Annotated in this window: 46 protein-coding genes and 2 pseudogenes (1 of these 48 cut by a window edge); 34 read left to right on the plus strand and 14 right to left on the minus strand. The window is 70.8% G+C overall.

What is annotated here, in order from left to right; all coding sequences use genetic code 11:
- The first annotated feature begins 287 nt into the window (after nucleotides 1-287).
- Nucleotides 288-2,132 carry a phosphoenolpyruvate carboxykinase (GTP) gene (locus tag OG352_RS27550; protein WP_329220560.1) on the plus strand — a complete coding sequence of 615 codons (1,845 nt, stop codon included), beginning with the start codon at nucleotides 288-290 and terminating at the stop codon, nucleotides 2,130-2,132.
- A 343-nt stretch (nucleotides 2,133-2,475) separates the two neighbouring features.
- Here the strand turns inward: OG352_RS27550 and OG352_RS27555 are convergent, their stop codons facing one another.
- From OG352_RS27555 to OG352_RS40070, 3 genes are all read right to left on the minus strand, one after another.
- Nucleotides 2,476-2,910 (minus strand): SCO4983 family protein, encoded by a 435-nt coding sequence (locus tag OG352_RS27555; RefSeq protein WP_329220562.1) that lies wholly within the window; start codon nucleotides 2,908-2,910, stop codon nucleotides 2,476-2,478.
- 89 nt (nucleotides 2,911-2,999) lie between these two features.
- Nucleotides 3,000-4,211: a pyridoxal phosphate-dependent aminotransferase gene (locus tag OG352_RS27560; RefSeq protein ID WP_329220564.1), complete on the minus strand. Its 1,212-nt coding sequence runs from the start codon at nucleotides 4,209-4,211 to the stop codon at nucleotides 3,000-3,002.
- Nucleotides 4,212-4,324: 113 nt separating this feature from the next.
- A complete protein-coding gene (locus OG352_RS40070; RefSeq protein ID WP_443072351.1) occupies nucleotides 4,325-4,789 on the minus strand; it encodes a DUF397 domain-containing protein in 465 nt (154 codons plus the stop codon).
- A 125-nt stretch (nucleotides 4,790-4,914) separates the two neighbouring features.
- Here OG352_RS40070 and OG352_RS27570 point away from each other — a divergent pair, with 125 nt between their 5' ends.
- Nucleotides 4,915-5,817 carry a S1 family peptidase gene (locus OG352_RS27570; RefSeq protein WP_329220565.1) on the plus strand — a complete coding sequence of 301 codons (903 nt, stop codon included), beginning with the start codon at nucleotides 4,915-4,917 and terminating at the stop codon, nucleotides 5,815-5,817.
- A 27-nt stretch (nucleotides 5,818-5,844) separates the two neighbouring features.
- Here the strand turns inward: OG352_RS27570 and OG352_RS27575 are convergent, their stop codons facing one another.
- Together OG352_RS27575 and OG352_RS27580 are read right to left on the minus strand one after the other, a co-directional pair.
- Nucleotides 5,845-7,470 carry an N-acyl-D-amino-acid deacylase family protein gene (locus OG352_RS27575; protein WP_329220567.1) on the minus strand — a complete coding sequence of 542 codons (1,626 nt, stop codon included), beginning with the start codon at nucleotides 7,468-7,470 and terminating at the stop codon, nucleotides 5,845-5,847.
- A 13-nt stretch (nucleotides 7,471-7,483) separates the two neighbouring features.
- Nucleotides 7,484-8,758: an amino acid deaminase gene (locus OG352_RS27580; RefSeq protein WP_329220568.1), complete on the minus strand. Its 1,275-nt coding sequence runs from the start codon at nucleotides 8,756-8,758 to the stop codon at nucleotides 7,484-7,486.
- A 133-nt stretch (nucleotides 8,759-8,891) separates the two neighbouring features.
- On the opposite strand from OG352_RS27580, the gene OG352_RS27585 reads away from it, so the two are divergent.
- From OG352_RS27585 to OG352_RS27605, 5 genes and pseudogenes are all read left to right on the plus strand, one after another.
- The gene (locus OG352_RS27585) at nucleotides 8,892-10,037 is read left to right on the plus strand and encodes a sugar kinase (protein ID WP_329220569.1); all 1,146 of its coding nucleotides are present in this window, start codon (nucleotides 8,892-8,894) and stop codon (nucleotides 10,035-10,037) included.
- Nucleotides 10,034-10,798: an IclR family transcriptional regulator gene (locus OG352_RS27590; RefSeq protein ID WP_329220570.1), complete on the plus strand. Its 765-nt coding sequence runs from the start codon at nucleotides 10,034-10,036 to the stop codon at nucleotides 10,796-10,798. Before OG352_RS27585 ends, OG352_RS27590 begins: the two co-directional genes overlap by 4 nt.
- Nucleotides 10,795-11,199 (plus strand): RidA family protein, encoded by a 405-nt coding sequence (locus OG352_RS27595; RefSeq protein WP_329220571.1) that lies wholly within the window; start codon nucleotides 10,795-10,797, stop codon nucleotides 11,197-11,199. The genes OG352_RS27590 and OG352_RS27595 overlap by 4 nt, the downstream gene beginning before the upstream one ends.
- A gap of 173 nt (nucleotides 11,200-11,372) precedes the next feature.
- Nucleotides 11,373-12,132, plus strand: a pseudogene (locus OG352_RS27600) (GntT/GntP/DsdX family permease).
- Between the two features lie 53 nt (nucleotides 12,133-12,185).
- On the plus strand, nucleotides 12,186-12,821 hold the full coding sequence (locus tag OG352_RS27605; protein ID WP_329220572.1) for a hypothetical protein: 636 nt from the start codon (nucleotides 12,186-12,188) through the stop codon (nucleotides 12,819-12,821).
- A gap of 12 nt (nucleotides 12,822-12,833) precedes the next feature.
- Here the strand turns inward: OG352_RS27605 and OG352_RS27610 are convergent, their stop codons facing one another.
- On the minus strand, nucleotides 12,834-14,204 hold the full coding sequence (locus OG352_RS27610) for a M14 family metallopeptidase (RefSeq protein ID WP_329220573.1): 1,371 nt from the start codon (nucleotides 14,202-14,204) through the stop codon (nucleotides 12,834-12,836).
- Between the two features lie 368 nt (nucleotides 14,205-14,572).
- Here OG352_RS27610 and OG352_RS27615 point away from each other — a divergent pair, with 368 nt between their 5' ends.
- The 3 genes from OG352_RS27615 (at nucleotide 14,573) to OG352_RS27625 (ending at nucleotide 17,785) form a co-directional block, all read left to right on the plus strand.
- Nucleotides 14,573-15,616, plus strand: coding sequence for an MEDS domain-containing protein (locus OG352_RS27615; RefSeq protein WP_329220574.1), 1,044 nt, complete (start codon nucleotides 14,573-14,575; stop codon nucleotides 15,614-15,616).
- 111 nt (nucleotides 15,617-15,727) lie between these two features.
- Complete coding sequence (locus OG352_RS27620) at nucleotides 15,728-17,077, plus strand: Nramp family divalent metal transporter (protein WP_329220575.1); 1,350 nt, start codon at nucleotides 15,728-15,730, stop codon at nucleotides 17,075-17,077.
- Between the two features lie 117 nt (nucleotides 17,078-17,194).
- Nucleotides 17,195-17,785, plus strand: a complete 591-nt coding sequence (locus OG352_RS27625; RefSeq protein WP_329220577.1) for an isochorismatase family protein — start codon at nucleotides 17,195-17,197, stop codon at nucleotides 17,783-17,785.
- A 449-nt stretch (nucleotides 17,786-18,234) separates the two neighbouring features.
- On the opposite strand, the gene fxsT is transcribed toward OG352_RS27625, so the two are convergent.
- From fxsT to OG352_RS27640, 3 genes and pseudogenes are all read right to left on the minus strand, one after another.
- Nucleotides 18,235-21,903 carry an FxSxx-COOH system tetratricopeptide repeat protein gene (fxsT, locus tag OG352_RS27630; protein WP_329220579.1) on the minus strand — a complete coding sequence of 1,223 codons (3,669 nt, stop codon included), beginning with the start codon at nucleotides 21,901-21,903 and terminating at the stop codon, nucleotides 18,235-18,237.
- Between the two features lie 83 nt (nucleotides 21,904-21,986).
- The gene (locus tag OG352_RS27635; RefSeq protein ID WP_329220580.1) at nucleotides 21,987-22,400 is read right to left on the minus strand and encodes a hypothetical protein; all 414 of its coding nucleotides are present in this window, start codon (nucleotides 22,398-22,400) and stop codon (nucleotides 21,987-21,989) included.
- 179 nt (nucleotides 22,401-22,579) lie between these two features.
- Nucleotides 22,580-23,091 (minus strand): annotated as a pseudogene (locus OG352_RS27640) (carbohydrate binding domain-containing protein); the annotation flags it as partial.
- A 257-nt stretch (nucleotides 23,092-23,348) separates the two neighbouring features.
- On the opposite strand from OG352_RS27640, the gene OG352_RS27645 reads away from it, so the two are divergent.
- From OG352_RS27645 to OG352_RS27710, 14 genes are all read left to right on the plus strand, one after another.
- Nucleotides 23,349-24,227 (plus strand): hypothetical protein, encoded by an 879-nt coding sequence (locus OG352_RS27645; RefSeq protein WP_329220582.1) that lies wholly within the window; start codon nucleotides 23,349-23,351, stop codon nucleotides 24,225-24,227.
- A gap of 74 nt (nucleotides 24,228-24,301) precedes the next feature.
- A complete protein-coding gene (gene cpaB, locus OG352_RS27650) occupies nucleotides 24,302-25,009 on the plus strand; it encodes a Flp pilus assembly protein CpaB (RefSeq protein WP_329220584.1) in 708 nt (235 codons plus the stop codon).
- A gap of 13 nt (nucleotides 25,010-25,022) precedes the next feature.
- Nucleotides 25,023-26,285, plus strand: a complete 1,263-nt coding sequence (locus OG352_RS27655) for an AAA family ATPase (RefSeq protein WP_329220587.1) — start codon at nucleotides 25,023-25,025, stop codon at nucleotides 26,283-26,285.
- Between the two features lie 75 nt (nucleotides 26,286-26,360).
- Nucleotides 26,361-26,690 carry a pilus assembly protein gene (locus tag OG352_RS27660; protein ID WP_329223990.1) on the plus strand — a complete coding sequence of 110 codons (330 nt, stop codon included), beginning with the start codon at nucleotides 26,361-26,363 and terminating at the stop codon, nucleotides 26,688-26,690.
- A 1-nt stretch (nucleotide 26,691) separates the two neighbouring features.
- Nucleotides 26,692-27,123, plus strand: coding sequence for a TadE/TadG family type IV pilus assembly protein (locus tag OG352_RS27665; RefSeq protein ID WP_329220589.1), 432 nt, complete (start codon nucleotides 26,692-26,694; stop codon nucleotides 27,121-27,123).
- Between the two features lie 67 nt (nucleotides 27,124-27,190).
- Nucleotides 27,191-28,528 carry a CpaF family protein gene (locus OG352_RS27670; protein ID WP_329220591.1) on the plus strand — a complete coding sequence of 446 codons (1,338 nt, stop codon included), beginning with the start codon at nucleotides 27,191-27,193 and terminating at the stop codon, nucleotides 28,526-28,528.
- Nucleotides 28,529-28,533: 5 nt separating this feature from the next.
- The gene (locus OG352_RS27675; protein WP_329220593.1) at nucleotides 28,534-29,478 is read left to right on the plus strand and encodes a type II secretion system F family protein; all 945 of its coding nucleotides are present in this window, start codon (nucleotides 28,534-28,536) and stop codon (nucleotides 29,476-29,478) included.
- A gap of 19 nt (nucleotides 29,479-29,497) precedes the next feature.
- The gene (locus tag OG352_RS27680) at nucleotides 29,498-30,385 is read left to right on the plus strand and encodes a DUF5936 domain-containing protein (RefSeq protein WP_329220595.1); all 888 of its coding nucleotides are present in this window, start codon (nucleotides 29,498-29,500) and stop codon (nucleotides 30,383-30,385) included.
- 17 nt (nucleotides 30,386-30,402) lie between these two features.
- The gene (locus OG352_RS27685; protein ID WP_329220597.1) at nucleotides 30,403-32,046 is read left to right on the plus strand and encodes a sensor histidine kinase; all 1,644 of its coding nucleotides are present in this window, start codon (nucleotides 30,403-30,405) and stop codon (nucleotides 32,044-32,046) included.
- A complete protein-coding gene (locus OG352_RS27690) occupies nucleotides 32,046-32,924 on the plus strand; it encodes a response regulator transcription factor (protein WP_329220598.1) in 879 nt (292 codons plus the stop codon). The genes OG352_RS27685 and OG352_RS27690 overlap by 1 nt, the downstream gene beginning before the upstream one ends.
- 108 nt (nucleotides 32,925-33,032) lie before the next feature.
- A complete protein-coding gene (locus OG352_RS27695) occupies nucleotides 33,033-33,269 on the plus strand; it encodes a Flp family type IVb pilin (RefSeq protein ID WP_329220600.1) in 237 nt (78 codons plus the stop codon).
- 62 nt (nucleotides 33,270-33,331) lie between these two features.
- Nucleotides 33,332-33,931: a pilus assembly protein TadG-related protein gene (locus tag OG352_RS27700; RefSeq protein ID WP_329220602.1), complete on the plus strand. Its 600-nt coding sequence runs from the start codon at nucleotides 33,332-33,334 to the stop codon at nucleotides 33,929-33,931.
- A gap of 34 nt (nucleotides 33,932-33,965) precedes the next feature.
- Nucleotides 33,966-34,550, plus strand: coding sequence for a hypothetical protein (locus OG352_RS27705; protein ID WP_329220604.1), 585 nt, complete (start codon nucleotides 33,966-33,968; stop codon nucleotides 34,548-34,550).
- Nucleotides 34,551-34,558: 8 nt separating this feature from the next.
- A complete protein-coding gene (locus tag OG352_RS27710; RefSeq protein WP_329220606.1) occupies nucleotides 34,559-35,173 on the plus strand; it encodes an OmpA family protein in 615 nt (204 codons plus the stop codon).
- On the opposite strand, the gene OG352_RS27715 is transcribed toward OG352_RS27710, so the two are convergent.
- Nucleotides 35,148-35,558 carry a DUF192 domain-containing protein gene (locus tag OG352_RS27715; protein ID WP_329220607.1) on the minus strand — a complete coding sequence of 137 codons (411 nt, stop codon included), beginning with the start codon at nucleotides 35,556-35,558 and terminating at the stop codon, nucleotides 35,148-35,150. The genes OG352_RS27710 and OG352_RS27715 overlap by 26 nt on opposite strands.
- A gap of 81 nt (nucleotides 35,559-35,639) precedes the next feature.
- Between OG352_RS27715 and OG352_RS27720 the strand changes: the two genes are divergently transcribed.
- The 7 genes from OG352_RS27720 (at nucleotide 35,640) to OG352_RS27750 (ending at nucleotide 43,813) form a co-directional block, all read left to right on the plus strand.
- Nucleotides 35,640-36,209, plus strand: a complete 570-nt coding sequence (locus OG352_RS27720) for a dihydrofolate reductase family protein (protein ID WP_329220608.1) — start codon at nucleotides 35,640-35,642, stop codon at nucleotides 36,207-36,209.
- The gene (locus OG352_RS27725) at nucleotides 36,202-36,987 is read left to right on the plus strand and encodes a methyltransferase domain-containing protein (RefSeq protein WP_329220609.1); all 786 of its coding nucleotides are present in this window, start codon (nucleotides 36,202-36,204) and stop codon (nucleotides 36,985-36,987) included. The genes OG352_RS27720 and OG352_RS27725 overlap by 8 nt, the downstream gene beginning before the upstream one ends.
- 885 nt (nucleotides 36,988-37,872) lie before the next feature.
- A complete protein-coding gene (locus tag OG352_RS27730) occupies nucleotides 37,873-38,646 on the plus strand; it encodes an isoprenyl transferase (RefSeq protein WP_329220610.1) in 774 nt (257 codons plus the stop codon).
- A 369-nt stretch (nucleotides 38,647-39,015) separates the two neighbouring features.
- Nucleotides 39,016-40,341, plus strand: coding sequence for a PhoH family protein (locus tag OG352_RS27735; RefSeq protein ID WP_329220612.1), 1,326 nt, complete (start codon nucleotides 39,016-39,018; stop codon nucleotides 40,339-40,341).
- Nucleotides 40,342-40,761: 420 nt separating this feature from the next.
- Nucleotides 40,762-41,436 (plus strand): transglycosylase SLT domain-containing protein, encoded by a 675-nt coding sequence (locus OG352_RS27740; protein ID WP_329220614.1) that lies wholly within the window; start codon nucleotides 40,762-40,764, stop codon nucleotides 41,434-41,436.
- Between the two features lie 72 nt (nucleotides 41,437-41,508).
- Nucleotides 41,509-42,231: a transglycosylase SLT domain-containing protein gene (locus OG352_RS27745; RefSeq protein ID WP_329220616.1), complete on the plus strand. Its 723-nt coding sequence runs from the start codon at nucleotides 41,509-41,511 to the stop codon at nucleotides 42,229-42,231.
- 169 nt (nucleotides 42,232-42,400) lie between these two features.
- Nucleotides 42,401-43,813, plus strand: a complete 1,413-nt coding sequence (locus OG352_RS27750) for an AI-2E family transporter (protein WP_329220618.1) — start codon at nucleotides 42,401-42,403, stop codon at nucleotides 43,811-43,813.
- Here OG352_RS27750 and OG352_RS27755 read toward each other — a convergent pair.
- From OG352_RS27755 to OG352_RS27770, 4 genes are all read right to left on the minus strand, one after another.
- Nucleotides 43,797-44,261 carry a hypothetical protein gene (locus tag OG352_RS27755; protein ID WP_329220620.1) on the minus strand — a complete coding sequence of 155 codons (465 nt, stop codon included), beginning with the start codon at nucleotides 44,259-44,261 and terminating at the stop codon, nucleotides 43,797-43,799. The two genes, OG352_RS27750 and OG352_RS27755, sit on opposite strands and share 17 nt — an antisense overlap.
- 101 nt (nucleotides 44,262-44,362) lie before the next feature.
- Entirely contained in the window at nucleotides 44,363-50,980 is a 6,618-nt protein-coding gene (locus OG352_RS27760) for an RHS repeat-associated core domain-containing protein (protein ID WP_329220622.1), read from the minus strand.
- 229 nt (nucleotides 50,981-51,209) lie between these two features.
- Nucleotides 51,210-54,983 carry a LamG-like jellyroll fold domain-containing protein gene (locus tag OG352_RS27765; RefSeq protein ID WP_329220624.1) on the minus strand — a complete coding sequence of 1,258 codons (3,774 nt, stop codon included), beginning with the start codon at nucleotides 54,981-54,983 and terminating at the stop codon, nucleotides 51,210-51,212.
- A gap of 162 nt (nucleotides 54,984-55,145) precedes the next feature.
- Nucleotides 55,146-55,682, minus strand: coding sequence for an alkyl hydroperoxide reductase (locus OG352_RS27770; RefSeq protein WP_329220627.1), 537 nt, complete (start codon nucleotides 55,680-55,682; stop codon nucleotides 55,146-55,148).
- Between the two features lie 267 nt (nucleotides 55,683-55,949).
- Between OG352_RS27770 and OG352_RS27775 the strand changes: the two genes are divergently transcribed.
- The 3 genes from OG352_RS27775 to OG352_RS27785 form a co-directional block, all read left to right on the plus strand.
- Nucleotides 55,950-56,912 carry a MarR family transcriptional regulator gene (locus OG352_RS27775; protein ID WP_329220628.1) on the plus strand — a complete coding sequence of 321 codons (963 nt, stop codon included), beginning with the start codon at nucleotides 55,950-55,952 and terminating at the stop codon, nucleotides 56,910-56,912.
- Between the two features lie 111 nt (nucleotides 56,913-57,023).
- Nucleotides 57,024-57,443 carry a roadblock/LC7 domain-containing protein gene (locus OG352_RS27780; protein WP_329220629.1) on the plus strand — a complete coding sequence of 140 codons (420 nt, stop codon included), beginning with the start codon at nucleotides 57,024-57,026 and terminating at the stop codon, nucleotides 57,441-57,443.
- A gap of 4 nt (nucleotides 57,444-57,447) precedes the next feature.
- On the plus strand, nucleotides 57,448-57,671 hold the 5' portion of the coding sequence (locus tag OG352_RS27785) for a hypothetical protein (protein ID WP_329220630.1). The gene runs 205 nt beyond the window's last position; only the first 224 of its 429 coding nucleotides appear in the window; its start codon is at nucleotides 57,448-57,450; the stop codon falls past the right edge of the window.

Here is a 57,671-nt window from a genome sequence, read left to right on the forward strand (position 1 = left end):
GGGATCCGGGGTTGGGTCAACGGGTGTCAGGAGTCGGGTCAAGGGGTGGCCGTCTGAACGTCATGTGCACGCAAAAGGTCGCGTTTACACGTACTTACCCGAGGTCATGGGCGTGGTCATCCTCACTCCGCTCACTTGTGAGGCCCTCTGGACATATGGGCGGTACAGTCGGATGATCAAATGAGTGCGGTCGACACCGGATGAGCGCCAAGGTCAGCACCGAGAAGCATCCGGGTCGCAGCCCCCACGGGGCCTCCAGCAAAAAACCCTCATTTTTAGGAGCAATCGTGGCGCGCGACATCGCGGCTCCCCCCGTCATCCCCACCGACCACCAGGAACTCGTCTCCTGGGTGAACGAGATCGCCGAACTGACGCAGCCGGACAACGTCGTCTGGTGTGACGGATCCGAGGCCGAGTACGAGCGCCTGTGCGGGGAGCTCGTCTCGAAGGGCACCTTCAGGAAACTCGACCCGATCAAGCGCCCGAACTCGTACTACGCGGCCTCCGACCCGACCGACGTCGCGCGTGTCGAGGACCGCACCTTCATCTGCTCCGAGAAGGAGGAGGACGCGGGCCCGACGAACCACTGGAAGGCCCCGGAGGACATGCGGGCCATCTTTACTGGAGAAGAAAACAGTTTCTCGGGTGAGAAGGGCCTGTTCCGGGGCTCGATGCGCGGCCGGACGATGTACGTCGTCCCGTTCTGCATGGGGCCGCTGGGTTCCGACCTCTCCGCGATCGGCGTCGAGATCACCGACTCCGCCTACGTCGCCGTGTCCATGCGCACCATGACCCGCATGGGACAGCCGGTCCTGGACGAACTGGGCTCCGACGGTTTCTTCGTGCGTGCCGTGCACACGCTCGGCGCGCCGCTGGCCGAGGGCGAGGCGGACGTCCCCTGGCCGTGCAACTCCACCAAGTACATCTCGCACTTCCCCGAGAGCCGCGAGATCTGGTCCTACGGCTCCGGCTACGGCGGCAACGCGCTGCTCGGCAAGAAGTGCTACGCCCTGCGCATCGCGTCGGTGATGGCGCGGGACGCGGGCTGGCTCGCCGAGCACATGCTCATCCTCAAGCTGACCCCGCCGCAGGGTTCGTCGAAGTACGTCGCCGCCGCCTTCCCGTCCGCCTGCGGCAAGACCAACCTCGCCATGCTGGAGCCCACCATCTCCGGCTGGACCGTCGAGACGATCGGCGACGACATCGCCTGGATGCGCTTCGGCGAGGACGGCCGCCTGTACGCCATCAACCCCGAGGCCGGTTTCTTCGGCGTCGCGCCCGGCACCGGTGAGCACACCAACGCCAACGCGATGAAGACGTTGTGGGGCAACTCGGTCTTCACCAACGTGGCGTTGACCGACGACAACGACATCTGGTGGGAGGGCATGACGGAGGAGACCCCGGCCCACCTGACGGACTGGAAGGGCAACGACTGGACACCGGAGTCCGGTTCGCCCGCCGCCCACCCCAACGCCCGCTTCACCGTCCCCGCCGCGCAGTGCCCGATCATCGCGCCCGAGTGGGAGGACCCCAAGGGCGTGCCGATCTCGGCGATCCTGTTCGGCGGCCGGCGCGCCTCCGCCGTCCCGCTGGTGACGGAGTCCTTCGACTGGAACCACGGCGTGTTCCTCGGGGCGAACGTGGCGAGCGAGAAGACCGCCGCCGCCGAGGGCAAGGTCGGCGAACTGCGCCGCGACCCCTTCGCCATGCTGCCGTTCTGCGGCTACAACATGGGCGACTACATGGGCCATTGGGTCGACGTCGCCAAGGGCAAGGACCAGGCGAAGCTCCCGAAGATCTACTACGTCAACTGGTTCCGCAAGAACGACGCGGGCAAGTTCGTGTGGCCCGGCTTCGGTGAGAACAGCCGCGTCCTGAAGTGGATCGTCGAGCGGCTGGAGGGCAAGGCCGAGGGCGTCGAGACCCCGATCGGCGTCCTGCCGGCCAAGGGCGCCCTCGACACGAACGGCCTCGAACTCGCCGCCGACGACCTCGACTTCCTCCTCACGGTCGACAAGGAGATCTGGCGCGAGGAGGCCGCCCTGGTCCCCGAGCACCTGAACACCTTCGGCGACCACACGCCCAAGGAGCTGTGGGACGAGTACCACGCGCTGGTACAGCGCCTGGGCTGACGTCCCCCGGAGGCCGCGTACAACGGCGTATGTGGCCCGGGCCCGCCGTCGTCCCCCCGTCCGCCCCGACGGGGGGACGACGGCGGACCTTCGCCTGCGGGTGCGTCGCGTGGGCGCGATCAGCCGCAACGGCCCCGCACCCGCAAGGCGGCGCGAACTCCTGCGGCGAAAGGCGTCGCGGCCCAAGGCAACGCGGTGTGTGGCGCCCGGTCCGCGCGTCGCTGCGGGTGCACGCGGACCGGGGCCGTTCACGGTCCCCCGTAGGGGAGTCCCCTGAAGGGAAGCCTTCCGGAGAGGGTCCCCCATAGGGGAGCCTTCCGGAGGGCGGTGTCCCGTAGGGGAGTCAGCCGGCGGTGCTCAGTTCCTTGGTTTCCGTCAGTGCGGCGGCGTGCGCGTCCATGCGCTGTGCCGCCAGGATCGCCGTCGCCGTGTCCGCGCGCGACGCGGCGACGAGGAGCGCGCGGCTCGCGCGGGCGTGCGCCCGCTTGTGCAGGGCGGCCACGAGGTGCGGCTCCGCCAGGGCGGAGGCGAGGGGCGGGCGGACCGGCGTCCGTCCTCCCCGCAACCGGGTCACCTGCTGCGCGAGCCGTGCGGCCGCGCTGTCCAGGTCGGCGGACGGTGCCTTCGCGAGCAGCTCGTCGGTGACGGCGAGCAGTGCCGCGAGATGACCTGCGAGCTGAATGTCCAGCTCTTCCTCGCGCGAACGGTGGGGGAAGTCCGAGGGCGTGCCGGCCATCGTGCTGCTGTGGACCGACTTGGTGCGGATCGGTTCGTACATGAGGATGGCCTCCTGGGATGTCAGGAAACCATCCTAGCTTAGATTCCGTCTAAGATTGTGCTGAGGCTGTGCAGCCGCTCCCTGGAGTGCTAAGGCTGGCCGTAGCCGTCCAGGAAGCGGCCGATACGGCCCACCGCGTCCCGCAGGTCCGTCGCCGTCGGCAGGGTGACGACCCGGAAGTGGTCCGGCTCCGGCCAGTTGAAACCGGTGCCCTGGACCACCATGATCTTCTCCTGGCGGAGCAGGTCGAGGACCATCCGCCGGTCGTCCTTGATCTTGAAGACGGTGGGATCCAGGCGCGGGAAGAGATACAGCGCGCCCTTCGGGCGGACGCACGTCACGCCGGGGATCTGGGTCAGCAGCTCGTACGCCGTGTCCATCTGTTCCTTGAGCCGCCCGCCAGGCAGCACCAGGTCCTTGATCGTCTGGCGTCCGCTGAGCGCCGCGACCACGCCGTGCTGGCCGGGCATGTTCGCGCACAGGCGCATGTTCGCCAGGATCGTCAGACCCTCGATGTAGGAGTCGGCGTGTGCGCGCGGCCCGGAGATCGCCATCCAGCCGACGCGGTAGCCGGCCACCCGGTACGCCTTCGACATGCCGTTGAAGGTGAGGGTGAGCAGGTCGGGGGCGACCTTGGCGGTCGGGGTGTGCGTGGCGCCGTCGTAGAGGATCTTGTCGTAGATCTCGTCCGAGCAGACCAGGAGGTTGTGCCGGCGCGCGATGTCGGTCAGGCCCCGGACCATCGCCTCGTCGTACACGGCCCCCGTCGGGTTGTTCGGGTTGATGATGACGATCGCCTTGGTGCGGTCGGTGACCTTGCGCTCGACGTCCGCGAGGTCCGGCATCCAGTCGGCCTGCTCGTCGCACCGGTAGTGCACGGCGGTGCCGCCGGACAGGGACACGGCGGCGGTCCACAGCGGGTAGTCCGGGGCGGGGACGAGGACCTCGTCCCCGTCGTCCAGCAGCCCCTGCATGGCCATGACGATGAGCTCGGAGACGCCGTTGCCGATGAAGACGTGCTCTACGTCCGTCTCTATGCCGAGGGTCTGGTTGTGCATCACGACGGCCCTGCGCGCGGCCAGCAGCCCCTTGGCGTCGCCGTACCCGTGCGCCGTCGAGACGTTGCGGAGGATGTCCTCCAGGATCTCCGGCGGCGCCTCGAACCCGAAGGCGGCCGGGTTCCCGGTGTTCAGCTTGAGGATGCGGTGACCAGCCGCTTCCAGCCGCATCGCCTCCTCGAGAACCGGTCCCCGGATCTCGTAACAGACGTTGGCGAGCTTGGTCGACTGGATCACCTGCATGCCTGGGAGCTTACGGCCGGGTAACACTTCCCGCGCCGTGTTTTCCACCACTTGAGACGGGCATGGGCGGATCGGTCTCGGCCACGCCGGGGGTTGGGTGCGCATGTCCACGCTCAGGATCGCGCCGTGCCGTTAGTGCACCTGGGTTGCGCCGGGGGTGCTTGTGCATCCGGGCTCCCGCAGCGGCCCGGGTCGGCCCCCGGACGCTGCCGGCGAACCCACGGGGGGCCGGGTACCGGTTCCACGAATGTGACACTCCCGGGGGGATGTGTCACAGTTCGCGGCCGACGGTATCCCCTGGGGCCGGGGCCGGGGCCCCAGCCGCCGAATTCCCCACCCACGACTCCAGCGCTGAAGACGTTCCACTCCGTGGGGGCGAAGAAGAGGACGGGGCCGTGAGGGTCCTTGCTGTCACGTATCGCCCGACCTCCGTCGGCGGTGTGCGCGACCTCCACGCACTCCTGCTGACCGCCCTGCGAGGCGCTGGCCTTTTTGAACGCGGTCACGATCTCCTGGTTCTTCATTCTTCTTCCTCGCCTTCCTCCGGCCGCGTCGCCGAAGGCCGCCGTGGACGACATCCCGCCAACTTCCGGCCGGAAACAACTCCTTGCTCATCAGCCCCTCTGAACTCAGAATGCACATGACAAGAACAGTGGTGGCCGGAAGATCTCCGGTCGCCTTGTCATAAGAGGGGACCCCCCACATGAGAAAGCCTCTCGTTGCCGCGATCTTCGCCCTGGCCATCGCCGGGGCGGGGGCGGCACCTGCGGTTGCGGCGCCCATGAGTGCGGCGCCTGCGGGCTCGGCTTCCGCGGCCTCGGCTTCCGCGACGGCGGTCACGGCCGACGCCAAGGCCGCCGCGCCGACGCTTCAGGCCGTCAGCCTCGCCGGGACCGTCGCGCTGAGCAACTGCTCCGGCTCGATCGTCCGCTTCCCGAACTCCCTGGACACCGACCCGGCGTTGGTGCTCTCCAACGGGCACTGCCTGACGACCGGCTTCCCGGAGCCGGGCGAGGTGCTCGTCAACCAGGCGTCCACCCGGACCTTCGGGCTGCTCAACTCCTCCGGCACCCGGGTCGCGACCCTGCGCGCGAGCAAGCTCGCCTACGGGACGATGACCGACACGGACGTCTCGATCTACCAGCTCACCAGCACGTACGCGTCGATCAAGAGCTCCTACGGGATCTCCGCGCTGACCGTGCAGGACACGCACCCGACCGTCGGTACCGCGATCACCGTGGCCTCCGGTTACTGGAAGCGGCTCTACAGCTGCAACATCGACGGGTTCGTGTACCGCATGAAGGAGGGGGACTGGACCTGGAAGGACTCGGTCCGTTACACCTCCGCCTGCCAGACCATCGGCGGCACCTCCGGTTCGCCGGTGATCGACCAGGCCACCGGCAACGTCGTCGCCGTCAACAACACCGGCAACGAGGACGGTCAGCGCTGCACGGAGAACAACCCGTGTGAGGTCGACGAGAGCGGCAACGTCACCGTCCGCCAGGGCATCAACTACGCCCAGGAGATCTACCAGATCCCGGCCTGCTTCACGACCGGCAACCAGCTCAACCTGAGCGCCGCCGGGTGCACCCTGCCCAAGCCGTAAGTAAGGCGAGGTGGAGGGGTCGGTCCGTCACATGGGACTGCGACGGACCGCCCGCCCCGCCAGTACGTCCGTCCGCCGGCCGTCCTCGATCACGAAACGGCCGTCGATCAGGACGTGCGGGATGCCCGTGGGGAGCGTGCGGGGGGCTTCGTACGTCGCACCCGCCGCCACCGTTCCCGCGTCGAACAGGACCAGATCCGCCCGGTAGCCCTCGCGGATCAGGCCCCGGTCCGGCAGGCGGAGGCGGGTCGCCGGGCGGCCGGTCAGGTGGGACACGCATTCCTCCAGGGAGAGGATCCCCAACTCCCTTACGTAGTGGCCGAGATAGCGCGGGAACGTGCCGTACGCGCGCGGGTGGGGTTTCGCGCCCCGCAGGACGCCGTCCGAGCCGCCCGTGTGGACGCGGTGGCGCATGATCGTGCGGACGTTCTCCTCGTGGCCCACGTGCTGGAGGATCGTGGAGGACAGCCGGTCCTCCAGGAGCAGGCGGCGGGCCGTCGTCCAAGGGGTCTCGCCGCGCAGTCGCGCCGACTGCTGGATCGTGCGGCCGACGTGGGCCGCCAGGCGTTCGTCGCCTACGCCCGAGATCTCGATCGTGGCCCAGTCGACCGGCACGCCGTGGCAGCCGTCCGCGCCGGTCACCTCCAGGTCGTGGCGGATGCGGGCGGCCGTGTCGTCGTCCGCGAGGCGGCGCAGGATCTCCTGCGGGCCGCCCTCGCTCGCCCAACTCGGCAGCAGCGCCGCGAGAGTTGTGCAGCCCGGGGTGTAGGGGTAGGTGTCGAGGGTGATGTCGGCGCCGGAGGCGAGTGCCTCGTCCAGGAGGGTCAGCAGCTCGGGCGCCCGGCCCTCGTTCACGCCGAAGTTCATGGTGGCGTGGGCGAGATGGAGCGGGCAGCCCGCCTTGCGCGTCAGCTCGACCATCTCCGCGTACGCCTCCAGCGCGCCCGCTCCGTAACTGCGGTGGTGGGGGCAGTAGTAGCCGCCGTAGCGCGCCACCACCAGGCAGAGTTCGGTGAGTTCGGAGTCCTGCGCGTACATGCCGGGCGTGTAGGTCAGGCCGGACGACAGGCCCACCGCGCCCTGTTGCAGCCCCTCCGCCACCAACTGCCGCATCCGGTCCAGCTCTTGGGGTGTGGCCGGGCGGTCCTCCCAGCCGACGGCCAGGGCGCGGACCGTGCCCTGAGGGATCAGATACGCCGCGTTGACGGCGATGCCCCCGCCGTCGAAACCTTGGTCCAGGCGGTCCAGGTACTCGCCCACCGAACGCCAGTCGAAGTCGAGTTCGTCGCCGTACCCGTTCCAGCCGGCGATGGCCCGGCGGACCTCCTCCAGGGTGCGGTCGTCGGCCGGGGCGTACGACAGCCCGTCCTGGCCGAGGACTTCGAGGGTCACCCCCTGCGCGGCCTTCGCGCTGTGGTCGGGGTCGCGCAGGAGAGCGAGGTCGCTGTGGGCGTGCATGTCGATGAAGCCGGGGGAGAGGGTCAGGCCCTCCGCGTCCAACTCCCGCACGGCCTTCGGGCGTTGGCAGCCCGCCGCGGCCGCCTCCTTGACGATCGCGACGATCCTGCCGTCGTCGATCAGCACGTCCGCGCGGTAGGAGTCCGCGCCGGTGCCGTCGACGACGTCCGCGTCCCGGATGACCAGGTCTTCCACGGTCCCGACTCCCCTAGAAGAAGGTACGGATGTAGTCGACGACCGTGCCGTCCGCCTCGGCCAGCGGGATCAGCGGCCACTTGTCGAAGGACGTGCACGGATGGGACAGGCCCAGGCCGACCCAGTCGCCGACCTGGAGGTCCGCCTCGTCCGTCGTGCGCAGCCAGGCGTGCTGGTCGGAGAGCGCGGTCACCGAGACGCCGGTGGCGGGGCGTTCCGTGCCGCCCCGGCGGACCGCCTGGGCGAAGGGCAGGTCGAGGTCGTAGGCCGCGTCCCGCTTGCCCGCGTTGACGAACGCCTGGTCGGGGGAGGGACGGGAGACGACCTGCGTCCAGAGGCGGAACGCCGGCTCCAACGCGCCTTCCTCGGGGACCCGGTTGAACGGCGTCAGCTTGCGGTAGTGGCCGTCGTCGTGCGAGACGTACGCGCCCGAGCGCAGCAACTTCAGTACGGGGAGGGAGAGTTCGGGGATCTCGGCGAAGACGTCGGCAACCGCGTCGAACCAGGCGCTGCCGCCCGCGCTGACCACGACCTCGTGCGCACCGGCGAACCGCCCGGCCTTGTCGAAGTCGACGGCGAGGTCGACCAGCCGGCGCAGCCAGGCCCGCACCCGCTCCGGGTCGGCCCGCGGGACCTCGCCCTCGTAGCCCGCGACCCCGACCAGTCGCAGGGTCGGCGCGGCGGCCACCGCGTCCGCGACCGCCGCGCACTCCGCCTCCGTACGGACGCCGGTGCGGGCGCCTTCGCCGGCGGCCAGTTCGACGACGACGTCCAGGGGGCGGCGCGCGCCGTGCAGGGCGGCTTCCATGAGTTCGACGCCGTGTACCGAGTCGACGTAGCAGGTGAGGCGGAATTCGTCGTCGGAGTCGAGTTCGGCGGAGAGCCAGCGCAGGGCCGCCGGGTCCACGACCTCGTTGGCGAGGAACACCCGCTGGACGCCGTACGCCCGCGCCACCCGCACCTGGTGCGGGACGGCGAGGGTGATGCCCACGGCGCCGCGGTCGATCTGGCGCTGGAAGAGCTGCGGGGCCATGGAGGTCTTGCCGTGCGGGGCGAAGGCGAGGCCGTGGCGGGTCGCGTAGGTCTCCATGAGCGCGAGGTTGTGCTCCAGGCGCTCGGCGGAGAGGGCCAGGACGGGGGTGGTGAAGCCGCCGGTGAAGAGGTTGCGGCGCTGCGCGGCCAGCTCGCCGACGGTGAGGCCGTCGGCGTCCGGGGGGAGGCCCTTGAAGCGGTGGTCGACGCGTTCCGCGGCCAGTCGGGCGAGCGCCCCGCGTGCCTCGGTCCTCATGGAACCTCCCTGATCAGGAGCGTTGCGATATGTGCAACGTCCATTGCGTATGTCGCTGACTGCTGTCTAACATCTCGGCCACGCGGGGTCAACGGAGCCGCCGACCCGCACCAGCACGGGAGTTACGAGGATCGTGACCGTCACCGGACCCTGCAACGCCTCCGACGCCCCGGACGTCGTGAACGTTGTGGACGTCGTCGCGCTCGGCGAGTCCATGGTGACCTTCCTGCCCTCCCGGCCCGGCCGCCTCGCCGACGTGCCGTCCTTCGACCGGGGCATCGGCGGCGCGGAGTCCAACGTGGCCTGCGCGCTGGCGGCGGCCGGACACACGGTGCGCTGGGTCAGCCGGGTCGGGGCGGACGGCTTCGGCGACCACCTCGTCGAGACCATCGGCTCGTACGGCGTGGACGTGGCCTCCGTACGCCGGGACCCCGCCCGCCCGACCGGCGTCTACTTCCGCACCGCCGCCGACCGGGCCACCGACGCGCACGAGGTCGCCTACTACCGCGCCGGATCGGCCGCCTCCGTCATGGCGGTGGGCAATGTGGACCTGGCGGCGGTGCGGGCGGGGCGGGTGCTGCACCTGACCGGCATCACGGCGGCCCTCTCCGGGGACTGCCTGGGCCTCCTGCGGGAGCTGACGGCCCCCCGGCCGGGACGCCCGCTGATCTCCTTCGACGTCAACCACCGGCCGGGGCTGTGGCGCGAGACCGACGGTCCGCACGTGCTTCTGGAGCTGGCACGCGCTGCGGACGTCGTGTTCGTGGGGGAGGACGAGGCGGCGGAGGCGTGGGGGGTCACGGGCGGGCCGACGGCGATCAGGGAGGTACTGCCGGAGCCGGGCATGCTGGTGGTGAAGCAGGGGGCACGGGGGGCGACGGCGTTCGACGGCGAGCGCGACGGGGGCCGCGCGCACCGGCTTCGGCCCGCGGCGCCGGTTCCGGGTCCCGCACAGCCGACGGCCACCACGGCCACCACGGCCACCTTCGTATCCGCCCCGACGGTCCAGGTCAGCGCAGCTGTCGGCGCCGGGGACGCCTTCGCCGCCGGGTTCCTGTCCGCCACCCTGCGCGGACTGCCCGTGCGCGACCGGCTGCGCCACGGTCACCTGATGGCGGCCGCCGCCCTGACCGCCCCCGGCGACCTCGCCGTGCCCCCGACCCGCGCGCACGCCGACCGGCTGGCCGCTCTCGACGACCGGGCGTGGGGGACACTTCGACTCGGCCCTGGCTGGATCCAGGCACTTGAGGGGGCCGACGAGGAGGTACGCACGCCATGAGCCAGACCGTCGACCGCGCCCTGAGCATCCTGCCGCTGCTCGCGGAGGGACCCGCCGACCTCGGACAGGTCGCCGACCGCCTCGGCGTGCACAAGTCGACGGCCCTGCGGCTGCTGCGCACCCTCCACGGACACGGCATGGTCTACCGCCAGTCCGACCAGCGCTACCGGCTCGGCGCCCGCCTCTTCGCCCTCGCCCAGGAGGCGATGGAGAACCTCGACATCCGCGAGATCGCCCACCCCCACCTCGTCCGCCTGAACGAGACCTGCGGACACACCGTCCACCTCGCCGTCCACGAGGAGGGCGAGGTCCTCTACATCGACAAGGTGGAGAGCCGCTACCCGGTGCGCATGTACTCGCGGATCGGGAAGCCGGTGGCCATCACCGTCGCCGCCGTGGCGAAACTCCTCCTCGCCGATCTCCCGGAGGGCGAGCGCCGGGTGCTCGCCGACAAGCTCGACTACCCCCTCTACACGGCCCGTTCCACCCCCAACGCCCCCGCTTTCCTGCGGGAGTTGGAGAAGGTGCGCGAACAGGGCTGGGCCACCGACCTCGGTGGTCACGAGGAGTCCATCAACTGCGCCGCCGCGCCGATCCGGGGCGCCGACGGCCGGGTGGTCGCCGCGATGTCGGTCTCCGCGCCGAACGTCGTCGTCACCGCCGACGAACTCCTCACCCTGCTCCCGCTGGTGCGCCGCACGGCCGACGCCATCAGCGGCGAGTACTCCGGCCGGACACCGATCAAGGAAGCCACCTCATGACCGAGAAGACCGCGCTCACCCCGAAGACCCACACCACCCCGCCCGCGAAGTTCTCGCACGGTGTCCGCAAGGGCAACATCCTCCAGGTCGCGGGCCAGGTCGGCTTCCTGCCCGCCGAGGAGGGCAGGCCCCCGACGCCCGCCGGCCCCACCCTGCGCGAGCAGACCCTCCAGACCCTCGCCAACGTCAAGGCGATCCTGGAGGAGGGCGGCGCGTCCTGGGAGGACGTGATGATGATCCGCGTCTATCTGACGGACACCGGGCACTTCGCCGAGTTCAACGAGATCTACAACCAGTACTTCGAGCACCTCACCGAGGTGCCCGCCGCCCGTACGACCGTCTACGTCGGCCTGCCCGCCGGGCTGCTCATCGAGATCGACGCGCTGGCCGTCCTGGGCTGATCCGTCGCTGACGGTTCAGCAACGCCGCAATTCCCGTAATTCCGGTAATCCCCTCAATTTACGCAATTCCCTCAACTCCCGCACACCGTACGACGGTAGGGCGCCCTCTGTGGTGCCGTGCCGCGCTCACCCCTGCCCGAGAGCACCAGTGAACCCACACCGAGGACCCCCACATGCCCACGCCACCCCACACCGGCGGACTGCTCCTGCTCGTCGACGGCACGGCCGGCCTCCTGACGGTCGCCGCGCTCGGCACAGCCCTGCTCCTCTTCCTGATCATCACGGTCAGGATCCAGCCCTTCGTGGCCCTCCTCGCGGTCTCCATGGCCGTCGGCCTGCTGGCCGGCCTGTCGGTGACCGAACTCTTCGGCACCGTCCAGCGTTCGGACGCCGTCTCCACCATCGAGTCCGGCATGGGCGGCATCCTCGGCCATGTCGCGATCATCATCGGCCTGGGCACGATGCTCGGCGCGGTCCTCGAAGTCAGCGGCGGGGCAGAGGTGCCGGCCTCCCGGCTGCTGGGACTCTTCGGCACCAGCGGGGTGCCGATGATGCCGACGACCGTGCCGAGCGGCACCGGGTCCTCGCGCGGGGCCTGGCCTACCTGATCTCGGTGGTGCTGCGGGTCGCCCAGGGCTCGGCTACGGTGGCGATCGTGACGACGGCGGGCATCGTGGCGCCGCTGCTCGCCGGGGGCGACCACTCGCAGGCCTTCGTGGCGCTCGTCATCATGGCCGTCTCGGCGGGCTCGATCTTCGCCTCGCACGTCAACGACGGCGCCCGCGCGCGGAGCGCGCTGATGGATGCGGCTGGATGGTGGCCAAGTACTTCGGCATCACCGAGCGCGACACCCTCAGGACGTGGACCGTGCTGGAGACGGTGCTGTCGGTGGCGGGCTTCGTGATGGCGGCCGTATTGAGCTTCTTCGTATAACGAAGTCGGTTCCGGCTGTGCCCGGCACAGGATCTTCGACCATACTTCGCGCTGTGGAGCAGCGTATAGGTTCGAGCAGCCAGCCCCTGGAGGGCGAGCCCCTGAAGGGCGCCGGATTCGACCCGGCCTTCATCCCCGGGCTCACGACGCCCCCGAACGCGGAACCGGAGGACGCCAAGCCGGCCAAGAAGGCCGGGGAGGCGGACGACGTGGACGAGGCCGAGGCGTCCGACGTTTCCGATGACCGGGTCGTCGAGAAGGCGGAGGACGCGTCTTCGGAGGAGTCCGCCGGGGACGAGACCGCCGAGGACGAGTCCGAGCCCGTCGACGGTCCCGTCTTCGAGGCCTCCGACCGCCGGGCGCGGATCGCCGCCGACGCCAAGGGCGTCCGGCTCCGCCTCGACGAGGAGGCGTGCGAGTTCCGCTGGGACGAGATCGGCGCGATCGAGACGGAGACGCCGCGCTTCGGCAAGCGGTACACCATCACGGTGCACACGCCTGACCGCCGCTGGTACCCGATCGAGATCGAGGCGACGGCCAGGGCGCGCTTCAAGGAGTGGGACGAGCAGTTGGACGCGGTCCTCGACGCCTACTTCGACGACGAGGCCGAAGCCGAAGCCGAAGAAGCGGGTGCCGAGGTCAAGGAAGCCGAGGTCAAGGGCGCCGAGGCGGCCAAGGACGACGACTAGCCGCAGTACCGGCTAGCTGCAGTACTGGGTGGCCTTCCCGATCGCCCGGTACATACAGTCCGCGTTCTCGAGAAGCTGAAGCACCGCGTCCCGGTTACGGGAAGTCTCCCGCTCGATGACCTCGTCGGGCGGGTAGAACCCACCCCCGGAGCTGGACGACGGATACATCTCGAACGTGAAGTCGAAGATCTTGTGCGTGCCCCAGAGGTAGTCGTCGATCGACCCGTCCGTGATGTACAGGTCGCTGGACTGCTCCGCGGTGTACCCGTTGCTCGCGGCCAGCTTCCGCCCGACGGCCTTGAACGCGGCGTTGTCGTCCGCGGTCATGTCGGACGCCGTGTCCGCGTAGGTGTACCCGAGCGGCCACAGCACCAGCTCGCTGTACGTGTGGAAGTCGATCCCGGCGGTGATCTGCTGCTTCCCGCCCACGACCCGGCTGCGTACGAAGTCGGCGACGACCTTCACCTCGGGCGCCGACTCGGCGGACGCGCCCCGGTAGGTCTCCGACGAGGTCGACCCCGAAGAGCCGCCGCAGCAGCCCCACTTGTAGCCCCAGTTCCGGTTGAGGTCCGTACCGACGGACGAGGAACCGGAGTTGGGCTGCCGGTTCTTGCGCCACGAGCGGTAGGAGCCGGTGGCGATGTCGTACTCGCCGCCGTCCGGGTTGAGGTCCGGGACGATCCAGATCTCGCGCCCGTCGACCATGCTGGTGACGCGGGAGTCGGAGCCGTAGCCTGCGCCCAACTCGCGGATCAGGTACAGCGCCATCTCCACCGTCATGTGCTCACGGGCGTGCTGGTGATGCGTGAACAGCACCTCCGGCTCGGCCTCGTCGGTGCCGACGTTGTCGCTGATCTTCACGGCCACGATGTCCCGGCCGCCGTACGACTTGCCGATGACCCGCTTGCTCATGATGCCCGGGTAGGCGGCGATGCGCTGGTCGATCTCCGCCGTCATCTCGGCGTAGTTGTGGTACTTCGAGTCGGCGGACGGGAAGTCGTAGAGCCGTACCTCGTCCTCGGCGACGCGGTCGGGCGCGGAGCCCAGCGGGGAGACCTCGTACCCCTGCGAGCGCAGCTTCTTGATCTGCTCCGCGCGTCCGGAGACCACCACGGTCTCCTCGTCGGCCTCGTCGACGCTCACTCCCGACGCGGCGATCGCGGTGCGCACGGCGGAGGTGCTGTGGGCGACGTGGATCTCGTACTGGCGGATGTCGTCGGCGGAGGACGCCGCCTTCGGGGCGCTGCCCGCCGCCGCGTCGGTGACCGTCGCGGAGAGGGGGGCCGCGAGGGCGAGGGCCAGCAGGGTGGCGAGAGCGGCGGTTCGTCTGCCGCCACGGGCGCCACCGGCACCGGAGCCTGAGCCGCGAATGCGAAGTCGCATGAACTCTCCTTGTGGGGAGTGGGGAGTGGGGAGTGGGGAGTGGGGAGTGGGGGGCTGCGCGCTTGCTGAGTGCGGTGCGGCGGTGCGGGTGCCGCTCATCGTCGACTTGTGGCATGAGCAGGTCAAGAGACGATAAAGGGACGGATGGCCGGAATCATGCGCAACGGTGAGCGGTGAGCGGTCGGCCGCGCAGTGTAGTCACGGTCGCATCTCCGGAAGCGATCCCCGGCGAAGTACACCCACGCGTGTGAGGCAGGGGCGCATATGTGCAGCCCTGGGGGAAGGCTGAGGGTTCGCGCAGGACCTGGCTGATCATGGGCGGACCTGCCGGCCCACCCGACCGACCGCCGATGGGGGACCCCGGACCCATGACCGCCCAACCCGCCCGATCCATCGAGCCCGTCCCGCCCATCGAGCCCGTCCAGTCCGTCCAGTCCGTTCAGTCCGTTCAGTCCGTTCAGTCCGTCCAGCCCATCCCGTGCGCCGCCACCACCCCAGGGGCGTTCGACCACCGCATGTCCGTCGCCGCCACGGACGAGGCGTTCCTCGCCGCCGCCCTCCCCTTCCTGGCCGAGGGTCTGGCCGCCCCCGACGAGCCCGCGCCCGTCGCCATCGCCGCCCCCGGCAAACTGGACCTCCTGCGCGACGTACTCGGCGCGGACGCGAAGGACGTCGGCCTCGTCCCGCACGCCGACTGGTACACCGGCTCCGCCGCCAACGCCGTCGCCCGCCTGGCCGGCCACCTCGCCGCGCACGCCGGTCCCGGTGGTCCGGGGAGCGGCCGGCTCCGCCTCCTCATGGAGCCGGTGTGGAACGGCAGGGCGGGCCGCTCCCCGCGCGAGAGCGCCGAGTGGATCCGCTACGAGGCCCTCGCCAACCTCGTCTTCGCCCCGACGGCGACCACGGCGATGTGCGTCTACGACACCCGCACCGCCGGTTCCGCCCTCATCGAGGCGGCCCGCCGCGCCCACCCGGGCACCGGCGTGTACGCGGCCCCCGCACTCCTCGCCGCCGAACTGGACGCCGTTCCGCTGCCCCCGACCCCCGCCGACGCCGTGCGCCTCGCCGACCCCGCCCCGGACGCCGTCCGCGCCTGGGCGACCGGCCGTGGACTGGGCGACGCCGACGCGGAGTTGTTCGCCACGGCCGTCGCGGAGGCGGCCTCCCTCGCACCGGTCACCGGCGCGCTGCTGTGGGGCGAGGCCCCCGGCTGCGTCTGCGAACTGCTCCTGGCCCACCGCCTCGACGACCCCCTCACCGGCTTCGTCCCGCCCCCGACCACCGAGTTGGCCCCCGGCCAGGGGCTGTGGTTCGCCCGCCAGGTATGCGCGTACGTGGACGTCCGCAGGGCAGGCACGGGCCTCGACGGCGACACCGGCGCCGGGACGACCGTACGACTGCAGTACGCGTGAGTCCGAACGCGGCGGCCGGGCGGCGTACGTGACGGCGGCAGGTGAGCACATCGGGTGGAGATCGTGTACGCCCTCTTGCCGGACCGGCCGCTTTAGGCTTTCTTGACCTTCATGGCGGACACCACGGGAAACCCCACGGACACCGGCACCGGGGCAGCGCCCGGTATCGACAACGCAGCTCCACGCAAGTCCAGTTGGAAGTACATCGGCCCCGGCATCGTGGTCGCGGCGACCGGCGTCGGCGCCGGGGACCTGGTGGCCACCCTCATCGCCGGGAGCAACTTCGGCTACACCCTGCTCTGGGCGGCGGTCGTCGGCTGCCTGGTGAAGATCTCCCTCGCGGAGGCGGCCGGCCGCTGGCACCTCTCCACCGGCCGCACGCTCTTCGACGGCTGGGCGAGCCTGGGGCGTTGGACGACGTGGTTCTTCGTCGTCTACGTGGTCGTCTGGGGCTTCGTCTACGGCGCGGCGGCGATGTCGTCGAGCGCGCTGCCGCTCCAGGCGCTGTTCCCGGACGTGATGGACCTCAAGCTGTGGGCCGTCGCCTGCGGGCTGGTGGGCCTGGTGTTCGTCTGGTTCAACAAGTACGCCGTCTTCGAGAAGGTCATGACGGTCCTGGTGGGCGTCATGTTCGTGGTGACGGTGTACCTGGCGATCCGGGTCACCCCCAACCTCGGCGACGCCTTCGCCGGCCTCCTCCCGGTCCTGCCGGACGAGAAGGACTCCGTCCTCAACACCCTCGGCCTGATCGGCGGCGTCGGCGGCACGATCACGCTGGCCGCGTACGGCTACTGGGTCAACGCCAAGGGCTGGACGAACACCGGCTGGATGAAGGTCATGCGGCTCGACAACCGGGTCGCGTACATCACCACCGGCATCTTCGTCGTCGCGATGCTCTTCGTCGGCGCGGAACTGCTGCACTCCGCGAACGTGGCGATCGCGAGCGGCGACAAGGGGCTCATCCAGTTGAGCGACATCCTGGAGGCGGAGTACGGCGCGGCGACGGCCAAGTTCTTCCTGATCGGCTTCTTCGCCACCTCCTTCACCTCCCTGATCGGCGTCTGGCACGGCGTGAGCCTGATGTTCGCCGACTTCGTGTCCCGCTACCGCGACCGCGACCGGGACGGGCCGGCGGGCGAGGGGAGCGGCGCCGAGGTCGCCTCCGGCGAGCGGGAACGCTCCTGGCCCTTCCGGGCGTACCTGCTGTGGCTGACCTTCCCGCCGATCGTGCTGCTCTTCCAGGGCCAGCCGTTCCGCCTGATCATCCTGTACGGCGTGCTCGGCGCGGCCTTCCTGCCGTTCCTGGCGGGAACGCTGCTGTGGCTGCTCAACTCCTCCCGCACACCCAGGGAGTGGCGCAACGGACCGCTGAGCAACGCGATGCTGGTGCTGGCGGGGCTGCTGTTCCTGGTGCTGTGCGTGAAGCAGGTCTGGGACCAGCCGTGGGCGGAGTTCTTCTGACCGCGGCTGATCCCGGCACGTTCTTCCGGCCACTCCGGGCCGGGCGAGTCGCGCAATGGTTCGAGTTTCGCAAGTGCCTCTCCTAGGCTGCTGATCCCCTAGGAGAGGTACCCGGCCGTGGCTGTGACCGTGCTGGACGACAAGACCGCGCTCGTGCTGATCGACCTCCAGACCAGCACGCTCGCCGCCGCCGCGAGGCCGTACCCGACGGTGGACGTGGTGGCCCGTGCCGCCGAACTCGCCGACGCCTTCCGCGCCGCCGGCGCCCCCGTGGTGCTGGTGCGCACGGCCACCTCGCCCGACGGCGCCGACGCCGTGCCCGGCCGCAGCGAGGCCGTACGACTGGCCGGCGGCCGCGCCCGCCCCTACGACCTGGGCCCCGTCGTCGAACCCCTCGCCGGCCACGACGGGGACGTCCTGGTGACCAAACGGAACTGGGGCGCCTTCCACGGCACCGACCTCGACGTACAACTGCGCCGCCGGGGCGTCACGCAGATCGTGCTCGGCGGCATCGCGACCAGCCTCGGCGTCGAGTCCACCGCCCGCGCCGCCCACGAGCACGGCTACCACCTCACGTTCGCGGTCGACGCGATGACCGACATCGACGAGGACGCGCACCGGCACAGCGTGTCGTACCTGTTCCCGCTGATCGGCGAGCCGGGCACGACGAAGGAGATCCTGGCCCTGCTGGCCGCCGCCCGAGCCTGAGCCCGAGGGCCAGTCCATCCGCGGTCCCCGGCCGTCAGTCCTCGGTGGCCCCCACCGGGGGCTGAGTGCGATGGCCCGCAGCTGCTCGATCGTGAGGGCGGGCTTCGCACGGGTCGCGGTGTTGTCCTGCTCGGCGGCGCTGAAGGCGCTGACGACGACCCGAAGCGGGACACGGATGTGGGCGCGGCTGCCGAGGGCGAGCACGGGGGCGTACTGGGCGACAGCGTCGTAGACTCGCATGCCGTCGCGGCTGCGACCCGGCTTCTGACACGGCGTTGTGAGACCAGCTTTTGGCACAGGCCGACCTGCGGGGACGTGATCACCGTCCGGTCACCGATGGCCGGTGTCACATCCGCACATGGGAGGAGTCGAACACCGCGCGCGACCAGACCAGTTTCTTCGCCACCCGCAGCTTCTTCAGCAGCACCAGGCGTTCGTCCCCAGTCACCTCAAGACCGTCGCCAGCGCGCCGCCAACGCGTTCCATACGGCGGCGCGATTTCTACGGGCTGCCCCCTTCATCGGGCGGTCGGTGCCGAGCGTCTGCTCGGTGTCGGTGACATTCCGTCCGTACGCGGCGACGACTCGGCCCGGATCCTCCGCCGCCTGATGGGCGGCGGCGAGGTTGTTGCGGGCGGTCAGGGTGTCGGGGTGGTCGGCGCCGAGTACCCGCTCCCGGTCGGTGATGATCTGTTCCAGCAGGGGGATGGCCCGGCCCGGATCCCCCGCCGACAGGTACGCGTAGGCGAGGTTGTTGCGGGAGCCCAGCGTCATGGGGTCGTCGGTGCCGACCAGCCGCACCAGGTCGGTGATGGCCCGCTCCAGCAGGGGGATGGCCCGGGCCGGATGTCCCGTGGCCTGGTAGGCGGTGGCGAGGTTGTTGCGGGAGCCCAGCGTCAAGGGGTGGCCTTCACCCAGCACCCGGCACTGGTCGGTGAGGTTCTGCTCCAGCAGGGGGATGGCCCGGCCCGCATCCCCCGTCGACTGGAAGGCGTAGGCGAGGCTGCTGCGGCAGGTCAGGGTCTCGGGGTGTTCCTCACCAAGCAACCGCACCAGGTCGGTGAGGGTCTGTTCCAGCAGGGGGATGTCCGGGTCCACCTCCTCCGCCGACACGTAGACGGCGGCGAGCCTGTTGCGGAAGGCCAGGGTGTCTCGGGAGGCCAGTTCAGTGATGGCCTCCTCCAGCTCAGGGAGGGCCCGGCCCGGATCCCCCGCCAACCGGTGGGCGGTGGCGAGGTTGGTGAGGCAGTTCAGGGTCTCGGGGTGGTCCTCACCCAGCACCCGGCACTGGTCGGTGACGATCTGTTCGTACAGGGGGATGGCCTGGCCGACATCCCCGGCCAACAGGTGGGTGTAGGCCAGCATGCTGCGGACGGCCAGGGTGTCGGGGTGGTCGGCGCTGGCTACCCGCACCTGGGCGGCGAGCATCTGCTCCAGCAGGGGGACCGCCCCACCAGGATCCCCCGCCGACACGTAGGTGCCGGTGAGGTTGTTGCGGACGGCGAGGGTGTCGGGGTGGTCGGCGCCGAGTACTCGCACGCGGTCGGCGAGGGTCTGCTCCAGCAGGGGGACCGCCCGACCAGGAATCCCTGCGGCCCGGTAGGCGGTGGCGAGGTTGTTGCGGGAGTTCAGGGTGTCGGGGTGGTCGTCACCAAGCAGCCGCGCCCGGTCGGCGAGGTTCTGTTCCAGCAGGGGGACCGCCCGACCCACGTCCCCCGCGGCCTGGTAGGCGGTGGCGAGGTTGTTGCGGGAGTTCAGGGTGTCGGGGTGGTCGTCACCAAGCAGCCGCGCCCGGTCGGCGAGGTTCTGTTCCAGCAGGGGGACCGCCCGACCCACGTCCCCCGCGGCCTGGTAGGCGGTGGCGAGGTCGTTGCGGCAGGCCGGGGTGTCGGGGTGGTCGTCACCAAGCAACCGCACCCGGTGGGCGAGGGTCTGCTCCAGCAGGGGGACGGCCCGAGCGGGATTCCCCGCCGACACGTAGGCGCCGGCCAGGGCGTTGCGGGAGTTCAGGGTGTCGGGGTGGTCCTCACCCAGCACCCGCACCCGGTCGGCGAGGGTCTGCTCCAGCAGGGGGACGGCCCGAGCGGGATTCCCCGCCGACACGTAGGCGCCGGCCAGGGCGTTGAGGGAGTTCAGGGTGTTGGGGTGGTCCTCACCCAGCAACCGCGCCCGGTCGGCGAGGTTCTGCTTGAACAGGGGGAGGGCCCGGGCCGAATCCCCCGCCCGCTCGTAGGCTCTGGCGAGGTTGCCGCGGGAGGTCAGGGTGTCGGGGTGGTCGGTGCCGAGTACCCGCTCCCGGTCGGCGAGGTTCTGCTCCAGCAGGGGGATGGCCCGGCCCGGATACCCCGCCGAGTTGTAGGTGGTCGCGAGGTTGCCGCGGGAGGCCAGGGTGTCGGGGTGGGCCTCACCCAGCACCCGGCACTGGTCGGCGAGGGTCTGCTCCAGCAGGGGGATGGCCCGGCCCAGATCCCGCGCCGACACGTAGGCGGTGGCGAGGTTGTTGCGGGAGGCCAGGGTGTCGGGGTGGTCCTCACCCAGTAACCGCACCCGGTCGGCGAGGATCTGCTTGAACAGGGGGAGGGCCCGGCCCAGATCTCCCGCCGAGTCGTAAACGCCGGCGAGCCTGCTGCGGCAGGCCAGGGTGGCGGGGTGGTCCGCGCCCAGTTCCTGATGGCAACCGTCGTGTGCGCGGTGCAGGAGGGTGGTCGCGCGGGCCAGGCTTCCCTGGTTGTGGAGGAAGCTGCCCGATTGGGCCAGAACGAGAAGCGTGTCGATGGTGTCGGTGTCGGGGGTGGCATGGTCGGCCAGGGCGTCGATGTGCGGGGTCAGGCGTCGCCACGCGGTCCAGGTCCCCGGGTCCTCCGGGTCCTCGGGGTGGGCGGTTCTCAGCAGCGCGGCGGCCTGGTCGCGGGCCTGGGCGATCGCGGTGGGGAGGCGGTGCGGGTCGTCGGGGTCGGGGTTGCGGGTGACGGCTTGTACCAGGCGGTGGACTGCCAGACGGTCGAAGGTCTGTGGGTCGGTGCGGTCGGCCGGGGTGTAGGTGAGCATGTTGTAGGCGGCCAGCTTCCCGATCGCCTCGCCCAGGTCCGGCTGGGGGGCCAGGGGGTCGAGCAGACTGGTGGGGATCGCGTCGGGGGCGTACCACGCCAGTACCCGCAGGATTTCCCCGGCGAGCGGGGTGTTCTCGGTCAGCCGGTCCAGGGTGATGTGCCAGATCCGGGCGATCGTGCGCTCGGAGTCGGTGTCCTCGTCTCCGCGCGCGTACAGGGGGGCCGGGTGGTCGGCCAGCTGAGACAGATAGTCGCGGGCACCGGGTGGGTTCTGGGGCTGGTTCTGTGCGATGTATGCCCCGGCCTGGGCGATGGCCAGCGGCAGGTGCCCCAGTTCCTCGCAGAGCTCGGCGCCCCCGTCCAGGGTGTCGGGCGTGGTGCCGATGGTGGCGGCCAGCAGGGCGAGGGCCTCGTCCGGCTTGAGCACGCCCAAGCGTACGACCGTAGCGCCGATGAGGTTCCAGTTGATCGCCCTGCGGCTCGTGATCAGAAACCGGCCCGTCCCGGTGTCCAGATCGTTCAGCAGTGCGCTGATGTCGCCCCGGGCGTTGACGTTGTCCAATACCAGCAGCCATCCGTCGTGGGTGGCCAGCCACTCCTTCGCACGCTCGACCAGCACCTCGGAGGGCAGGACGGCGGACTTGGGTTGGGGGTCGAGTTTGTCAGCGAAGCCCTGCAGGCCCGCCTCGAGCTTGGTCGTGGTCTCGGCGCTGATCCACACCACCTGTGTGTACTTTCGCGCGTGCAGCCGCACATACTCGGCTGCCAGTGCGCTCTTGCCGATGCCCCCCAGGCCGTGCACCGCCTGCACCACCACCCCAGGCCCGCTGCTTGCCAGCGCACGCTCCAGACCGGCCAGCTCCTCGCCGCGTCCCACGAACCCCCAGACGCGGGCGGGGAGTCCCACGGGCCTGGCGGTCGCCGACAGTTCGGCGGCCGGTGTCAGTGGCCTCGGGGTCACGGTGGTGTGATGGACCGGCGAATTGTCCCCCGTGGTGATCGGCGCGTTGTTGTCACCGCCGATGGTGACCGACCGCTCACCCGGACACGCGCCCGGTTCCTGGGACACGGGGGCTTCTGGGTCGGAGCCCGGGTCGGAGGAAGGGGCAGAGGACGGGCCGAAATCCGGGTCTGAGGGCGGCCCGGCCGCGCTCATCGCGCGTTCCAGATCGGGGAATTGTCACCGGTGGAGATCGGCGCGTTGTTGTTCCCGGCGATGGCGACCGCCCTGGTACCGGTCGCGCCGGCCTGCGCGGCGGGCGGCAGTATCCCGGCCAGCTCGGTGACAAGCTCCGGGTTCCGCTCCAGGATCTTGCGGACCTGCAGGCGCAAGGCCGCCACCGCGTCCGGGTCGTCCCCGCCTGCGGCGGCGAGGTCGGTCACGGCCGATTCCAGCGGTTCGGACTGCGGGGCGCTGCGCAGGATCGCCCAGAACCGTCGGCCCAGGGTTGCCGTGGCGTCCGCCGCCGCCTCCTGCGCCCGGGTGAGCACCGCAGCCCCGTACGCGACCACCGCCGCGCTGATCACCGGCACAACCTGGCCGACGACCACCTCTACCTCGGACATGACAACCCCCGTCGTAGCGTAGCTAACACGTTGTCAGGAACCCCACAAAGCTTATCCACCACCCATCGCTTCTACGAGACCCGGAACCGACCGGGGTCGGCCACCCTCGGTGCCGGCAACCCGGCATCCGCGCGGGTCCTTCTCGCACGCCTCCCACATGTCTCCAGGTCGATGTCGAAGCCGTCGAAGCCGTACGTCTGCATCAGGGTGTACACCGAGTTCGCGAAGTTCGTCGCCTGGCCGTACCAGCCGTGGGTGTACTCACCGAGGTGGTCGACGCGCCCGTGGTGAAGGTGGTCGACAGCTGCTTCCATGTCGACGAGTCCGGCGTCCAGGTCCGAGACGTCCGTTGTGCCCGTGCCGGTCACACCCAGGTACGTGTACCGCCCTGGACCCAGGCGTTCAGCGTGTACGTCGAGTTGGGCTTCACGGCCACGGTCTGGGCGCACCGGGCGTTGTCCTGTCCGGCCGGTGTCGCCCTCAGCGCGGCGGCGTCGGTGTGCGCCCGGGACGAGACGGTCGTGCCGCTGCCCGCCGAACAGGTCCAGTTGGCGAGTCCGGACTCGAAGCCGGTGTTCTTGGCGTTGTTCAGGTCCGCGGCGGACGCCTGAGCCGCGCTTGTCATGGACAGGGCGAGGATGGCGGCCATGGCGCCCGCGGCTCCTGCCCAGAGCCGTGCCGTTCGTTTCATGGGGGCATGACAGTACGTTGGTCCAGGCCAATTCTGTTGCCAAGAGGCCCGGTTGTGGAGGGGCGGTGGAGGCGGGCGCGCCTAACCTGCCCCGAGTTGCCATGATTTGCGCTAAGAACGGTTGCTTGCCAGTCACCGAAAGCTGTTCTCCGTCCACAGGGGCGTGGATACAGTTCTGAGGTAGTCACGCAATGAAGTCACCCCGGCGCACCGGAGTAACGCCGGTGGGCCGGACCGCGGGAATCGGGGAGCTGCGCGTGCCAACTGCCATTGCCGTGACCGGAGCGGATCTGGCGCTGCCGCCCCAGGACGAGCGCACCCTGCCCGCCGCCGTCCTCGCCGACCTCGACCGGCAGCCGCTGGAGGAGGCCCTCGCCGCCGTGCAGGCCCTCGTCGAGCAGTACGGGCATGTGATCGTGGTGTACTCGCGGGCCGTGCCCGCCGCCGTGGAGCAGCGGCTGCACACCATCCGCTCCCTCCTGGAGAGCGACCGCATCGCGCTGCTGCGGCCCGAACTGCCCCCGCTCGCCGTCGCCGTCCTCGCCCGGCAGTTGCGTCAGCTCGCCTCCTGCGACCTCGGCCCCGGCGTCCTCGCCTCCGCGGGCCGGCTGCTCACCCACTATCTGCACGCGGGCGCGCTCCTCGGGTCCGTCGCCCGTCTCGACCGTGTTCCGGTCGTCGGGCTGAAGGCGCATGCCAGGTCGTGGGTTCCGGGTAGTCAGTTCGGTGTGCTGGCCCATCCGCAGGCGGACATGGTGAAGGCGGGTCCCGAAGTCGTGCTGCCGGGGCCCGAGTTCGGTACGTGGATGCTCGTCGCCCGGGGGCAGTTGCAGTCCGACTGGGTCACCGACACCCTCGCCCCGGCCTGGAAGGTGCAGGGGCTGCGGGAGACGACGCTGCCCGCCGAGTCCGCCGACTGGTGGGGCACCGGCCGGGCGATCGAGTTCTGCGGCTATCTGCCCGACCTGTCGGTCCTCTACCAACTGGTCACCTCCGTCCGGCAGAGCCTCTGCCACTGGTGCGGCATCGACGTCATCGGCGACCGCTGCGTCTTCTGCTCCGCGACCCCGCCGCCCGCCTCCGAACTCACCGCCCGACCCGCCCCACCGGCCCGCGCGCTCACCGAGGGCGGCTGAACCAGCGTGCCCCGCCTGCCCGTTCCCGTCCGTTCGAGACCCGACCCCCGACCCCCGACGAGGTTGCACGGCTCATGAACTCCCGTCAGCGCCGCGGCGTGATTCTCCTGCTTCTGTCGGTGTTGTGCGCCCTCGGCGCCTTCGCCGGCGTCCTCTCCGTCATCGACGACGTGAAGTCCAAGGTCGGCCCCGAGGTCACCGCGTACGAGCTGCGCTCCGACGTGGCGCCCTACACCACCCTGAACGCGGGCCAGTTCAAGAAGATAGAGATGCCGGAGCGCTGGCTGTCGGAGAACGCCGTCACCGACCTCGCCGCCATCCGCGGCAAGATCGCCGTGACGACGCTCAAGCAGGGCTCCCTGCTGCAGAGCGACATGATCGTCGACCAGCCCGCCCTGCAGCCGGGTCAGCAGGAGGTCGCCATCATGATCGACGCGGCCACGGGCGTGGCCGGCAAGATCACCCCGGGCTCGTCCGTCAACGTGTACGCCACCTTCGAGGGCGCCCGCGCGAGCGACCCCGACCAGTCGAAGATCATCGTCACCAACGCGCGGGTCCTCGACGTCGGCGAACTGACGCCGCTCGAACCCGACTCGAGCGACCGGACCCGGTCCGCCACCGAGGCCGTCCCCATCACCTTCGCGCTGTCCACCCTCGACGCCCAGCGCATCACCTACGCCGAGTCGTTCGCCAAGCGCGTCCGCCTCGCGCTCGTCGCACCCGGCGGCGACACCACGGTCCCCGACAAGGACCGTACGTACGAACTCACCACGGACAAGTGAGAGGCCGCCGCCCATGCCCACGAGGATCCTCCCGGCCGTCGGCGACGCGGACGCGGTCCGTTCCCTCACCACCCTGCTCAGCCAGCTCCCGGACGCCGAACCGCTCGCCCCGGTCACCGACTCCACCCAGCTCGTCGACACCCTCGCGCGGCAGGCCGCCGAGTCGGTCGACGAACTGCCCGAGGTCGTCGTCGTCCACGAACGCATCGGCCCCGTACCGGCGTTGGAGCTGGTCCGCGAGGTCGCCCTGCGCTTCCCGGCGGTCGGCGTCATCCTCGTCACCACCGACATCGGCCCCGGCCTCTTCGCCGCCGCCATGGACTCCGGCGCCCGCGGCCTGGTCACCCTGCCGCTGAGCTACGAGGATCTCGCCAACCGTGTCCAGGCCGTCGCCCAGTGGTCGGTCGGCGTACGACGCCATCTCGGGCACGGCGCCGACGTGTTCACCGGCGTCGGCGGCACCGTCGTCACCGTCAGCGGCGCGAAGGGAGGCGTCGGCGCGACCCTCACGGCCGTCCAACTCGCCCTCGCCGCCCAGGCGTCGGGCCACCCCACCGCGCTCGTCGACCTCGACCTCCAGGCCGGCGACGTCGCCTCCTACCTGGACGTCCAGTTCCGCCGCTCGGTCGTCGACCTCGCCGCCATCGCCGACATCTCGCCCCGCATCCTCGCCGAGGCCGTCTTCCGCCACGACACCGGCGTGGCCCTGCTGCTCGCCCCCGGCGAGGGCGAACGCGGCGAGGAGGTCACCGACCGCGCCGCCCGCCAGATCCTCAGCGCCCTGCGCTCCCGCTACGAGGTCGTCGTCGTCGACTGCGGCGCCCAGCTCAGCGGGGCCGGCGCGGCCGCCGTGGAGATGGCCGACCGCGCGCTGCTCGTCACCACCCCCGACGTCGTCGCCGTCCGCGGCGCCAAACGCACCGTCCGCATGTGGGACCGGCTGCAGATCCGCAAGGCCGAGGAGACGACCGTCGTCGTCAACCGGCACAGCCGAGCCACGGAGATCCAGCCCCCGCTGATCCAGAAGATCACCGGCACGGCCATCGCCGCGACCACGGTCCCCGCGAACTTCAAGGAACTCCAGGCCGCCGTGGACGCCGGCCGCGTCCACGCCCTCGACGGCAAGGGCACCGTCCGCCAGGCCCTGTGGGCGCTCGCCGGCGAACTGGGCCTGGTCAAGGCACCCGAGGGCGCGTTGGTACGCCGGGGCGGGGGACGGGCCCGGCCCCGGACCGGGGACCGGGGCGCGGTCGGGTTCCGGCGGCGGAAGGAGTAGGGGGTGAGATGCGTGAGGGACGTGAAGCGGAGTCTCACGAAGGACCGGGGCCAGGTCACCATCGAGTTCCTCGGCATGACACCGCTGATCATCGTGACGCTGGTGGTGGTGTGGCAGTTCGTCCTCGTGGGGTACACGTTCACGCTCGCGGGGAATGCTGCCGACGAGGCGGTGCGGGCGGGGACGGCGGTGCCTCCGGGGCAGCGGCCCGGGGTCTGCCAGCAGGCGGCCCTGGACAAACTGGGGGACGCGTGGAAGGGGAACGCCGAGGTGGAGTGCGGCGGCAGCGGCTATGTGACGGCCGACGTCACCCTCCACGTCCCTGTCCTCTTCCCGGGCCTCATCGACTTCCCGTTCCCGGTGCACGGCCACGCGGGCGCCGTAGAGGAAGAGGACGGCGGCTGAGATGGTGCACGGAGCGCACGGAGCGCACGGAGCGCATGGAGCGCATGGGGCAGACGGGGCGCACGGACACCGTCGACGGAACCGGGACCGGAACCGCGACCGCGACCGGGGCCAAGTCGCCCTGGAGTACCTGGGGTTCCTGCCGCTCCTCCTCCTCGTCGCCCTGGCCGCCGTACAGCTCGGCCTGATCGCGTACGCGGCGCAGCAGGCGGGGACGGCGGCCCGGACGGGGGCGCGTAGCGCGGCGCTGCGCGAGGACTACCAGGGAGACTGCCAACGGGCGGCGAGCAGTTGGCTGAACGCGAGTTGCGAACCCGCGTACGTCGGCGACGACGTCCGGGTCACCTCCACCGTCACCATCCCGTCCGTCATCCCCGGCATCGGCACCTTCGGCACGGCCCACAAGACGGCCACCATGCCGCTCGACCACTGAAGTCCACGCAGTCCATGCAGTCCATGCAGTCCACGCAGTCCATGAAGTCCATGAGGAGGAACCGGAGATGAGCCTGCGGGCACGCATCACCTCCCCCGAGGAGAACGGCGGCCGGGGCGAGGACGGCCACATGGTCTCCTCCTACCGGACCAAACTGCTGGAGGAGATCGACCTCGCCGAGATGAGTTCGCTCGCGGCGGCCGAGCGCCGGGCGCGGCTGGAACGGGTGCTGGGGCACATCATCAGCCGCGAGGGCCCCGTGCTGTCGACGGTGGAGCGCTCGCAGTTGATCCGCCGCGTCGTCGACGAGGCGCTGGGCCTCGGCATCCTGGAACCGCTGCTCGAAGACGCGTCGATCACCGAGATCATGGTGAACGGCCCCGACACGATCTTCGTCGAGCGGGGCGGCAGGGTGGAGCAACTCCCGCTGCGCTTCGCGTCGAACGACCAGTTGATGCAGACCATCGAACGCATCGTCTCGACGGTCAACCGCCGCGTCGACGAGACGAACCCGATGGTCGACGCCCGGCTTCCGTCGGGTGAGCGCGTCAACGTGATCATCCCGCCCCTGTCGCTCACCGGCCCCATCCTCACCATCCGCCGCTTCCCGCGCTCCTTCACCCTGCACGAGCTGATGGGCTTCGGCTCGCTGGACGAGCAGATGCTGTACCTGCTGGCGGGCCTGGTGCAGGCGAAGTTCAACGTGATCGTCTCGGGCGCGACCGGCACCGGCAAGACGACGCTCCTCAACGCCCTCTCCGGCCTGATCCCGGAAGGCGAACGCATCATCACCATCGAGGACTCGGCGGAACTCCAGCTCCAGCAGTCCCACGTGATCCGCCTGGAGTCCCGGCCCCCGAACGTGGAGGGCAACGGCCGCATCACCATCCGGGACCTGGTCCGCAACTCCCTGCGGATGCGCCCCGACCGGATCGTGGTCGGCGAGGTCCGCGGCGGCGAGTCGCTCGACATGCTCCAGGCCATGTCGACCGGCCACGACGGCTCCCTCGCCACGGTCCACGCCAACAGCGCCGAGGACGCCCTGATGCGCCTGCAGACCCTCGCCTCGATGTCGGACGTCGAGATCCCCTTCGTCGCCCTGCACGACCAGATCAACAGCGCCGTGGACGTCGTCGTCCAGCTCACCCGCTTCGCCGACGGCGCCCGCCGCATCACCGAGATCGCCCTGCTCGACAGCCACGGCGGCGAGCCGTACCGGCTGGCGACGATCGCCCGCTTCAACGCCCGGCCGATGACCGCCGACGGCCGTATCCACGGCGTCTTCGAGTACTTCCCCCTGCCGCGCCGCACCGCCGACCGGCTCTACATGGCGAGCCAGCCGATACCGCAGGCGTTCGGGGTGGCGCGCGACGCACTCGAACTGACGACAAGGGAAGCCCGGTAGCAGTCATGGACCTCGACGAGCTCATCACCCTCACCACCGGCGTGGCCCTGCTGACCTGCACCCTGGCCGTCGCCGGCCTGCACTCCTACGCCAGGGGCCGGGCCCAGCGCGCGGAACTGGTGGAACGGCTCTCCTACACCGGCCAGCTCCCCGGCACCGGCCGCCGGCGCCACTTCCGCGCCCTGGACCGCCGGCTGCGCCGTACGACGACCGGCCGCAGGCTGGAACTGAAACTGGCGGCGACCGGACTGGACGTGACGCCGGGCGAGTTCCTCGTCTCCATGCTGGCGGCGGTGGCCGGCCTGTGGATGGTCGGCGAGGCCACCCTGGCCCCCTTCTTCGGCCCGATCGCCGGCCTGCTGGGCGTCTGGGCGGCCTGGCAGTTCCTCAACTGGCAACGCCAGAAACGCATCGAGAGGTTCATCAACCAACTCCCCGAACTGGCCCGCATCCTGGCCAACGCCACCCACGCGGGCCTGGCGCTGCGCACCGCGGTCGGCATGGCGGCGGAGGAGCTGGAGGCCCCGGCGGGCGAGGAACTGGCCAAGGTCGCCAACCAGTTGGCGGTCGGCCACTCCATGGACGACGCCCTGGGCGAACTCGCCGACCGCCTCCCCTCCCGCGAACTCGTCGTCCTCGTCACCACGTTGGTCCTGTCCAACCGGGCCGGCGGCCAAGTCGTCGGCGCCCTGCGGAACTTGACGGAGACTTTGGAGGAACGCAAGGAGACGCGACGCGAGGTGCGGACACAGTTGTCCCAGGTGAACATGACCTCGTACGCCGTACCGGCGCTGGGGGTCGGGGCGTTGTTCCTCATGAACAGCGTCGAGGGCGGCACGCTGGACCGGATGACGGGCTCGACCGTCGGCCAGGCCTGCGTGATCATCGCGTTCGGCCTCTACGCGGTCGGTTTCGTCCTCATCCGCCGCATGTCCCGTATCGACGTCTGAGCAGGAGGTGACGCAGGGGATGGAACTGCTGCTCGCACTCGCCGTGGGGCTCAGCGTCTGGGGCATGTTCGCCGGCCTCCGCATGTACCGGGCCGACGTGAAACTGCCCAGCGACCTCGCGCTCGCCCTGGAGGTCGGGGCGACCCGCACCAGCGCCGTGGGCTCGGTCATCGACCGCCTCGGCATGCGGTACGCCCCCGCCGTCCTGCGGCTGATGGGCCCCAAGCAGGTCACCCGCTACCGCCGCAGGATCGACCTCGCGGGCAACCCGGGCGGCCTGACCATCGACCGGTACGCGGCCCGGCGCGCGGTCTACGGCGGGACCGGCGCCCTCGGCGCGTTCGCCGCGCTGCTCCAGGGCAGCTTCTTCATCGCGCTCCTCATGCTCGCGTTCGGCGCGTTCTGGTCCGAGGTCGGCATCTGGTCCGCGATCCGGGTCCGCAAGGACGCCATCGAACGGACCCTGCCGGACTTCCTCGACGTCCTCGCCGTCGTCGTGAGCGCGGGCCTCGGCTTCCGCCAGGCCCTCGACCGGGTCGCGTCCCGGTACGAGGGCCCGTGGGCGGACGAGATCCGGATCACCCTGCGTCAGATGGACCTCGGCGTGAGCCGCCGCGAGGCCTTCCAGGAACTGCGCCGCCGCAACGACTCCGAGCAGGTCGCCATGTTCGTCACCGCGCTCCAGCAGGGCGAGGAGCTGGGCGCGCCGATCGTCGACACGCTCGTCGCCATCGCCAAGGACATGCGCCGCACGGACGCGCAGAACGCCCGCCGCAAGGCGGCCCGCGCGGTCCCCAAGGCCACGCTGATGATCACGACGTTCATGGTCCCGGCCACGATGCTCCTCCTCGGCGCAGGCATGCTCCTCGGCTCCGGCACCGACTTCAGCTCGATCACGGGCGACTAGGGCCAGGACGGACGGTCATGACGATCACCACGGAAACCCGCCCGGGCCGCCGGCGCCGCCGCTACCGCCGCGGCGACGGCAGCGAGACCGACGGTCAGGCGGTCGACGACCGGGTGACCGACCGCCGGGTGACTCGCGGCGGGGCGGCCGAGGGCCCGGTGACCGAGGGCCGGGCAGCCGACGGCCAGGCAGACGAGGGCTGGGCGACGGACGGCCGGGTGACCGATGGTCGGGCGGCCTACGCTCCGGCAGCCGGCGGCTGGGCGACTGACGGCAGGCCCGCCGCGGGCCGGGCCGCCGGCGGCCAGGCAGACGAGGGCTGGGCGACCGACAGCCCGGCAACCGTGGGCGGAGCCCCCCTCTCCCTCCAGGTCAACGCCCTCCAGGCGATGTGCCGGCAGGTCTTCGGTTTCCGGCTGGCCATGATCGCCGTCGCCGCGCCCGCCGCCCTCCTCAACGCCGCCCCGGGCATGAGCGTCCGCCTGGTGGGCGCGGCCGTGGTCGTCACCTTCATGGGCTCGTACGTCCTCTTCCGCGACTGGGAACGGTTCGGCCCCCTCCTCCTGCGCCACCCCTCCCTCCTGGCCGCGGACACCCTGTTCGGCACCCTGCTGCTGATCTCGGCCGGCCCGGACACCACGCTCGCCTACGTCAGCGTCTGCACCCCGCTCCTCGCCGGCATCGTCTACGGCTGGCGGGGCGCCGCCTGCTTCGCCTCCCTCCAGTCGCTGATCCTGCTGCTGGTGCACGCGACCCTCGTGCACGAGTCGGGGGCGGGGCCGGCCGAACGGCTGCTGCTGCCGGGTTTCTGCGTGATCACCGGCGCGGTCGGCTCGGCCCTGCGTCAGCTCATGCTCCGCTTCGGCACGGCCACCCAGGCCCTGACCACCGTCAAGGCCCGGCTGGCCGTCACCGAGGCGGTCGCCGCCGAACGCGCCAGGCTGGCCCGCGAGATGCACGACTCGGTGGCCAAGACCCTGCACGGCGTGGCCCTCGCGGCGGACGCCCTGGCCCAGTCGGCGGGCGCACCCGGCATGGACCCGGCCCGGGTACGGCAACACGCCGAACTGGTCGCCCGCGCCGCGCGCCGCGCCGCCGCCGAGTCCCGCGAACTCCTCACCGACCTGCGCCGCGATCCGGACCCGGCCCCCGGCACCGACTTCCTGCCCGAACTCGCCTCCACCGCCCACGACTTCACGCAACGCACCGGCCTGCCGGTCACCACCTACGACCGCCCCCTCGGCGAGGGGGCACCGTTCTCCGTCCCGCCCGCCGTGGCCCGCCAGCTCCTCACCATCACCTCGGAGGCCCTGGAGAACGCCCACCGCCACGCGGCCCCGACCCACGTCGAGTTACGCGCTGCCATGACCGGCGGACTCCTCACCCTCAGCGTCCGCGACGACGGCCGCGGCCTCCCGCCCGGCACCACCCTCGAACAACTCCGCCGCACCGGCCACTTCGGCCTGGTCGGCATGGTGGAGCGAGCCGCCTCCATCGGCGCCCGCATCCACATCGGCCCCAGTCCCGGCCCCGGCCCCGACGCCCAGGGCACCGAGGTGCGAGTGGAACTCCCGCTGGCCGCGCTCACCACCTCAACCCTGCCGACCCCGCCCACGACCACGACTCCGTACCCCGCCCCGCCCCGAGAGGAGGCCGCCTGATGCCGGACCGACCGCTCCACCCTCACGCCGATCCCCACCCCCACCCCCACCCCCACCCCCACCCCCACCCCCACCCCCACCCCCACCCCCACCCCCACCCCCACCCCCACCCCGACGCCGTGCAGCCGCTGTTCCCCCCGCCGCCCCGGCCCGCCCCCGTGCGCGTGATCGTGGCCGACGACAACCCGGTCGTCCGCGCGGGCCTGACCGCCCTCCTCTCCGGCCGCGAGGACACGACGGTCGTCGCGGAGGCGGCGGACGGCCGCGAGGCCTACGAGTCCGCCCTCCGCCACCGCCCCGACGTCGTCCTCCTGGACGTCCGCATGCCCGGCGTGGACGGCCTCGCCGCCCTTCCCCACCTCGCGCGGATCGCCCGCGTCGTGATGCTGACGTACAGCCACGAGGCCGAGATCGTCCAGGCGGCGCTGCGCGGCGGGGCGGGGGGCTATCTGGTGCACGGGGAGTTCACCGTGGAGGAACTGGTGTCGGCGGTGCGGGACGTCACACGGGGCCGCGCCCACTTCACCCCCACGGCGGCGACGGCAGTACTGGCACACCTCCAATCCGATGCGACTGCACACGTCAAAGCGGACTCAACTCGCCTATTTTCCCCGACTTCCACGGAACGGCTTTCGCAGTTGCAATCAACTGTGGGACAGTCGACGTCGGTAGGCAGGGCGAAGTTCCCACTCAGCGCGAGGGAGGCGGAGATCATGGACCTCATCGCGTCGGGCATGAACAACCAGCAGATCGCCGCCACCTGCTTCATCAGCGAGAAGACGGTCAAGAACCACATCAACCGCATCTTCGCCAAGCTGCACAGCACCACCCGCTCCGAGGCCACGGCCAAGTGGCTGGGAACGGCGGTGACTTCATGAGACCCCGCCGTACCTCCGACTGGGCCCGCCATTGGGCCCGGGGACCCTTCTCCGAGACGGCCGTCCGGCCATACGGTGCCGGTGACGCCACCGATGGAGAGGAACGCCATGAGCGACCTGCTGCTGAAGACCGCCGTCGCGGCCAAGGTCCGGGTGAGCGGCTGGACGAACACGACGGCACGCGCCGTACGCCGCCGCGCCGCAGGCGACAAGGGGCAGACCGCGGTCGAGTACCTGGGCATCATCGCGGTCGTGGTGGCGATCGTCGTCCTCATCGCGAACACGAACCTGGGACAGACGATCGTCGACAAGCTCAGGGCCCAGATCACCAAGGTGGCTCCCTGACACGACTCCGTCTTCGCGCGCACGGCGACTCAGGGCAGGTCTTCCCCATCTACATCACGGTGGTGGCGGGCCTGCTCTTCCTCGCGTTCGCGTACTTCGCGGTCGGCCAGGCAGCGGTGAACCGCAACGGCGCCCAGACGGCGGCCGACGCGGCGGCACTGGCGGCGGCGCAGGAGACCCGGGACCAACTGGCGGACCTGTGGGTGCTGGACGTCAGCGACCCGACGAAGTGGCAGGGCATCTTCCACGGCGAGGGGGCGGACAACGCGTGTGGGCGGGCCTACCAGTTGGCGTCGATGAACGACGCGAAGGCTGCCTGCGACCCGGACGGCCCTCTCGGCTACACCGTCAGGGCTCAGACGAACAAGACCGTCGGGGAGTCGGTCGTGCCCGGTACGGCGGGCATACGGGCACACGCCGATGCCACCGCCGTGATCGATCCGCTGTGCACTTTCGTCCTCCCGAGCGAGCCCGCCGAGCCCGCCGAGCCCGCCGAGCCCTCCGAGCCCTCCGAGCCCCCCCAGGCCCCCGAGCCCCCCGAGGCCGGCGCACTTCCGAAGCTCACCTGCGAGGACGGGGTGGAGTGGGACCCGGATCCGGCAGACCCTGCCGGTCTGCCGGGGCCCGAGGACCTCTTCGACGTCCACCTGACCAACGACTGACGCGCGAACGACAAGCGGTGAAGGAAGCGGAGTGATGAGCATGCGGTTCACGGCGAAAGCCCGCAGGGGGATGGTCGCGCTGGCCGTCGTGTCCGGGCTGGCCCTCGGCGCGGCTGCCTGCGGTGGTGGCGGGGGCGACGACGACAAGAAACCGCGGAGTTCGTCGTCCGCCTCCAAGACCGGTGGATCGCAGCCGAACACCCAGGAAGGGCAGTCCGAGGCACCGCTCGCCGAACTGAAGGGCCCGAGCGGGCTGCTGCTCCAGATCACGTCAGCCGTGCGCGACTCGGGCGGCTTCGTCACCGTCAACGGCGCCCTGAAGAACGACAGCGGGACGGAAGCGGTGATCCCGTCCGCTCTGAGCGGCAACGAGACCGAGATCATCAACAACGGACTGTCCCTCGGCGGAGCCACCCTCGTCGACTCCAAGAGCAAGAAGCGCTACTACGTCCTCCGCGACACCGACGGCCGCCCCCTGACGACCACGGGCTTCTCGACCCTCAAGGCCGGGGACTCCATCGACGTCTTCCTCCAGTTCCCCGCGCCGCCCGCGAGCTCGACCGACGTCACCTTCCAACTCCCGCTGTTCCCCAGCGGGGTCATCAAGATCTCCGGGTGAGGACGGCCATGACCCCACGGCTCACTCTGGCGGTGGCCACGGCCACCCTCGTGATCATCGGCATGGCCCCCGCCGCCCACGCCGACACCACCCCCAGCGTCCCGCCCGGCACCGAACCCACCGCCTCCGCCCCCGTGGAGGTCGACGCCAACGACCCCGACCTCAAGCTCCCGGAGGGCGGCACCCTCGCCGAGCCCAAGGTGCTGGACATCAAGCAGGTCGTCGAGGACGAGACGGGGGACGAACGGCGGGAGGACACCAACGCGGACGTGACGTTCGCCCTCCAGGCCGAGGTCCTCTTCGGCAAGGACAGCGCGAAACTCGGTGCGCAGGCGCAGGCCCGTATCGGCACGATCGCCGCCGAGATCAAGAAGCAGCACACCAGCGTGGTCCGCGTCTTCGGCTTCACGGACGACCTGGGCTCCTCCGCCCACGGCGACGTCCTGTCGAAGCAGCGCGCGGACGCCGTCCAGGCCGAACTGGCGGGGGAGTTGAACGACCCGGACATCACCTTCGAGGTCCGCGGCTACGGCGAGCAGTACCCCATCTCCGACAACTCCACGGAAGAGGGCCGCAAGAAGAACCGCCGCGTCGAGGTCACGTTCCCGCGGACGGCGAGCTGACCCGCACCTCCACCCGCACCCCGGCCCGCACCCCCCACCCCTCCAGCGCCCCGGCCGCCGCCTCCAGCACATGCCGCGACCGCAGCCGGGGCAACCCCAGCCGCCCCGGCGGCATGGTGCGTACGGCGATGACGGTGAGCCGCCGGTCGAGATAGGCGACGTCGATCGGCATCCGCATACCGAAGGTGTGCACGCTGCCCGCCGGCGACAGCAGCATCATCCCGGCGACGGAGTCCCGCCCGAGCAGCCCCTTCGTACGGGCCCGGTAGGAGGCGGCGATCTCCACCGGAACGCGGAGGCCGCCGATGTCACCGAAGCCACCGAGGTCGCCGTCCTCCCCGCCCACCACCACGAGCTCTCCCCGCCCGTCCCGCCAGCGCGCCATCCCCGTCTCCCCTCAGCCGCGTCGTTACCCTCTGCACGGTAGCGAGCCGGGCAGGTCGGGACACGAAGAGGTGGCCGTCGTATGCGGAAGATCGTGCTGATGATGTCGGTGTCCCTGGACGGATACATCGAGGGCCCGGACCATGACATCTCCTGGCACCGGGTCGACGACGAAGTGCACCGCAACGCCAACGACGCCGTCAGGCAGCTCGGCGGCATCCTCAGCGGACGCGTCACCCACGACCTCATGGCCGGGTTCTGGCCCACGGCGGACGCCGAGCCCGAAGCCTCCGCGCCGGTCGCCGACTTCGCCCAGATCTGGCGGAACATCCCGAAGTACGTCTACTCCCGCACCCTCCAGCACGCCGACTGGAACACGACGATCGTGCGGGACGTCGTCCCCGAGGAGGTCAACGCCCTCAAGGAGCAGGCGGGCGGCGACCTGGGGCTCGGCGGCGCCGACCTCGCCGCCTCCTTCCTCCGCCACGGCCTCGTCGACGCGATCCGCCTCTACGTCCACCCCGTCCTCATCGGCCGCGGCACACCCCTGTTCCCGGGCACCGCCGCCGCCCTGACCCCTCTGCACCTCACCGAGTCCAAAATCTTCGGGAACGGAGTGGCCCTCCTGAGGTATGACGTACTCCATGAATGACAGGACCTTCGAAGACCTCCTCGCCGAAGGGGCAGCCGTCCCCACCGAAGGGTGGGACTTCTCCTGGTTCGAAGGGCGCGCCACCGAGGCGCGGCCCTCCTGGGGATACGCGGCGAAGCTGGCCGACCGGCTGGCGGCGGCCACGAGCGCTGCGCTCGACGTGCAGACCGGAGGAGGCGAGGTTCTGGATTTCGCCCTCGGCCGGGCCGCCCCCGCCGCGCCCGTCCTCACCGTCGCCACCGAGGGCTGGCCGGCGAACGTCGCCAAGGCCACCGCTCTGCTCCGCCCGCGCGGCATCGCGGTCGTCGTGTCCCCGGAGGACGCCCCGCTGCCCTTCGCGGACGCCACTTTCGACCTGGTCGCCAGCAGGCACCCGGTCCGCCCCCTCTGGGGCGAGATCGCCCGCGTGCTCCGCCCCGACGGGACGTACTTCGCCCAGCACGTCGGCCCGCGCAGCGTCTTCGAGCTCGTCGAGTACTTCCTCGGGCCGCAGCCTGCGGCGGCGAGCAGCGCCCGACACCCCGACCGGGAGCGCGCCGACGCCGAGGCGGCGGGGCTGGAGATCGTCGACCTGCGGGCGGAACGGCTGCGGGTCGAGTTCCATGACATCGCGGCCGTCGTCCACTTCCTGCGCAAGGTGGTGTGGATGGTGCCGGGCTTCACGGTGAAGGCGTCCCTGCCCCGGCTCCGCGCCCTGCACGAGCGGATCGAGGCCGACGGCCCCTTCGTCGCGCACAGCACCCGGCACCTCATCGAGGCCCGCAAGCCGACCGGCTGACCGCCCCTCAGGGGTACGGTCCCGCACGGCACATGGATGCGGACCGCTCGTCGGCGAATTGGCCAGGAACTGTCGGTCGAGTCGTCGTGCGGAGCCGCACGCCCGCTGATCCTCGAGTGATCCTCCAGGCCATGGCGTCGACGGCAGGCCGCAAAGAGGTCAAACCCGACCTCTTCGTCGCCCCGCTGCCCTCGGCTCACCCCCGACCCGCCCCTGATCTCCCGCCGGCTCCCTCGTGGAGCCCCACTCCCTCCGCCCTCCGTCTCCACGGAGTTTCCACATCGTTATCGCCAACTGTTCACATCCCTTGCCCGCCTCGCGTATGTTCCAGCCCGGGCAATTCGCGTGAGCAAAGCTGCGTGGACGTCGCCGCGCAGTGGAGGGGGCCGCGCGGTGACGCCCGCGGCCCGGTCGCGTCAAGGTGGCGTTCGCAGTCGGGTTAGCCCGTCAGGGGGACAGGTGGGCGGGTGATCGGCCGGGGCCCATGTCGCCCCAAAACCTCTGCTTTCCCCGGTAAACTTCCCCATCCTCCTGGGAATCCGCTGTGTTCCGGCCATGAGTCACCCATGAATGACGCCTCCCCTGGCCATCGGGGCGTCGTCGGGCGACTCCGGAGAGTAGTTGTGGCGCGCTGATGCGCGCAGCATCCCTTACGAAGGGTTATGGTGGAACCCCCCCCTCGGGCCGGTCCGTCTCCCCCCCACGGACCGGCCCGTTTTTTTGTGCCTCCGGCTCCCTCCGCCGCCCCTCTCTCGCTCCTCCCGCTCCCCCTTCCTCCCCCCTCGCGCGCCCCCTGTCTCCGCCCACCCCGCTCAACGGCCCAGGCCCCACAGGGGTAGGCTGCGCCCCGCGGGGACCGCACCGTACGGAGGGGCTGACAATCACGTGAACCTGCGCGACAAGCTGCGCGGCCTTCTGGTCAGGCTGTACGCACGCCGGGTGGAAGGTCACCTGGACCACGCTCAGGTGCCCAAGCACATCGGCGTCATCATGGACGGCAACCGGCGCTGGGCGAAGGCCGCGGGTTCCACCACCGAGCACGGACACCGGGCCGGCGCCGAGAAGATCGAGGAGTTCCTCGGCTGGTGCACCGAGACGGACGTCGAGGTCGTCACCCTCTGGCTGCTGTCGACGGACAACCTCGACCGCCCCCAGGACGAACTCGTCCCGCTCCTCGGCATCATCGAGGACGTCGTGCGCACCCTCGCCGCCGACGGCCGCTGGCGCGTCCACCACGTCGGCACCCCCGACATCCTCCCCTCCCATGTGCAGACCGCGCTGAAGCAGGCCGAGGAGTCCACGGCGCACGTCGACGGGATACTGGTCAACGTCGCCATCGGCTACGGCGGCCGCCAGGAGATCGCCGACGCGGTCCGCTCGATGATCGTGGACGCGGCGGACAAGGGCACCTCGATGGAGGACCTCGCAGACTCCGTCAGCGTCGACCTGATCAGCCGCCACCTGTACACCGGCGCCCAGCCCGACCCCGACCTGGTGATCCGTACCAGCGGTGAGCAGCGGTTGTCCGGGTTCATGCTGTGGCAGACGGCCCACGCGGAGTACTACTTCTGCGAGGTCTTCTGGCCAGCCTTCCGCAAGGTCGACTTCCTGCGCGCCCTGCGCGACTACGCGGCCCGCCACCGCCGTTACGGCGGCTGACGCCGTAGCCGGCGCGGCCGGTTCCCCAGGGTTGCCGAGGGGGGCGGGGGAGCGTTGGCGGGTTGTCAGGGGCGGAAGTAACGGAAGTCGTAACAAGGAGTTCACCGGCGCGCCGTCATATGCCCTGGCATGGTGGCGCATGTTCGAGGGCATAAGCCAAGCAGGCCGACACCCGAACCACGGGTGTCGGATCTCAGCGGGCGGCACGGGGCCGTCCGCCCGGGAGGCCCTTTTGCACCAGCCCGACCGTGCGGTCACGGCACGGAAGAAGCAGCGGGGGGCCGGTCCTCGGCCCGTGCAGGGCGGCCGAGAACCGGTCCAGCTCCACTCCGTCGCTCCCCGACCTCATCCGAGGGGGTACGTCCTTCCGTGGTGACCAGCACAAAGCGCCGTATGCCAGACCGGCGCACCTATGTTCTCGACACCAGCGTCCTGCTGGCCGACCCGAACGCCATGACCCGCTTCGAGGAGCACGAAGTCGTGCTCCCCATCGTCGTGGTCACGGAACTGGAGGCCAAGCGGCACCATCCCGAACTCGGCTACTTCGCCCGGCAGGCGCTGCGTCTGCTGGACGACTACCGGGTGAAGTTCGGTCGCCTCGACGCCCCGATCCCGATCGGGGAACTCGGCGGCACCATCCGTGTCGAGCTCAACCACTCGGACCCCAGCGTGCTGCCTTCCGGCTACCGCCTGGGGGACAACGACTCCCGCATCCTCGCGGTCGCCCGCAATCTGCAGGCCGAGGGATTCGACGTCACCGTCGTGTCGAAGGACCTCCCGCTCAGGATCAAGGCCTCGTCCGTCGGACTCCTCGCCGAGGAGTACCGCGCCGAGCTCGCCATCACAGGCTCCTCCGGCTGGACCGGAATGTCCGAACTGACCCTGTCCGGTGAGCAGGTCGACGTCCTCTTCGAGGCGGGGCACCTCTATGTGCCCGAGGTCGCCGACCTTCCCGTGCACACGGGTCTGACCATCCAGTCGGAGCGCGGCAAGGCCCTCGGCCGGGTCACCGCCGACGGCAACGTCCGGCTGGTGCGCGGCGACCGGGAGGCCTTCGGCATCAAGGGCCGCAGCGCGGAGCAGCGCATCGCGCTGGATCTGCTGCTCGACCCGGACGTCGGGATCCTGTCGATGGGCGGCCGGGCCGGCACCGGCAAGTCCGCGCTCGCGCTCTGCGCGGGCCTGGAAGCGGTCCTGGAGCGCCGTCAGCACCAGAAGGTGATGGTCTTCCGGCCGCTGTACGCGGTGGGCGGGCAGGAGCTGGGCTACCTGCCCGGTTCCGAGGCCGACAAGATGGGCCCCTGGGCGCAGGCGGTCTTCGACACGCTGTCCTCGGTCACCAGCCGCGACGTCATCGAGGAGGTCACCGCGCGCGGCATGCTGGAGGTGCTGCCCCTGACCCACATCCGGGGCCGTTCCCTCCACGACGCCTTCGTGATCGTCGACGAGGCGCAGTCGCTCGAACGCAATGTGCTGCTCACCGTGTTGTCCCGGATCGGGGCGAACTCGCGGGTGGTGCTGACCCACGACGTGGCGCAGAGGGACAATCTGCGGGTCGGGCGTTACGACGGTGTGGTCGCCGTCGTCGAGAAACTGAAGGGGCACCCGCTCTTCGCGCACGTGACGCTGAACCGGTCCGAGAGGTCCCAGATCGCGGCACTTGTGACCGAAATGCTGGAGGACGGGCAGATCTGAACACCCTGCCCCAATTGACCGGGGCTGTGTGGTGGTTGGCGCCGTCCGGCAAAGGCTGTGAGCCTAGTCGGGCGGCGCCGACGCATGTGGGGGTTTCACTGAATTCCCGGGGTCCCCGTGAATGTGAGCTTTCACACTCGGCCCGGAATTGCCCTGGCGGTTTGGTTACGGCAGAGTCTCAGTCCTGTCAGGCCCCGCATACGACACACGTGTACCCCCAGCGGTGCACAACCACTTGAGCTTCATCCTCAACTCCATACAGACCGTCGTATGCCGCCCGTGCACCATGCGGCGCTCCCGTAGCGGGAGTTGCCCACCGGGCCCGTGTCTCCTGTGACCCCGTAGTTCGGAGACCAGCGTCAAAGGGCACGATTGCGTCCGCCAGGGTCACCGAAGCGGGCGATGCTGGAAGGAAACCGTGTGAGCCGGGTCTCGGTCCGGGGATTCGCAGTGGCCTCGGCCACGGCGGTCACCGCTGTCGGAAGCGTCGTCGGTGTTGCCTCGGGCAGCGTCGCGCAGCCCAACGACGCAGAAGCGACGGCGAGCGACACGACGCTCCTCGCCGACATACCGGTGGGCCAGCAGGCCCAGGTACAGACGGCGTCCCTCGCGCAGCAGGCCAGCTACCAGGCCATCGCCGCGGACGAGGGCGCGAAGAAGGACGCCGAGGAAGCGGCCCGCAAGGCCGCCGCCGAGACGGCCGTCGCGAAGAAGGAGGCCGCCGAGAAGGCGGCCAAGGAGCGCGCCGAGGCGAAGGCCAAGGCCAGCCGCAGCGCGGGCGACTTCCCGATCCAGAGCTCCTACTCCATCGACCAGATCCAGGCGATGGCGGCACAGATGGTGCCCAGCGGCCAGTTCCAGTGCTTCAGCAACATCGTGGACCACGAGTCCAGCTGGAACTACCACGCGGTCAACGCCTCCTCCGGTGCCTACGGCCTCTTCCAGGCGCTGCCCGCCGGCAAGTACGAGTCCGCCGGCTCCGACTGGCAGAGCAACCCGGCCACCCAGATCAAGTGGGGCCTGAACTACATGGACAGCCGGTACGGCAGCCCCTGCGAGGCGTGGTCGTTCTGGCAGGCCAACCACTGGTACTGAGCGAGCCCGCACGGCCCCGGCCGTTCCTCCCCCCTCACCTGACCACCTGATGACATACCAGAAGGAATCCGTGTGAGCCGGATATCGACCCGGGGCTTCGCCGTGGCCTCCGCCACCGCCGTCACCGCCGTGGGCGCCGTCATGGGCGTCGCCCAGGGCAGCGTCGCGCAGCCCAACGACGCCGAGGCGACGGCGGACGACTCGATCCTCCTCGCGGACTTACCCGCGGGCCAGCAGGCCGACGTGCAGACGTCCGCGATGACGCAGCAGGCCTCCGTCCAGGCCATCGCCGCCGACACCACCGCCAGGAAGTCGGCGGAGGAGACGGCCCGCAAGCAGGCGGCCAAGGACGCGGTGGCCAAGCAGCAGGCCGCCCAGGACGCCGCGGACCAGGCGAAGGCCGACAAGGAAGCCAAGGAAGCCAAGGACCGCGCCGAGGCGGAGACCAAGGCCGCCACCGGCTCGAGCGTCGACGCCGGCACCTTCACGCAGCAGTCGTCGTACACCGTCGGCGAGGTCCAGGCCATCGCCCGGCAGATCGTGCCCGCCGGCCAGTTCCAGTGCTTCAGCAACATCGTGGACCACGAGTCCACCTGGAACTACCAGGCCGTCAACGCCTCTTCCGGCGCCTACGGCCTCGTCCAGGCCTACCCCGGCTCGAAGATGTCGTCCGCCGGCGCCGACTGGCGCACCAACCCGGCGACGCAGATCAAGTGGGGCCTGAACTACATGAACGACCGCTACGACAGCCCCTGCGGTGCCTGGGACTACTGGCAGGCCAACGGCTCCTACTGAGCAGGCGTCAGCACCCGTCGCTCAACCCCGCGCAGCCCCTCCCCGTCATAGGGGGAGGGGCTTTCGCCCTGTACGGTCGGTACGGCCGTAACGGCTGGTATGGCTGGTACGGCCGGGACCGACGACTCCAGGGGGAGTGGTGGGGACAGACGGGGGAAGAGGACGGATCATGTCGCGAGTGCCAGGGTGGCTCGGCCGCATCGGCGCCGGTCTGAGCGAGATGGGTGAGCGGCTCGACGAACGGCGCGCGGAGGTCGAGCGGGAGGGCGAGGTCCCCGAGCGAGAGCCGTCGCCGCCCGTCGACGACGCCTCCGGAGGCTCCGGTGCCTCCGGCGCGGTGCCGTCCGGGGCCGACGAACCCCCGCGGCCCGGCCCGCGTCCCGATCCCGTGCACGCCGTGCCGTGGGGGGTGCGGGTCGCCGCAGAGGCCGGCTGGCGGCTGCTGGTGCTCGCCGGGACCCTCTGGGTCCTGATCAGGGTCATCAGCGCGGTCCAACTGGTCGTCATGGCCTTCGTGGTCGCCCTGCTCCTCACCGCGCTCCTCGAACCCACGGTGGCCCGGCTGAAGCGGCTCGGGGTGCCCGGCGGGGCCGCCACCGCGATGACGGCGATCCTCGGGTTCGTCGTCATCGGCCTGATGGGCTGGTTCGTGACCTGGCAGGTCATGGCGAACATCGACGATCTTTCCGACCAGGTCCAGAACGGCATCGACGACCTGCGCCGCTGGCTGCTCAACAGCCCCTTCCACGTCACCGACAAGCAGATCAACGGCATCGCCAAGAACCTGCGCGAAGCGATCGGCGACAACACCGACTCGATCACCTCGGCGGGCCTGGAGGGCGTCACGGTCGTCGTCGAGGCCCTCACCGGCATCCTCCTGGCGTTCTTCTCGACCCTCTTCCTGCTCTACGACGGCAAGCGCATCTGGGAGTGGACGCTCAAGCTGGTCCCGGCCGAGGCCCGGCCGGGCGTGGCGGGCGCGGGTCCGCGGGCCTGGGCGACGCTCACGGCGTACGTGCGCGGCACGGTGATAGTCGCGCTGATCGACGCGATCTTCATCGGCCTCGGCATCTACTTCCTCGACGTGCCGATGGCCGTCCCGCTCGCCGTCTTCATCTTCCTGTTCTCCTTCATCCCGCTGGTCGGCGCGGTCGCCTCCGGCGCGCTGGCGGTCGTGGTCGCGCTGGTCACGCAGGGCGTGTTCACCGCGGTGATGACCCTGGCGGTGGTGCTGGCCGTCCAGCAGATCGAGGGCCACATCCTCCAGCCGTTCATCCTCGGCCGCGCGGTACGCGTCCACCCGCTGGCGGTGGTCCTCTCGGTCGCGGCGGGCGGCATGGTGGCCGGCATCGGCGGCGCGATCGTGGCCGTCCCCCTGGTGGCCGTGACGAATACGGTGGTGGGCTACCTGCACGCCTACTCCCGCGAGCAGGCCCTGCTGCGGAACGCCCCCCGGCCCCGGGGAGCAACGGCGTCCCGCGTCGCACCGGCGGCCACCCCGGCCGCCGCCCCGACGAGCGGGGGCGGTGGCGGGGAGCCGGAACCGCCGGCCGACGACGGTCAGGTCACGACGCGCGGGTGAACCTCACGTCGAGTCCGCACGGGAGGTCGGGGTCGTCGGTCGCGCACAGGGTCCTGCCCCCGTCCACGACGGCGAGCTGCACGCTGCACGGGAACTCCTGCGTCGCGTCGCTCTTGAAGGAGAGGCCGATCCAGTCGCCCGAGCCGGCCGTGTCCGACACGGCTTCGCCGTCGTCGCCGTCCGGCACGTAGAAACCCCAGGTGCCGGAGTCCTCGCCGCCCGCGCAGTGGGTGTCCTTGAGCTTCGGCGAGTCCAGCCCGGCGGACGTGAAGGCGTGGTCGGAGGTCAGGGAGACCCGCTCGCCGTCGGGTCCCTTCCAGCTGCCGGCGACCTTGGCGACCGACACGTCGGTGGTCGCGGTCCTCTCCCCGGAACAGGCGGGCAGCAGCAGAAGGGGAAGGGCCACCGCGCCGATGGTGCGGGCGATCCTGCGGGTGGTTCTCAGCATTTTCGCACCTTACTTCGTCGCTGTTCGGTCGCTGTTCAAAGGGGGTGGGGAGCCCCGAAGAGGCTCCCCACCGTGGGACTGCGCGTGTTCACCTCACGTGACTATCCGAGCCAGTCCGAATAGTTCACGCACTCGTTGACGGGCCACTTCTCCTCCCAGGAGAAGTCCTCGGTCACCGCCGCTCCGAAGGTGTCCTCGAAGGCCGGGTTCCACGACCGCGGGATGACATGGGTCGCCGAGTTCCAGTCGGACTTGTTCGTCGCCGTGAACTTGAGGGTGACCGTGCCCTCCTTCTTGTTGAGCGACTTGATCCTTCCGGTGGCCGAGTAGCTGCCGAGGAAGGCGTCCGCCGAGTTGTCCGTGCCGATGCCGCCGTTGGTCAGCACGCCCGCGACGTCCGAGACCGCACCGCGGATCGAGTTGAACTTGTACCAGGGGCTGTTCGGCTCGGGACCCTTGTCCTTGAAGCTGAACTCGGCGGTTTCCTTGGCGTACTTCGCCTGCATCCCCTTGTCCCGGGCCTGCCCGACGAGCCGGTTGCGCCACTCGCTGAACTTGGAGTCGGTCGCCAGGATGGACGTGAACGCGTCCCCGCCCCGGAAGTCCTGGTGCTCCCGCAGCGGATAGCCGCCGCCCCACAGCCAGCCGAAGAACAGCCCGCGCGAGGTGTCCCAGCGGTTGGCCGCCTTGTCGTCGCTGACGACGCCGTAGTCCTTGATCCCGGCGAGCCAGTCGTCCATGGTCTCGTTGCCCCGGTTCATGAACGGGGTGTCCCAGGACTTGGTGATGAAGTTGTAGGTCGATCCCGGAGTCCAGAGGTTGTTGGAGCTGGTGTTGCCCAGGTTGCTGGTCGGGGCCGTGCCCAGACCGCCGCCGTTGCCGCCTCCGCCGCCCATGATCGCGCCGAGGATGCCGACCACGGCCGTCACGGCGTCCACGATGGCACCGATGATCCCGCCGATGATGCCGCCGAGCCCGTCGGACATACCGGTGGGGTCGCTGACGGTCGCCGGGTTGTTGGAGGCGTAGGAGTAGCCGTTGAGCGACTGGGCCTTCTCCGGTTCCAGCAGCGGGTCCACGCTCAGGAACCGGCCGGTGGCCGGATCGTACTCACGGGCGCCGAGGTGGGTCAGACCCGTGGTGGTGTCCGCCGGCTTGCCCAGGAACCCCTTGTCGTCCGGCCAGGTCGTGGCCGCGGCGCCGCGCGCGGCGCCGAACGGCGTGGTGTACCGCTTGACGTAGGCCAGCGTGCCGGAGTCGACCGCCAGCGCGGAGGTGCCGTGGTCGTCGCCCGCCAGGAAGGTGAGTTTCGTGCCCGTCACGCCGGAGGTCGCCGTGCGCACCGCGAAGGTCTTGTCGCCGGCCTTGTAGTAGCGGGCGCCGGACAGGGCCTTGGCGGCCCCGCCGCCGCTGGTCTTCAGGCGCACCTCGGTGGTGCCGAGGTAGAGCACGCTCTCGCCGTCCGTGGTGTCGGCACGGCGGATCAGCAGCTCGCCTCCGGCGTCGTACAGGTAGCCGGTCCTGGTGGCCGGCTTGGTGCCCGCGGCGGGCTCGCTGACCGAGGTGACCCTGCTCTCCGCGTCCCAGACCACGGTCTGGGCGGCCTGGGTGCCGGGCCGGGAGATGGTGTTGCCGGTGGCGTCGTAGTCGTAGCCGCTGGTCCTGCCCGCGGTCTCCGTCCGGGCGAGGGCGTGCGGCTGGCCGCGGGTGGTGCCGTAGACGTACGACGTCGTGGTGTTGCCCGTGGCGGTGTGCTCGACCTGCGTGTCGCGCAGACCGCTGTCCTTGTAGCCGTAGGTCGTCCAGTAGGGGGCCGCGCCGCCGAGGTTGGCGGTGGTGCGGCCGGAGGCGGCGCAGTCCGCGGTCTTCGGGGTCCACGACTCGGTCAGCCGGCGGTGGCCGTCGTACGTGTAGCACTGGTAGTCGGCCTGACCGGCCCCGCCCAGCGTGGTCCCGTCGAAGATCGACGTGACGTTGCCGGCGTCGTCCTGGGCGAACTTCAGCTCCTGGAGCATGAAGCCGTGGACGTCGTCCGTGACGTAGGACCGGGTCAGCCGGCGGGTGCCGGCCTCGTAGTCCTGGTTGAGGTAGACCTTCTTGGCCGAGGTCGCGTCGGTGGCGAGCGTCAGCCGGCGCGCGTCGCCGAGCGGCGAGTAGGCGACGTCCTGGAGGTAGCCGGTGGAGCCCTTGGCGGTCAGCACCTGGCCCAGGCCGTCGTAGGTGTACGACACCGTCTCGGCCGCGAGTCCGCCCACCGCGGGCGCGGCGGCCTGCTTCACCGTGCCGTCCAGGTTGTACCCGGTGGAGAACGACAGGGTGCTGGGCACGCCCGCCGTGACCATGGGGTCGTCGGTCGGCAGGGTCAGCTGGTTCTTGGTGACCTTGTAGAGCGGGTCGTAGCCGGTGACCTTCTGCGTGTACGTCTTGCCGGTCGCACCGCCCACGTACCGCACGGCCGTGTCCTGCTGGCCCTTGGCGAGTTCGTCGAAGGTCCAGACGGCCAGCTTGTCGCCGTCCGTCTTGGACGTCTGCCACATGCCGGTCTTGCGGCCGAGGACGTCGTACTCGAACAGCAGGGTCCTGCCGTGGCTGTCCACCGACTTGTCGGCCTGGTCGAGGTCGTTGCTGTACGTGGTGGTCCTGCCCTTGTCCGGGTCGTCCACCGTGAACTGACGGCCGAACAGGTCGTACGTGTAGGTCCACGTCGACTTGTCCGGGGCGACCAGCGTCTGCTGGTGACCGGCCGGATCGAAGGTGTAGCGGGTGGTGGTGAGGTCGGTGCCGGTCGGCTTGGGGCCGGCGTAGTCGCGCCGCTCCACGGTCCGGCCGAGCGCGTCGGTGACGACCGCGTTGGCCTGGCCGCCGGCCGGCGCGCTGGTGGTGACGGTGTCACCCAGGTAGACGGTGTCCGTCGACCAGCGGGTCACGCCGTAGTTCTTCGTGATCGTCTTGATGGCACGGCCCGCGCCGTCGAAGACCGTGTCGGTCTGCTGGGGCGGCTGGCTGCCGTCGATCTCCACGATCTTGCCGGACGGCGCCGTCTTCTCGTCCCAGATGTCGGACTCGGCGGTGACCGCGTTGCCGCGGCCGTCGTAGAGGGTCTGCGCGATGAGGCGCCCGCCGGCGGCCGACGGCGCCTGCACCTGGCGGGTGCGCAGCAGCGAGTCGTAGATCTCGTAGGTGGTGTTGTAGGCGGAGCCGTCGCCGTTGAGCGACGCGCTGGCGACGTACGGCAGGGCCGACGACGTGATGCTGTACGTGTACACGTAGTTCGGGGTCTTGCCGAGGGCCTTGGACCGGTTCGGCAGCCACACCTTGGTGGACCGGCCGAGACTGTCGTACTCCGTCTCGGTCTTGCGCCCGTTGGCGTCGGTCACCGACAGGTCCGTGCCGAGGGCGAAGTCCCGGACCGTGGTGCTCGCGTGGTCCTTGGCGTTGTAGACGGTGGTCGAGGTCAGCGGACCGGCCGCCGGCGGGGTGTAGACGGTCCGGGAGGTGATCGTGTTCCGGGCGTTGCGCAGGATCGCCGGGCGGCCCAGGGTGTCGAAGTCCGTGGTGGCCGTCTGCTGCCACGCCGGGGCGTCGTCGGTGCCGTAGGCCTTCGCGCGGCCCGCCCACTGCGCCTCGCCCTTGGTGGGCTTCTGCGTCGCGGACCAGGTCTTGGTGTCGAAGGCGGTGGCGGCGTCGGAGACCACGTCACCCGGGCGGGTGGAGTCCGCCGGCAGATCCAGGTTCGCGTCGGTCACCGAGCAGGCCTTGGCGACCGTACGGGTGCGGGACACCAGGGAGTTCAGGCCGACGGTGTCGTTGCGCGCGTACCAGGTGCGCGTGCACTTCTCGTCGCCGGTGACGGAGTCGTCGCCGCGGTCCTCCACCGTGACCGGCATGCCGTAGTCGTCGTAGGTCGTCGCCGTGGTGCGGACCCGGTCGGACGGCTGGAGCTTGCTCGTGACGACGGTGCGGGCGTGCGAGGCGCCGATGCGCACGAAGTACGCCTCGGTGTCGGCGTACGACTTGTGCTGCGTCGAGGTCCGCTTCGACCAGGGGTCGTTGATCGTGCCCGACACCTCGGCGGTGCCGTCGTAGGAGACGGTCTCGCGCGAGAAGCCGGCGTACTGGTCGGAGTCGGTGACCTCCGCCGCCTTGATGCCGCTGACCTTGACGGTCCTACGGGCGTCCGCGTCCGGCGTCCTGCCGTCCGGGCCGAGCACCCGGTCGCCGTTCATGCCGCGCAGGTAGACCGTGACCGTCTTGGTCCGGGTGCCGCCCGACGGGCCGGTGAGGTGGGTGACCGTGCCGTAGCCGCGCCACTGGGACCAGGTGCGCTCCTTGGCGGGGGTCATCGGGTCGTCGTCGTAGTGCCAGGCGCCGCCGCCGGAGTACTGGTAGCTGTGCTGCACGGCCTCGGAGCCGCCGAGCGGGTCCGTGGTGCGCACCGCGCTGACCGGGTATTTCTGGAACCAGTCGAGGACCGGGACCTTCTCGCCGTTGGGCGACCAGTACACCGGGTAGCAGCGCTTGGTGTTCTCGTCGGCCTTCGGCATGGTCTGTCCGGCCGTGCAGTCCGCCGGCAGGTAGTCGACGATCGTCTGCGCCCCCGTCTCCGAGGTGATCGTCTTCAGCCGGGGCCGGTTCAGGGGCAGGATGTCGTCCGACGGGCTGTCGACCCGGTTGGGCAGGAAGACGTGGTCGAACCTGACCGGGTCGAGGGACAGATCGCCGCCGTGCTTGCCGGTGTGCTTGATCTCGTCCAGCCACAGTGACTGGTCCGCGGAGTCACCTGTGTCGCCCGGGTCGAGGTAGAGCTGCTTCAGCGCCCACCCGTCGACCGCCTCGAAGGCGGGCGTCGTGGCCGCCGCGTTCCACGCGTAGGTCGTGACCGTGGTCAGGCGCTTACGGGTGAAGAAGGTCGGGCTCAGGTTGTACGTGCACTTGTCGCCGTCCTTGCAGACCGCGTCGAACGGCACGTCCGGCCAGTTGTCCCGGGTGTCCTTGGTCAGCGCGTCACAGCCGGTGCCGGAGGCGAGGCAGCGCTCCGCGTAACCGAAGGTGATCTTGTTCGAGGCCTGGGGTGCGGCGCTGAACAGGGCGCCGGCCCGCTGCCCGTAGCGGATCTCCTTCAGGTAGCCGCCCCGGACGTACGGCGTCCCCGTGTTGTCGTCGCCGAGCTTGTCGTAGTTGTTGGTCTCGGCGGTGTACCAGTAGCTCATGGCGTTGCCGTGGGTGTCCTCGACGTAGTCGAGGTTCCAGCGCCAGGCCTGCTTCTTGTCCCGGCCGGCGAAGGCGGTGCCGTCGGAGTAGCCGGGCTCGCCCTCGTCGTCGCCGAAGACCGGCGCGGTCCACACCGAGTTGGTGCGGACGCCGTCGGCGGCGCCGTCGAGCTTGTTCAGGCCGAACACGTACTTGGTGCCGTCGCCCGCGACGACCGTCCAGTACTCGCCGTTGTCGTCGCCGTTGTCGGCGCCGGCGGAGTGGGTGACCTTGGAGGCGTCGTCGCTCTTCAGCCGCCACTCGCCGGTGGTGTCGTCCTTCACCAGCTCAGTGGCCTTGCCGCCCAGCACCAGCGAGGCGTTGTCGTACTTCCAGCACTGGTCGTACTTGCCGTCGTGGCCGTCGTCGTCGCAGGAGCCGTACTTGCGCTCGACGTACGACGACGTCAGGTCGAAGCCCTCGCCGACCTGGGTGCCCTGGTTGTTGGTGGTGGCGGTACGGCCGTCCACGCTGCCCGAGTCGTACGACAGGGACAGCTCCGGGCCCTTGCCGCCGGCCGGGTTGGGCGACTTGAGGGGGTAGCTCCAGGTGAAGGTGCCGGAGCTGCCGCCCGCCTCCCAGGTGGAGGACGCGGACAGCGGGGTCGCCTTGAAGTCACCGCCGCCGGCCGTGGCGCCGGAGGCCGCCGTGACCGCGAGGAGCATCGTTCTTCCACCGGTCGCGGTGGCGGTCCTGGCCGAGGGGACGGCGGTGGCCGTGGTGGCCTTGGGGAACGTCAGGTCGGCCCAGACGTTCTCGTCGGCGCGCTCGTTGCCGGAGGGCACCGGCAGGACGCGGTGGCACTTCGACGCGGTGGGGTCGGTCAGGGCGCAGTCCGGCAGGCGCAGCACGCGCAGCCGTCCGGCCCAGTCGCCGCCGTACGCCGCCGCGAACTTGCCGTAGTCCATGCCGAGTCGGGCGCTGCCCCCGCCTCGGGGGCCGGTCACCTTCAGGGCCACGCCCTTGATGCCGAGCCGCTGCGCGGTCTGCTGGTCGAGGACCTCCACCGTCACCGGTCCGGCGGCGGGCGCGGCCTTCTTCCCGGCGGTCGGGGCGGAGAGTGTCACGGGGAGCGAGCCGGCGGCGGCGTTCGTGGTGCGGGCGGCGCCGCCCTTGCCCGTGGCGGGCAGGGTCAGCCGGGCGTGGCCGGCGGTCGGCCAGGTGGTGGGCCTGGCCTGGTCCTCGCGGGCGCGCTGGGCCGCGGTGCGGTCGCCTGCGGCGGCCTTTTGCACCTCGGCCGCGGTCTTCCTGTTCACCTGCGCGGTGAACGGGGAGACCCGCTGCGCGCGCGGGGCGTCGAGCTTCGGACGGCCGAGCGGGTCGGTGCCGCCGGTGACGGCGTACGCGGCCGGGGTCAGCAGACCGGGCAACAGGGCGAATCCGGCGAGTGCGGCGACGCGCCTGAGCCAGGGCGTTCTGCCGGGTGGATTCCGGTCCGGGGCATGCCGGACCGGCGGTGTCTGTCTCATGGGTTCCCTCGTGGTGGGGGTGGTGTGGTCTCGGTGGGCGGGCTGACCGGCCTCGGCTTCGCCTTCGGCCGGCCGCCCGCCCGCACCACCCGTGCTGCTTTCGCTGTCAGATGCGGGTGGCCCCTCGGCAGGGGTGGCATCCGCGAGGCAGGGCAGTGGGGCGGGCCGGGACGGGCGCGGGGGTCCGCATCCGTCCCGGCCCACCGGGGGCGCAGGGTCGGTCAGCCCGTCACAGGGTGTCGGCCAGGACCTGGGAGCGGACCTGGTCGGCGCTCATCGCGCCGGTCCACACGCGCAGCGTCTCCAAGGAGCCCGGCAGGTAGTAGCCCGTCGAGCCGCCGGCCGCGCCGCGGCCCGCCGACACCGTGCCGCTGCCCTGCTGTGCGGCAGAGAACCCGGCCGCGTCCTCGCCGAGCTGCTCGAACTCGCCGACGTACAGGTGCAGTCGGCCGAGCCGGTCCTCCGTCTTCGACGCGTCGGCCGGGTCGGACCACTGCCACGTCTCCTGGGCGTCGAAGACGCCGGTGACGTACACCCAGGTGTCCAGCTCGGCGACGTCGCCGGCGGCGACCTCCGCGCTCTGGGTGACCTTGCCGTCGGAGCCGACGGCGGTGCGGGTGAACTTCCACTGGTAGACGTCCGCCGCGGGCTTGACCACCCACAGGGCCCACGACGACTCGGTGCCGGTGGCCTGGCCCGCCACCTGGGCGCGGTAGCCCACCGGCTTCGACGCCAGCTTCGCGGAGTCCAGCCGCACCCGCGCGGCGACGGTGAACGAGCCGGTCTCGTCGGTCACCGGACCGGCCGCCGAGGCGTATCCGGCGGTGCCGTCCAGGTCCAGGGCGTTGTTGTCCTCGTCCAGCACGGCCCCGGACGTCGACAGCTGCATCGGCGGCACCGAGTACTGGGAGAGTTCCTTGACCTGGTTGCCGGTCGACGTGGTGGCGTCCCAGAACGCGGAGAGCTCGTTGGCGGCGACACCGTCCTGGGTGAGCGACGCCTCCTGCGCGATCTGCTCCGGCGTCAGGGCGTACTGCCAGACGGCCACCTCGTCGACGCGTCCGCGGAAGTTCTCCCCGTACACGCCGCCGACCAGGGAACGGCCGAACTGCAGACCGGCGGAGGACGTCCACGGCGTGTACGCGGTGGACAGCGCGTTCAGCACCACCGGCTTGCCCTGCGCACGGCCGTTGACGAACAGCTGGATCGTGTCGTTCGTCTTGTCCGTGTCGCGCTTGGTGTCGAACACGGCCGTCAGGTGCGTCCACACGTTCATCGGCGGGGACGCGGCGTCGGCGACGGAGCGAAGGTAGACCGGGTTGTCCTTGACGTCCGTGGCGGTGCGGTTGAACACCCACTTCTTGAGGCTCGACGAGTAGTACAGGGTGAACGCCGAGGCGTTCGCGCCGGGCGCCGAGAGGACCACGTGGCTCGTCGAGGCGTCCGTCAGATACACCCACGACGAGACGGTGAACGAGTCCTTGGTGTTGACCGCGGGTGCGGCGGTGGACGCGTATCCGTCGCGCGTGGTGTCGGTGGCGCTGTCGTTGAGCCACAGCGAGTAGTCCGTGTCACCGCGACGGCCCAGGCCCGACCAGCCGGAGCGCGTGGTCTGCAGGGTTGCGTCGTGCCGGGTGCCCTCCGTCGCACCGTCCTTCGCCACGGTCACGCCCGAACTCGGCGCCCCGTCGTCGAAGTGCCAGCGGCCCACCGCACCGGCGGCCGGGGCGACCTTGAAGGAGAACTCCGCGGGCGTTCCCCAGCGGTTGCGCACGTCCTTGGCCTCCACCGACAGCACCTGACTGCCGGCCAGCGGCGGGGTGATGTCCGGGACGGTCACACTGGATCCGGTGACCGTCCTGGCGCCGGACGTCGCGGTCGGCAGCAGCCGCCAGCGGTAGCCGATGATGTCGGTGTCCGCGGCGTTCGGCTTGAAGCGGAAGCTGCCGGGCACGCCCGGATTGCCGTGGCCCTCGCACAGGTTGGCGGTGCACGGCGTGTACGGGGAGTTGCTGGTGATCTGCGGCGCCTTCGGCGCCGTCGAGTCGATCTTGAAGTAGCACCACGAGGAGGACGAGGAGAACAGGTCCCCGGACTTCCCGCCGTAGCTCCAGTGGGACTGGGTGCGTGACCTCAGCCGGTACAGCCCGCCGTCCGCGCGCTCGCTGATGCGCAGCTTCTCCAGGGTGTCGTCCGGATCCCAGCCGCTGGCGGGCCGGTAGCCGGTCCACACCGAGTGCCAGGCCGCGTCGTCACCGCGCTCCACGAAGAACTCGGACTGCAGTGAACCCTCTTCGGCGCCCGCGCCGCTCTCGACCTTCGTCTGCACCCGGGACTGGAGCATGGGGTCCTTGCGGGTGACGATCAGCGGGTCGGCGGAGGTCTTGCAGTACGCCGTGGTTCCGTCGCCGGGGATGACGCCCACGTTGGTGGGGGCGCCGGGCCGGTAGGCGAAGTTGACCTGGAGCTCGGCGTTGTCGTCGAACCGCTTCCAGGCAGCGGGGTCGGACTCGTCCTTGGCCCGGAGCATCAGGGTCAGCCGGGAGATCTTGCCGTCGGCGAAGCTGCGGACCGTGGACGTCAGGTTCTCGTCCGTCTCGTCCGGGTTGTCGTTGAACTCCACCCACTGGTTGGGCTGTTCCGGGCTGCACTGGCTGCCGCGGCCCGCCGAGACGAGCCGGTCGCCGATCTGGTCGAGCTGGGTCGGACCCGGCCACCTGGTGCCCTCGGAGATGTTGTTGGTGCGCTCCAGGTCGACCCACTTGGCGGTGCAGCTGAAGGACCAGGTCTCGCGGGCGCGGAAGGTGGCGTCGATGACGTACTTGCCGGACAGCTTCGAGGGCGAGAACTCGAAGTACATGCGGTTGGTGTAGTTGTTGCCGCAGTAGTACGGGCCGGAGACGCTGCAGCGGCCGACGCCGTAGTCGCCGTTGAACTGCCAGAACTTGTCGCCGTCCGAGGAGAGCACGGTCCGCTCGGACACGCCCAGGCCCACCGACGGGTCGATGTAGACCGGGTAGACGGTGTCCTGGCCGCGCAGCAGCCCGAGGTCGGGCCGCACGGAGACGGCGTCGCCCTTCACCTCGACCGGCATGACCGCGCTGGTGTCACCGGAGCCGGGCTGGACGCCCTCCTCGACGGGGTCGGGCTCGGCCGCCGGGGCCGAGGCGGCCGGCGTCGTGGTGTCCGAGGCCCGGGCCACGGACAGCAGTTGGGTGCTCGGGCCGGTGTCCGCGTCGGTGTCGCCGGCCGAGTCCCACATCTGCCCGGCGGGGCCCTTGAAGACCGTGTTGCCGTCGCCGTCGACGGCGCGCAGGCCGCCGCCCGTGCCCGGGGTCACGGTCAGTCCGTCGCCGGTCGCCCGGAGCGTGATCCGCTCCAGCGCCTGGTCGGCGGCGGCCGCGGCGGTCTTGACGACCAGTACCTCGCGGTAACCCTCGGCCGTCGCGGTCAGCTGGAGGTCCACTCCGTCGAAGACGTCGGGATAGGTGGCCGTCGGTCCGTCGAGGCGCGGCGCGGGCAGTTTGCCCGGCCAGCCCAGCCGCAACGAGCCCTGCTCGTCGCCCAGGTGGATCAGCCGCGAGCCGTCGCCGCCCGCCGAGAAGGAAAGGTCGACGACGGCGGACTTCGGGCCGACGGAGCCGTCGGCGCGCCGGACGAGCGTGGTGTCGACGGCGTCCCAGGAGCCGTCGTCGTCCTTGACCCGCTGCGGCACCGCGGACTGGGTCAGCGTGTAGGTGCCGTCCGGGTTCGCGGTGGTCGTGGAGTACTCGGTCCGGTCGGCGGTGACCTCGACGGGTTCGCCGGTGGAGACGGCGCGTTCGCGGGCCGTCTGAGCGGTCGTCGGGCCGGCCGCGTCCAGGGTGTCGGCGTGGGCGGCGGGCGCGTTGAGCGCCAGGGCGGGCAGGGCCGCCAGCAGAGCGACCGAGGTGATGCCGGATATGACGCCCTGTGGTCTTCGCACCCGGTCGCGGCCGGGCCGAGGACTCTTGAGTCGATGCACAGTTCCCCCACTACAATTTCTCACCCAATCCTCATGTTGGGCCGGGCAAGTAAATAGATCACTGCTCACCCCCGTCAAGCGCCAATTCCCGCAGGGCCCGCCGGTGATCGAGGGGACCTGCGGGTTGAGGTGAAGTGGGGTGAGCCGGGGTGGGGGCGCGGATCAGACGTCGGCGAGGATCGCCTCCGCGTCCAGCGTCACCCCGACCGCCTGGATCACCGAGGCGATCTTGAACGCCTCCTGGACGGTCTCCCGCCCGACTCCCGCCCCGCGCAGCACCCGCTCGTGCGAGTCGAGGCACAGCCCGCAGCCGTTGATCGCGGAGACCGCGAGCGACCACAGCTCGAAGTCGACCTTCTCGACACCGGGGTCGCCGATGACGCTCATCCGCAGGCCGGGCCGCAGATTGCCGTACTCGGGGTCCGACAGCAGGTGGCGGGTGCGGTGGAAGACGTTGTTCAGCGCCATCACCGCGGCGGCGGACCTGGCCGCCGTGTACGCCTGCGGCGAGAGGTTCGCCTTCGCCTCCGGGGCCAGCTCACGCAGCACGAGGGGCGAGCGCGAGGCGATCGCCGTCGCCAGCACGGCGCCCCACAACTGCTGCGCGGACAGCTCGGAGTCGCCGACGACCGAGCCCAGACTGAGCTTCAGATCCTTGGCGTAGCCCGGAATCGCGGACTTCAGCGCATCCAGTGACACGGCGGCTCACTTCCTGGCCGGGTTCCTTCGGGGCGGACGCTTCCGATCGTGGCACAAGGCGCGCACCCGTACGTCCGGGACGCGGCCGGTGCGGGGGCGGGGCGGCGACGACCAGGGTCCGTCAATCGGTCAAATGGGCATTGAACAAAGAGAATTGAGTCCAGGCGCGGAGCAATTTCCGTCAGCTGGAGGCAGGTCGGAAATCCCGCACTGGAATATGCGCCCGGACTGATAAACATTCCCTCCTCAGCGCTACGTGTCAGGCGTATGTGCGAGAAGTCCTGGGGGAGCGGGGGTGGGGGAGTGACGTCGGGCTACGAACTGCTGGCACGCGCCCTCGCCGCGTGCGGCCGGGACGGCTTCAGCGGGGAGGTGCGCGTGTCGGGCACCCCCGGCGGCACCTTCCATCTGCACGGTGGGCTGGTCGTCGCGGTCGAGTCGCCGGGCGCGCCCGCGCCGGAGGCACTGCTGCTGCGCTCCGGCCGGATCGGCGGCGAGGAGTGGGCCGGGCTGGTGCGCGCGTCCGGCGGGGCGCGCTGGCCGGCCGCCGGGCTCATCGCCCACGGCCACGCGGGGGCCGCACAGCTCCGGGTGGTCTGTGCGATGGCCCTCCAGGACGCCGCGTTCGCGGTCGTCGCGGGCAGTGTCGACGGCTGCGAACGCGGTCCGGCGAGCGGGCCGCCGTCCGCCCCGCTCGCCCCGGTCGCCGTGGGCGAACCGCCCACCCGGCTGCTCCAGGAGGCGTCCCGCAAGCTGCGCGCGCTCCTGGCGCTGCCGTACCCGGTGCGCCCGGACCGGGAGCGGCCCGTGCCCGCCTCCCTCTCCTGCGCGGCGACCCGACTGGGCCTCCTGCAACGGGAGTTGCTCACCCACGCCGACGGCCGGCGCACCGCCCGCGACCTCGCCTTCCGGACCGGGCGCGGGGTCTACGCCGTCACCGTCGAGACGGCCCGGATGCTGGGCGAGGGGCTCCTGGAGTGCGTGGACGCGCCCCACCCGATCCCGGTCCGGCTGCCCCCCGACGCCCCCGGCGTACGCCCCCGCGAACCGGCCCCGCCCCAGCCGGCCCCGCCTCCCCGGCCCTCGTCGCAGCCGCCAACGGAAGCGGCGATCCTGCCCCGCCGTCGCCCCGGCGCCAGCGGCATCAACGAAGCCCTCACGCCGGAACGCGGCGGCACCGGCCCCGGCTGGAAGGAGTTCTTCCGCCTGCGGAATTCGACGCCGAAATAGTCGAAGCAGTCGCAGTGATCGCAGCAGTCGCAGTAATCGAAGCAGTCGTAATAGTCGCAGTAGTCGAAACAGTAAACGCCACATGCGATCAGAATCAGGAGAGTTGCGCCTATGGACCACGAAGCCCTCGCACGGGAGATGCGCGGCCTGCGTGAGCAGGTGGCGGGCATCACCGACACCGCCCTCGCGGCGGCCGACGGGCTGCTCATCGCCGCCGACACCGCCGACTTCATCGATCCGGAGGGCCTCGCCGCCCTCGCCGCGGCCGGCCTCGGCCTCGCCCGCCGCACCGCCGCGGCGACCGCCCGCGGCGCCCTGCACCGCACGGTGGCCTACGGCAGCCACGGCTGCGCCGCGTTCTACGCGGTCGGCGACACCGCGCTGATGGTCGTACTCGGCGACGAGGGCATCGACGTGGAGCGCCTGCACCGGGCGACCCAGCCGGCCCTGCGCCGCATCGACCTGATCCTCACCGCGAAAACCTCCGTGAACTCCGCGAACACCTCCGCGAAAGCGTCCGGAGGACTCTGAAGGGATGGCGACGAAACGTATGACCCCCGGTTTCTCCGACCAGGTGATGGGCCTGGTCAAGGCACTGCGCACGGATGCCCCGGACTGCGTCGCCTCCGGCGTCGTCGACATGGCCACCGGCATGCTGCTCTCCTACGAGACCGTCGACAACCACCCGCCCGAGGTCCTCGACCTGCTCGCGGGCGCGACGCTCGACCTGTTCCAGGGCCGTACGGTCGTGATGATCGA

It is taken from the genome of Streptomyces sp. NBC_01485 (assembly GCF_036227125.1).
GTDB lineage: Bacteria > Actinomycetota > Actinomycetes > Streptomycetales > Streptomycetaceae > Streptomyces.

Excerpts from the sequence above, each read along its gene's own strand:
- OG352_RS27555 (WP_329220562.1), bottom strand. The coding sequence starts at position 2,910 with ATGTACGAACCGATCCGCACCAAGTCGGTCCACAGCAGCACGATGGCC.
- OG352_RS27560 (WP_329220564.1), bottom strand. The coding sequence starts at position 4,211 with ATGCAGGTGATCCAGTCGACCAAGCTCGCCAACGTCTGTTACGAGATC.
- OG352_RS40070 (WP_443072351.1), bottom strand. The coding sequence starts at position 4,789 with ATGTCGTCCACGGCGGCCTTCGGCGACGCGGCCGGAGGAAGGCGAGGA.
- OG352_RS27570 (WP_329220565.1), top strand. The coding sequence starts at position 4,915 with ATGAGAAAGCCTCTCGTTGCCGCGATCTTCGCCCTGGCCATCGCCGGG.
- OG352_RS27580 (WP_329220568.1), bottom strand. The coding sequence starts at position 8,758 with ATGAGGACCGAGGCACGCGGGGCGCTCGCCCGACTGGCCGCGGAACGC.
- OG352_RS27590 (WP_329220570.1), top strand. The coding sequence starts at position 10,034 with ATGAGCCAGACCGTCGACCGCGCCCTGAGCATCCTGCCGCTGCTCGCG.
- OG352_RS27595 (WP_329220571.1), top strand. The coding sequence starts at position 10,795 with ATGACCGAGAAGACCGCGCTCACCCCGAAGACCCACACCACCCCGCCC.
- OG352_RS27610 (WP_329220573.1), bottom strand. The coding sequence starts at position 14,204 with ATGCGACTTCGCATTCGCGGCTCAGGCTCCGGTGCCGGTGGCGCCCGT.
- OG352_RS27615 (WP_329220574.1), top strand. The coding sequence starts at position 14,573 with ATGACCGCCCAACCCGCCCGATCCATCGAGCCCGTCCCGCCCATCGAG.
- OG352_RS27620 (WP_329220575.1), top strand. The coding sequence starts at position 15,728 with ATGGCGGACACCACGGGAAACCCCACGGACACCGGCACCGGGGCAGCG.
- OG352_RS27635 (WP_329220580.1), bottom strand. The coding sequence starts at position 22,400 with ATGTCCGAGGTAGAGGTGGTCGTCGGCCAGGTTGTGCCGGTGATCAGC.
- cpaB (WP_329220584.1), top strand. The coding sequence starts at position 24,302 with ATGAACTCCCGTCAGCGCCGCGGCGTGATTCTCCTGCTTCTGTCGGTG.
- OG352_RS27655 (WP_329220587.1), top strand. The coding sequence starts at position 25,023 with ATGCCCACGAGGATCCTCCCGGCCGTCGGCGACGCGGACGCGGTCCGT.
- OG352_RS27660 (WP_329223990.1), top strand. The coding sequence starts at position 26,361 with ATGACACCGCTGATCATCGTGACGCTGGTGGTGGTGTGGCAGTTCGTC.
- OG352_RS27665 (WP_329220589.1), top strand. The coding sequence starts at position 26,692 with ATGGTGCACGGAGCGCACGGAGCGCACGGAGCGCATGGAGCGCATGGG.
- OG352_RS27670 (WP_329220591.1), top strand. The coding sequence starts at position 27,191 with ATGAGCCTGCGGGCACGCATCACCTCCCCCGAGGAGAACGGCGGCCGG.
- OG352_RS27675 (WP_329220593.1), top strand. The coding sequence starts at position 28,534 with ATGGACCTCGACGAGCTCATCACCCTCACCACCGGCGTGGCCCTGCTG.
- OG352_RS27680 (WP_329220595.1), top strand. The coding sequence starts at position 29,498 with ATGGAACTGCTGCTCGCACTCGCCGTGGGGCTCAGCGTCTGGGGCATG.
- OG352_RS27685 (WP_329220597.1), top strand. The coding sequence starts at position 30,403 with ATGACGATCACCACGGAAACCCGCCCGGGCCGCCGGCGCCGCCGCTAC.
- OG352_RS27690 (WP_329220598.1), top strand. The coding sequence starts at position 32,046 with ATGCCGGACCGACCGCTCCACCCTCACGCCGATCCCCACCCCCACCCC.
- OG352_RS27695 (WP_329220600.1), top strand. The coding sequence starts at position 33,033 with ATGAGCGACCTGCTGCTGAAGACCGCCGTCGCGGCCAAGGTCCGGGTG.
- OG352_RS27705 (WP_329220604.1), top strand. The coding sequence starts at position 33,966 with ATGAGCATGCGGTTCACGGCGAAAGCCCGCAGGGGGATGGTCGCGCTG.
- OG352_RS27710 (WP_329220606.1), top strand. The coding sequence starts at position 34,559 with ATGACCCCACGGCTCACTCTGGCGGTGGCCACGGCCACCCTCGTGATC.
- OG352_RS27715 (WP_329220607.1), bottom strand. The coding sequence starts at position 35,558 with ATGGCGCGCTGGCGGGACGGGCGGGGAGAGCTCGTGGTGGTGGGCGGG.
- OG352_RS27720 (WP_329220608.1), top strand. The coding sequence starts at position 35,640 with ATGCGGAAGATCGTGCTGATGATGTCGGTGTCCCTGGACGGATACATC.
- OG352_RS27725 (WP_329220609.1), top strand. The coding sequence starts at position 36,202 with ATGAATGACAGGACCTTCGAAGACCTCCTCGCCGAAGGGGCAGCCGTC.
- OG352_RS27750 (WP_329220618.1), top strand. The coding sequence starts at position 42,401 with ATGTCGCGAGTGCCAGGGTGGCTCGGCCGCATCGGCGCCGGTCTGAGC.
- OG352_RS27755 (WP_329220620.1), bottom strand. The coding sequence starts at position 44,261 with ATGCTGAGAACCACCCGCAGGATCGCCCGCACCATCGGCGCGGTGGCC.
- OG352_RS27760 (WP_329220622.1), bottom strand. The coding sequence starts at position 50,980 with ATGAGACAGACACCGCCGGTCCGGCATGCCCCGGACCGGAATCCACCC.
- OG352_RS27775 (WP_329220628.1), top strand. The coding sequence starts at position 55,950 with ATGTGCGAGAAGTCCTGGGGGAGCGGGGGTGGGGGAGTGACGTCGGGC.
- OG352_RS27780 (WP_329220629.1), top strand. The coding sequence starts at position 57,024 with ATGGACCACGAAGCCCTCGCACGGGAGATGCGCGGCCTGCGTGAGCAG.